This window comes from Flavonifractor plautii ATCC 29863 (assembly GCF_000239295.1).
In the GTDB taxonomy this organism is placed as follows: Bacteria; Bacillota; Clostridia; order Oscillospirales; family Oscillospiraceae; genus Flavonifractor; species Flavonifractor plautii.
Map to the genome: position 1 here is coordinate 1 of NZ_JH417842.1, position 51,329 is coordinate 51,329.

66 protein-coding genes are annotated in these 51,329 nt (G+C 59.8%); 54 read left to right on the forward strand and 12 right to left on the reverse strand.

What is annotated here, in order from left to right; translation table 11 throughout:
- Window positions 1–41: 41 nt before the first annotated feature.
- The 7 genes from HMPREF0372_RS16340 to HMPREF0372_RS16370 all read right to left on the reverse strand — a co-directional run bounded on the left by HMPREF0372_RS16340 (window position 42) and on the right by HMPREF0372_RS16370 (window position 9,755).
- Entirely contained in the window at window positions 42–1,256 is a 1,215-nt protein-coding gene (locus HMPREF0372_RS16340; protein WP_007494923.1) for an FprA family A-type flavoprotein, read from the reverse strand.
- Window positions 1,257–1,277: 21 nt separating this feature from the next.
- Window positions 1,278–3,191 (reverse strand): acyl-CoA dehydrogenase family protein, encoded by a 1,914-nt coding sequence (locus HMPREF0372_RS19445; protein WP_007494925.1) that lies wholly within the window; start codon window positions 3,189–3,191, stop codon window positions 1,278–1,280.
- Between the two features lie 63 nt (window positions 3,192–3,254).
- Window positions 3,255–3,659: an RrF2 family transcriptional regulator gene (locus HMPREF0372_RS16350; RefSeq protein WP_007494926.1), complete on the reverse strand. Its 405-nt coding sequence runs from the start codon at window positions 3,657–3,659 to the stop codon at window positions 3,255–3,257.
- Window positions 3,660–3,800: 141 nt separating this feature from the next.
- On the reverse strand, window positions 3,801–5,909 hold the full coding sequence (locus tag HMPREF0372_RS16355; protein ID WP_024723105.1) for a sodium-translocating pyrophosphatase: 2,109 nt from the start codon (window positions 5,907–5,909) through the stop codon (window positions 3,801–3,803).
- A gap of 169 nt (window positions 5,910–6,078) precedes the next feature.
- A complete protein-coding gene (locus HMPREF0372_RS16360; RefSeq protein ID WP_007494930.1) occupies window positions 6,079–7,515 on the reverse strand; it encodes a TrkH family potassium uptake protein in 1,437 nt (478 codons plus the stop codon).
- Window positions 7,512–8,903 carry a Trk system potassium transporter TrkA gene (trkA, locus tag HMPREF0372_RS16365; protein WP_007494932.1) on the reverse strand — a complete coding sequence of 464 codons (1,392 nt, stop codon included), beginning with the start codon at window positions 8,901–8,903 and terminating at the stop codon, window positions 7,512–7,514. Before trkA ends, HMPREF0372_RS16360 begins: the two co-directional genes overlap by 4 nt.
- 150 nt (window positions 8,904–9,053) lie before the next feature.
- On the reverse strand, window positions 9,054–9,755 hold the full coding sequence (locus HMPREF0372_RS16370) for a hypothetical protein (protein ID WP_007494934.1): 702 nt from the start codon (window positions 9,753–9,755) through the stop codon (window positions 9,054–9,056).
- 175 nt (window positions 9,756–9,930) lie between these two features.
- On the opposite strand from HMPREF0372_RS16370, the gene udp reads away from it, so the two are divergent.
- Window positions 9,931–10,704: a uridine phosphorylase gene (udp, locus tag HMPREF0372_RS16375; RefSeq protein WP_007494936.1), complete on the forward strand. Its 774-nt coding sequence runs from the start codon at window positions 9,931–9,933 to the stop codon at window positions 10,702–10,704.
- Between the two features lie 150 nt (window positions 10,705–10,854).
- Here the strand turns inward: udp and HMPREF0372_RS16380 are convergent, their stop codons facing one another.
- From HMPREF0372_RS16380 to HMPREF0372_RS18875, 5 genes are all read right to left on the reverse strand, one after another.
- Window positions 10,855–12,027 (reverse strand): tyrosine-type recombinase/integrase, encoded by a 1,173-nt coding sequence (locus HMPREF0372_RS16380; protein ID WP_007494942.1) that lies wholly within the window; start codon window positions 12,025–12,027, stop codon window positions 10,855–10,857.
- Window positions 12,028–12,131: 104 nt separating this feature from the next.
- Window positions 12,132–12,389, reverse strand: coding sequence for a hypothetical protein (locus tag HMPREF0372_RS16385; protein WP_007494944.1), 258 nt, complete (start codon window positions 12,387–12,389; stop codon window positions 12,132–12,134).
- Window positions 12,390–12,428: 39 nt separating this feature from the next.
- Window positions 12,429–12,947, reverse strand: coding sequence for a hypothetical protein (locus HMPREF0372_RS16390; protein ID WP_007494946.1), 519 nt, complete (start codon window positions 12,945–12,947; stop codon window positions 12,429–12,431).
- A gap of 115 nt (window positions 12,948–13,062) precedes the next feature.
- Complete coding sequence (locus tag HMPREF0372_RS16395) at window positions 13,063–13,491, reverse strand: ImmA/IrrE family metallo-endopeptidase (RefSeq protein WP_007494948.1); 429 nt, start codon at window positions 13,489–13,491, stop codon at window positions 13,063–13,065.
- 6 nt (window positions 13,492–13,497) lie between these two features.
- Window positions 13,498–13,860, reverse strand: coding sequence for a helix-turn-helix domain-containing protein (locus tag HMPREF0372_RS18875; protein WP_007494950.1), 363 nt, complete (start codon window positions 13,858–13,860; stop codon window positions 13,498–13,500).
- A gap of 199 nt (window positions 13,861–14,059) precedes the next feature.
- On the opposite strand from HMPREF0372_RS18875, the gene HMPREF0372_RS16405 reads away from it, so the two are divergent.
- The 53 genes from HMPREF0372_RS16405 to HMPREF0372_RS16655 all read left to right on the forward strand — a co-directional run.
- On the forward strand, window positions 14,060–14,293 hold the full coding sequence (locus HMPREF0372_RS16405) for a hypothetical protein (RefSeq protein ID WP_007494951.1): 234 nt from the start codon (window positions 14,060–14,062) through the stop codon (window positions 14,291–14,293).
- A 29-nt stretch (window positions 14,294–14,322) separates the two neighbouring features.
- Complete coding sequence (locus HMPREF0372_RS16410) at window positions 14,323–15,201, forward strand: Rha family transcriptional regulator (RefSeq protein ID WP_007494953.1); 879 nt, start codon at window positions 14,323–14,325, stop codon at window positions 15,199–15,201.
- 6 nt (window positions 15,202–15,207) lie between these two features.
- Window positions 15,208–15,909 carry a hypothetical protein gene (locus HMPREF0372_RS16415; protein ID WP_007494955.1) on the forward strand — a complete coding sequence of 234 codons (702 nt, stop codon included), beginning with the start codon at window positions 15,208–15,210 and terminating at the stop codon, window positions 15,907–15,909.
- Between the two features lie 15 nt (window positions 15,910–15,924).
- Window positions 15,925–16,104, forward strand: coding sequence for a helix-turn-helix domain-containing protein (locus HMPREF0372_RS16420; protein WP_007494957.1), 180 nt, complete (start codon window positions 15,925–15,927; stop codon window positions 16,102–16,104).
- Window positions 16,101–16,322, forward strand: a complete 222-nt coding sequence (locus HMPREF0372_RS16425; protein ID WP_007494959.1) for a hypothetical protein — start codon at window positions 16,101–16,103, stop codon at window positions 16,320–16,322. Before HMPREF0372_RS16420 ends, HMPREF0372_RS16425 begins: the two co-directional genes overlap by 4 nt.
- 24 nt (window positions 16,323–16,346) lie before the next feature.
- Window positions 16,347–16,883 carry a hypothetical protein gene (locus tag HMPREF0372_RS16430; RefSeq protein ID WP_007494960.1) on the forward strand — a complete coding sequence of 179 codons (537 nt, stop codon included), beginning with the start codon at window positions 16,347–16,349 and terminating at the stop codon, window positions 16,881–16,883.
- Complete coding sequence (locus tag HMPREF0372_RS16435) at window positions 16,880–17,194, forward strand: hypothetical protein (RefSeq protein WP_007494962.1); 315 nt, start codon at window positions 16,880–16,882, stop codon at window positions 17,192–17,194. The genes HMPREF0372_RS16430 and HMPREF0372_RS16435 overlap by 4 nt, the downstream gene beginning before the upstream one ends.
- A complete protein-coding gene (locus tag HMPREF0372_RS16440) occupies window positions 17,191–17,475 on the forward strand; it encodes a hypothetical protein (RefSeq protein WP_007494964.1) in 285 nt (94 codons plus the stop codon). The genes HMPREF0372_RS16435 and HMPREF0372_RS16440 overlap by 4 nt, the downstream gene beginning before the upstream one ends.
- Window positions 17,468–17,980: a hypothetical protein gene (locus tag HMPREF0372_RS16445; RefSeq protein WP_007494965.1), complete on the forward strand. Its 513-nt coding sequence runs from the start codon at window positions 17,468–17,470 to the stop codon at window positions 17,978–17,980. Before HMPREF0372_RS16440 ends, HMPREF0372_RS16445 begins: the two co-directional genes overlap by 8 nt.
- The gene (locus HMPREF0372_RS16450; protein WP_007494967.1) at window positions 17,980–19,179 is read left to right on the forward strand and encodes a DUF2800 domain-containing protein; all 1,200 of its coding nucleotides are present in this window, start codon (window positions 17,980–17,982) and stop codon (window positions 19,177–19,179) included. The genes HMPREF0372_RS16445 and HMPREF0372_RS16450 overlap by 1 nt, the downstream gene beginning before the upstream one ends.
- Window positions 19,172–19,534: a hypothetical protein gene (locus HMPREF0372_RS16455; protein ID WP_007494969.1), complete on the forward strand. Its 363-nt coding sequence runs from the start codon at window positions 19,172–19,174 to the stop codon at window positions 19,532–19,534. Before HMPREF0372_RS16450 ends, HMPREF0372_RS16455 begins: the two co-directional genes overlap by 8 nt.
- A gap of 2 nt (window positions 19,535–19,536) precedes the next feature.
- On the forward strand, window positions 19,537–20,157 hold the full coding sequence (locus tag HMPREF0372_RS16460; protein WP_007494971.1) for a DUF2815 family protein: 621 nt from the start codon (window positions 19,537–19,539) through the stop codon (window positions 20,155–20,157).
- Window positions 20,158–20,163: 6 nt separating this feature from the next.
- Window positions 20,164–22,194, forward strand: a complete 2,031-nt coding sequence (locus tag HMPREF0372_RS16465) for a DNA polymerase (protein WP_007494972.1) — start codon at window positions 20,164–20,166, stop codon at window positions 22,192–22,194.
- Window positions 22,195–22,525: 331 nt separating this feature from the next.
- Window positions 22,526–22,897, forward strand: a complete 372-nt coding sequence (locus tag HMPREF0372_RS19455; protein ID WP_039997861.1) for a zinc-finger-containing protein — start codon at window positions 22,526–22,528, stop codon at window positions 22,895–22,897.
- Entirely contained in the window at window positions 22,887–25,298 is a 2,412-nt protein-coding gene (locus HMPREF0372_RS16475; protein WP_007494978.1) for a virulence-associated E family protein, read from the forward strand. The genes HMPREF0372_RS19455 and HMPREF0372_RS16475 overlap by 11 nt, the downstream gene beginning before the upstream one ends.
- 226 nt (window positions 25,299–25,524) lie before the next feature.
- Complete coding sequence (locus tag HMPREF0372_RS16480; protein ID WP_007494980.1) at window positions 25,525–25,836, forward strand: VRR-NUC domain-containing protein; 312 nt, start codon at window positions 25,525–25,527, stop codon at window positions 25,834–25,836.
- Window positions 25,833–25,928 (forward strand): hypothetical protein, encoded by a 96-nt coding sequence (locus HMPREF0372_RS20905; protein ID WP_009257394.1) that lies wholly within the window; start codon window positions 25,833–25,835, stop codon window positions 25,926–25,928. Before HMPREF0372_RS16480 ends, HMPREF0372_RS20905 begins: the two co-directional genes overlap by 4 nt.
- A 9-nt stretch (window positions 25,929–25,937) precedes the next feature.
- A complete protein-coding gene (locus HMPREF0372_RS16485) occupies window positions 25,938–27,218 on the forward strand; it encodes a DEAD/DEAH box helicase (protein WP_007494982.1) in 1,281 nt (426 codons plus the stop codon).
- A 456-nt stretch (window positions 27,219–27,674) separates the two neighbouring features.
- Window positions 27,675–28,070 carry a hypothetical protein gene (locus HMPREF0372_RS16495; RefSeq protein ID WP_007494986.1) on the forward strand — a complete coding sequence of 132 codons (396 nt, stop codon included), beginning with the start codon at window positions 27,675–27,677 and terminating at the stop codon, window positions 28,068–28,070.
- Entirely contained in the window at window positions 28,057–29,280 is a 1,224-nt protein-coding gene (locus tag HMPREF0372_RS16500; protein WP_007494988.1) for a PBSX family phage terminase large subunit, read from the forward strand. Before HMPREF0372_RS16495 ends, HMPREF0372_RS16500 begins: the two co-directional genes overlap by 14 nt.
- Entirely contained in the window at window positions 29,281–31,017 is a 1,737-nt protein-coding gene (locus HMPREF0372_RS16505) for a phage portal protein (RefSeq protein ID WP_039997866.1), read from the forward strand.
- 10 nt (window positions 31,018–31,027) lie between these two features.
- Complete coding sequence (locus HMPREF0372_RS16510) at window positions 31,028–31,294, forward strand: hypothetical protein (RefSeq protein ID WP_007494992.1); 267 nt, start codon at window positions 31,028–31,030, stop codon at window positions 31,292–31,294.
- Window positions 31,295–31,296: 2 nt separating this feature from the next.
- Window positions 31,297–31,653 (forward strand): YjcQ family protein, encoded by a 357-nt coding sequence (locus tag HMPREF0372_RS16515; RefSeq protein ID WP_007494994.1) that lies wholly within the window; start codon window positions 31,297–31,299, stop codon window positions 31,651–31,653.
- A gap of 6 nt (window positions 31,654–31,659) precedes the next feature.
- Window positions 31,660–33,168: a phage minor capsid protein gene (locus HMPREF0372_RS16520; protein ID WP_007494995.1), complete on the forward strand. Its 1,509-nt coding sequence runs from the start codon at window positions 31,660–31,662 to the stop codon at window positions 33,166–33,168.
- On the forward strand, window positions 33,168–33,401 hold the full coding sequence (locus HMPREF0372_RS16525) for a hypothetical protein (protein WP_007494997.1): 234 nt from the start codon (window positions 33,168–33,170) through the stop codon (window positions 33,399–33,401). Before HMPREF0372_RS16520 ends, HMPREF0372_RS16525 begins: the two co-directional genes overlap by 1 nt.
- Before the next feature lie 6 nt (window positions 33,402–33,407).
- Window positions 33,408–33,545, forward strand: coding sequence for a hypothetical protein (locus HMPREF0372_RS20205; RefSeq protein WP_007494998.1), 138 nt, complete (start codon window positions 33,408–33,410; stop codon window positions 33,543–33,545).
- An 81-nt stretch (window positions 33,546–33,626) separates the two neighbouring features.
- Window positions 33,627–33,845 carry a hypothetical protein gene (locus tag HMPREF0372_RS16530; RefSeq protein WP_007494999.1) on the forward strand — a complete coding sequence of 73 codons (219 nt, stop codon included), beginning with the start codon at window positions 33,627–33,629 and terminating at the stop codon, window positions 33,843–33,845.
- On the forward strand, window positions 33,845–35,074 hold the full coding sequence (locus HMPREF0372_RS16535) for a DUF2213 domain-containing protein (RefSeq protein WP_007495000.1): 1,230 nt from the start codon (window positions 33,845–33,847) through the stop codon (window positions 35,072–35,074). The genes HMPREF0372_RS16530 and HMPREF0372_RS16535 overlap by 1 nt, the downstream gene beginning before the upstream one ends.
- On the forward strand, window positions 35,074–35,880 hold the full coding sequence (locus tag HMPREF0372_RS16540; protein ID WP_039997868.1) for a structural cement protein Gp24: 807 nt from the start codon (window positions 35,074–35,076) through the stop codon (window positions 35,878–35,880). Before HMPREF0372_RS16535 ends, HMPREF0372_RS16540 begins: the two co-directional genes overlap by 1 nt.
- A gap of 12 nt (window positions 35,881–35,892) precedes the next feature.
- Entirely contained in the window at window positions 35,893–36,405 is a 513-nt protein-coding gene (locus HMPREF0372_RS16545; protein ID WP_007495002.1) for a structural cement protein Gp24, read from the forward strand.
- 15 nt (window positions 36,406–36,420) lie between these two features.
- Window positions 36,421–37,458 carry a DUF2184 domain-containing protein gene (locus tag HMPREF0372_RS16550; RefSeq protein WP_007495003.1) on the forward strand — a complete coding sequence of 346 codons (1,038 nt, stop codon included), beginning with the start codon at window positions 36,421–36,423 and terminating at the stop codon, window positions 37,456–37,458.
- 11 nt (window positions 37,459–37,469) lie between these two features.
- Entirely contained in the window at window positions 37,470–37,706 is a 237-nt protein-coding gene (locus HMPREF0372_RS16555; protein WP_007495004.1) for a hypothetical protein, read from the forward strand.
- 12 nt (window positions 37,707–37,718) lie between these two features.
- On the forward strand, window positions 37,719–38,207 hold the full coding sequence (locus tag HMPREF0372_RS16560; RefSeq protein WP_007495005.1) for a DUF4054 domain-containing protein: 489 nt from the start codon (window positions 37,719–37,721) through the stop codon (window positions 38,205–38,207).
- Window positions 38,204–38,638, forward strand: coding sequence for a hypothetical protein (locus tag HMPREF0372_RS16565; protein ID WP_007495006.1), 435 nt, complete (start codon window positions 38,204–38,206; stop codon window positions 38,636–38,638). The genes HMPREF0372_RS16560 and HMPREF0372_RS16565 overlap by 4 nt, the downstream gene beginning before the upstream one ends.
- 34 nt (window positions 38,639–38,672) lie before the next feature.
- Window positions 38,673–39,083 (forward strand): HK97 gp10 family phage protein, encoded by a 411-nt coding sequence (locus HMPREF0372_RS16570; RefSeq protein ID WP_230979318.1) that lies wholly within the window; start codon window positions 38,673–38,675, stop codon window positions 39,081–39,083.
- Window positions 39,080–39,538 (forward strand): phage tail terminator family protein, encoded by a 459-nt coding sequence (locus HMPREF0372_RS16575; RefSeq protein ID WP_007495008.1) that lies wholly within the window; start codon window positions 39,080–39,082, stop codon window positions 39,536–39,538. Before HMPREF0372_RS16570 ends, HMPREF0372_RS16575 begins: the two co-directional genes overlap by 4 nt.
- Window positions 39,528–39,689 (forward strand): hypothetical protein, encoded by a 162-nt coding sequence (locus HMPREF0372_RS20210; RefSeq protein WP_007495009.1) that lies wholly within the window; start codon window positions 39,528–39,530, stop codon window positions 39,687–39,689. Before HMPREF0372_RS16575 ends, HMPREF0372_RS20210 begins: the two co-directional genes overlap by 11 nt.
- A 1-nt stretch (window position 39,690) precedes the next feature.
- A complete protein-coding gene (locus HMPREF0372_RS16580; RefSeq protein WP_007495011.1) occupies window positions 39,691–41,028 on the forward strand; it encodes a phage tail sheath family protein in 1,338 nt (445 codons plus the stop codon).
- 13 nt (window positions 41,029–41,041) lie between these two features.
- On the forward strand, window positions 41,042–41,518 hold the full coding sequence (locus HMPREF0372_RS16585; protein WP_007495013.1) for a phage tail tube protein: 477 nt from the start codon (window positions 41,042–41,044) through the stop codon (window positions 41,516–41,518).
- Window positions 41,519–41,530: 12 nt separating this feature from the next.
- Window positions 41,531–41,935 carry a phage tail assembly chaperone gene (locus tag HMPREF0372_RS16590; RefSeq protein WP_007495015.1) on the forward strand — a complete coding sequence of 135 codons (405 nt, stop codon included), beginning with the start codon at window positions 41,531–41,533 and terminating at the stop codon, window positions 41,933–41,935.
- Window positions 41,935–42,114: a hypothetical protein gene (locus tag HMPREF0372_RS16595; protein ID WP_007495017.1), complete on the forward strand. Its 180-nt coding sequence runs from the start codon at window positions 41,935–41,937 to the stop codon at window positions 42,112–42,114. The genes HMPREF0372_RS16590 and HMPREF0372_RS16595 overlap by 1 nt, the downstream gene beginning before the upstream one ends.
- A 4-nt stretch (window positions 42,115–42,118) precedes the next feature.
- Complete coding sequence (locus HMPREF0372_RS16600) at window positions 42,119–43,984, forward strand: tape measure protein (protein ID WP_007495019.1); 1,866 nt, start codon at window positions 42,119–42,121, stop codon at window positions 43,982–43,984.
- Between the two features lie 17 nt (window positions 43,985–44,001).
- Complete coding sequence (locus tag HMPREF0372_RS16605; RefSeq protein WP_007495021.1) at window positions 44,002–44,751, forward strand: hypothetical protein; 750 nt, start codon at window positions 44,002–44,004, stop codon at window positions 44,749–44,751.
- Window positions 44,748–45,725, forward strand: a complete 978-nt coding sequence (locus tag HMPREF0372_RS16610) for an XkdQ/YqbQ family protein (RefSeq protein WP_007495023.1) — start codon at window positions 44,748–44,750, stop codon at window positions 45,723–45,725. Before HMPREF0372_RS16605 ends, HMPREF0372_RS16610 begins: the two co-directional genes overlap by 4 nt.
- A gap of 11 nt (window positions 45,726–45,736) precedes the next feature.
- Complete coding sequence (locus tag HMPREF0372_RS16615) at window positions 45,737–46,225, forward strand: DUF2577 family protein (protein WP_007495025.1); 489 nt, start codon at window positions 45,737–45,739, stop codon at window positions 46,223–46,225.
- Window positions 46,225–46,635, forward strand: coding sequence for a DUF2634 domain-containing protein (locus HMPREF0372_RS16620; RefSeq protein ID WP_007495027.1), 411 nt, complete (start codon window positions 46,225–46,227; stop codon window positions 46,633–46,635). The genes HMPREF0372_RS16615 and HMPREF0372_RS16620 overlap by 1 nt, the downstream gene beginning before the upstream one ends.
- Window positions 46,632–47,753, forward strand: a complete 1,122-nt coding sequence (locus HMPREF0372_RS16625; RefSeq protein WP_007495029.1) for a baseplate J/gp47 family protein — start codon at window positions 46,632–46,634, stop codon at window positions 47,751–47,753. Before HMPREF0372_RS16620 ends, HMPREF0372_RS16625 begins: the two co-directional genes overlap by 4 nt.
- The gene (locus tag HMPREF0372_RS16630) at window positions 47,740–48,645 is read left to right on the forward strand and encodes a putative phage tail protein (protein ID WP_007495031.1); all 906 of its coding nucleotides are present in this window, start codon (window positions 47,740–47,742) and stop codon (window positions 48,643–48,645) included. The genes HMPREF0372_RS16625 and HMPREF0372_RS16630 overlap by 14 nt, the downstream gene beginning before the upstream one ends.
- On the forward strand, window positions 48,638–48,979 hold the full coding sequence (locus HMPREF0372_RS16635; protein ID WP_007495033.1) for a hypothetical protein: 342 nt from the start codon (window positions 48,638–48,640) through the stop codon (window positions 48,977–48,979). The genes HMPREF0372_RS16630 and HMPREF0372_RS16635 overlap by 8 nt, the downstream gene beginning before the upstream one ends.
- Window position 48,980: 1 nt before the next feature.
- On the forward strand, window positions 48,981–50,369 hold the full coding sequence (locus HMPREF0372_RS20290) for a hypothetical protein (protein WP_174269973.1): 1,389 nt from the start codon (window positions 48,981–48,983) through the stop codon (window positions 50,367–50,369).
- Window positions 50,366–50,743: a hypothetical protein gene (locus HMPREF0372_RS16645; RefSeq protein WP_007495037.1), complete on the forward strand. Its 378-nt coding sequence runs from the start codon at window positions 50,366–50,368 to the stop codon at window positions 50,741–50,743. Before HMPREF0372_RS20290 ends, HMPREF0372_RS16645 begins: the two co-directional genes overlap by 4 nt.
- 5 nt (window positions 50,744–50,748) lie before the next feature.
- Window positions 50,749–50,946 (forward strand): hypothetical protein, encoded by a 198-nt coding sequence (locus HMPREF0372_RS16650; protein WP_007495039.1) that lies wholly within the window; start codon window positions 50,749–50,751, stop codon window positions 50,944–50,946.
- A gap of 38 nt (window positions 50,947–50,984) precedes the next feature.
- Window positions 50,985–51,329: hypothetical protein (locus HMPREF0372_RS16655; RefSeq protein ID WP_007495041.1), on the forward strand; the 345-nt coding region annotated here is incomplete at its 3' end.

Consider the following 51,329-nt stretch of genomic DNA (forward strand, 5'->3'; position numbering starts at 1 on the left):
CACCGCGGAAGCTTGGCTTCCGCGGTGCTCTTGCTTGCTTTTTATGCCTGAATCGAATCCACCAAGGCGTCGGCCAGGGCATCCAGCTCCACGGCCTTGTCGTCGGAGAGAGAGGAGGCCATACTCAACCGCTCGTTGAGGACGGTCATGTTTTTCATCTCCTCATCGATGAACTTCTGCATGAGATCTCCGGACTTGCAGGCCCAGGAGCCGTTCTCGATAAGGGCGAAGGTGCGGTTCTGGAGGTTGAGGGCTTTCATGTCCTCCAGGAAGCTCTTCATCACCGGGTAGATGCCCAGGTTATAGGTGACGGAGGCCAGTACGATATGGCTGTACTTGAAGGCTTCGGAGATCAGGTAGGACACGTGGGTGTTGGACACGTCGTACACCGACACATTGGTGATGCCCTTCTCACACAGCCTGGCGGCCAGGGCCTGGGCGGCGGCCTCGGTGTTGCCGTACATGGAGGCGTAGGCGATCATGACGCCCTTTTCCTCCGGCTCATAGCGGCTCCACTTGTCGTACTTGTCGATGAAGTAGCCCAGATCCTTGCGCCACACGGGCCCGTGGAGGGGGCAGATGAACTTGATCTGGTCCAGAATGCCGGCGGCCTTGCCCAGCAGCAGTTGGATGTGGGGGCCGTACTTGCCCACGATGTTGGTGAGGTAGCGGCGGGCCTCGTCAATCCAGTCCCGGTCGAAGTTGACCTCGTCGGCGAAGAGCTTGCCGTCCAGGGCGATGAAGGAGCCAAAGGCGTCGGCGGAGAAGAGCGCGCCGTTGGTGGTGTCAAAGGTGACCATGGCCTCGGGCCAGTGGACCATGGGGGCACCCACGAAGGTGACGGTATGCTTGCCGAAGCAGTGGGTGTCCCCCTCCTTCACCTCGACACACTCGTGCTCGTCGGGGTGGAAGCCGAACTGCCGCATGAGCATGAAGGACTTCTCAGTGGAGATCACCTTCACCTTGGGGTAGCGGCGGAGGATCTGCTCCACGCTGGCTCCGTGGTCGGGCTCCATGTGGTTGACCACCAGCCAGTCCAGGGGCTTGTCGCCCAGCAGGTGGTCCAGGTTGTCCTGGAGCTGGCGGTAGGCGGACCAGTCTACCGTGTCGAAGAGGACGGACTGCTCGTCCAACAGCAGATAGGCGTTGTAGGAAACCCCCCTGGGGATGGGGTGGATGTTTTCAAACAGGTGGAGCCGGTGGTCGTTGGCCCCCACCCAATACAGATCGTCCGTTACCTTGCGCACGCAATACATTGCGATTCCTCCTTCTGTTCGTTAGGCCTCAATGAACTGATCCTTGCCCTCGGCGCACTCGGGGCAGACCCAGTCCTCGGGCAGGTTCTCAAACAGGGTGCCGGGGGAGATCTCGGCGTCCTCGTCGCCCAGCTCAGGGATGTACTCATAGCCGCAGCCGCCGCAGACATAGCGCTTGCCGATGGGCTCGGGCTTGGGGGCGGGAGGCCGCTTCATCTTCACCATGGGGGGCGCCGGCTGCTTCTCACCAGTGTCCAGGGCGGCGGCCAGCAGGGGCAGGATCTCGTTGACATCGCCCACGATGCCGTAGTCGCAGTTCTTGAAGATAGGGGCGTTGCCATTCTTATTGATGGCCACGATGGTGGAGGCGTCCTTGATGCCCTTCAGATGCTGGGTGGCACCCGAGATACCGCAGGCGATGTATAGGTTGCCGGTAAACTTCTGGCCGGACATGCCTACATAGCGGCTCAGAGGAACATATTTGAGCGTCTCGGCCACCGGGCGGGAGGAACCCACCGCGGCGCCGGCAGCTTTCGCCAGGTTCTCAATGAGCTTCATGTTCTTCTTGTCGCCGATACCCTTACCGGCAGAGACCACCCGCTCAGCCTGGTTGATGGGGGTGTCCATGGGGATGCCCACGGTAAAGTCGTGTCCGTCCTTCTTCAGTGCCTCCACCAGGGCGGCCACCTTGTCCTTGGACGCTCCGTCCCGGAAAAGCTGGCGCTTGCGCACGCCGGTGATGGGGGCGGGCTTTTTGGCTACAGAGCGGCTGCCGCTGCCGCTGCCCTTGGAGATTTTGCCGATGAGGTGGGAGGCAATAACCACCCGCTGAATCTCATTGGTGCCCTCGTAGATGGTGGTGATCTTGGCGTCGCGGTACATCCGCTCCACGTCCATACCTTTGAGGAAACCAGTGCCGCCGAAGATCTGCACCGCGTCGTTGGTGACCTCCAGGGCAATGTCCGAGGCGTACATCTTGGCCATGGCGGACTCCATGCCGTAGGGCTCGTGGTGCTCCTTCAGCTCGGCGGCGGAGTAGATGAGGAACCGGGCGCAGCGCAGCTTGGTGGCCATGTCCGCCAGCTTGAAGGCCAGGGACTGCTGGGCGGCGATGGGCTTGCCGAACTGAACCCTCTCCTTGGAGTACTCCAGGGCGGACTCATAGGCCCCCTGGGCGATGCCCAGGGCCTGGGCTGCGATGCCGATACGGCCGCCGTCGAGGGTGGCCATGGCGATTTTGAAGCCGTCACCCTCCTTGCCCAGCAGGTTTTCCTTGGGTACCTTCACATCATTAAAGATCAACTCAGCGGTAGAGGAGGAACGGATACCCATCTTGTCATAGTGGTCGCCAAACTCGAATCCCTTCCAGCCCTTCTCCACAATGAAGGCGGAGATGCCCCGGGTGCCGATGTCAGGGGTGGTGACGGCAAAGACCACATAGGTGTCCGCCTTGGGGGCGTTGGTGATGAAGATTTTGCCGCCGTTGAGCAGCCAGTGGTCGCCCTTGTCCACGGCGGTGGTCTCGGTGCCGCCGGCATCGGAGCCGGCGTTGGGCTCGGTGAGGCCGAAGGCGCCAATTTTTTCACCTCTGGCCAGGGGTATCAGATATTTCTTTTTCTGCTCCTCAGTGCCGAAAGCGAAGATCGGCCAGGAGCCAAGGGACACGTGGGCGGACAGAATCACGCCCGTGCCGCCGTCTACCCGGGACAGCTCCTCCACGGCGATGGCGTAGCTAATGGCATCCAGCCCCGCGCCGCCGTACTCCTTGGGGTAGGGGATACCCATCAGGCCCAGCTCCCCCAGTTTTTTTACGGCTTCGGCCGGAAACTCATTGGCCTGATCCAGGGAGAAGGCGATGGGCTTGACCTCCTCTTCGGCGAAGGCGCGGATCTTGGCGCGCAACTGTTCATGCGCTTGGGTCGTCTGGAACAACATGTTGCTTCCTCCTTACACATAATTAAAAGTGGATAAAATTAGTCCAATTTGTAGGCGAAAAAATCAGTCTGCCGGACCCAGAATGTCCTCCAAAGTGTGGGCCTTCAGTTCCGCATTCAGCTTTTCCTGAATGCCTGCCAGATGGCAGTGAACCGTACAGCCGCCATGGCTGGCCCGCCAGGGACAGGAATAGGTGGGATCCATACAACTGCTTAGGCGGGAATCCTCTCCCATAGCGGTCATCAGGTCGTAGAGAGTGACCCGGTTGAGCTCTGCCGACAGGCGGCAGCCACCTTCGGCGCCGCGGGCTACCTCCACAAATCCGGCCCTGGCAAGCTTTTTGAGAATCTTGTGTGCAAAGGACTGGGGGACCAGCTCCCGCTCCGCCGCCTCCGCCGCTGTACGGCGCTCCCCATCCCGCAGGGTGCGCAGCAGGCGCAGGGCATAATCGGTTTCGCGGGTAATCACAGCCGCTCCACTCCTTTCTGATTGGTCTGGCTACAACATATCATTTTGGATAAAGTTTGTCAAGTATAATTTTCCAAAATCGTCACAATGTAAAAAAACGCGCGGCATGTTTTGGCATGCCGCGCGCTGAGGTCAGGATTTTCAGCCCAGCAGATGGATGCTGGTGATCAGGCCGGAGAACACAATGGAAACGGTGGAGCACAGCTTGATCAGGATGTTGAGGGAGGGACCGGAGGTATCCTTGAAAGGGTCGCCCACAGTGTCGCCGATGACGGCGGCCTTGTGGCAGTCGGAGCCCTTGCCACCATGGGTGCCGCTCTCGATGTACTTCTTGGCGTTGTCCCAGGCGCCGCCGGCGTTGGACATGAACACGGCCACCACGAAGCCGGTGACGGTGACGCCGCCCAGCAGGCCCACCACGGCCTCTGCGCCCAGAATCAGGCCGGTGACCACGGGCACTACAATGGCCAGCAGGGAGGGGACCACCATCTCATGCAGAGCGCCCTTGGTGCAGAGATCCACACAGGAGGCGTAGTCGGGGTCGGCCTTGCCCTCCATGATGCCGGCGATCTCCTTAAACTGGCGGCGCACCTCCACCACGATGGACTGGGCGGCCCGCTGCACGCCGCTCATGGTCAGGGCGGCGAAGAGGAAGGTGAGCATGGCGCCCACGAACAGGCCCACCAGAACGGCGGGGTTAGTGATGGAGAGATCCAGCGTGTCCACCTTGACCTTCACCACGTCCACATAGCTGACCAGCAGGGCCAGGGCGGTGAGGGCGGCGGAGCCGATGGCAAAGCCCTTGCCGGTGGCGGCGGTGGTGTTGCCCAGGGAGTCCAGGGCGTCGGTGCGGTTGCGCACCTCCTCGCCCAGGCCGCTCATCTCGGCGATGCCGCCGGCGTTGTCGGCCACGGGGCCGTAGGCGTCGGTGGCCAGGGTGATGCCCAGGGTAGACAGCATGCCCACCGCGGCGATGCCGATGCCATACAGGCCCTTGGAGAAAAGCTCGCCATAGTTGGCCGCATTGGTGGTCAGGGAACCGCCGGCGGCCAGGAAGGAGACGATGATGGCCACGCCGATGATGACGATGGGGGCGGCGGTGGACTTCATGCCCAGGGAGATGCCGCCGATGATGGTGGTGGCGGCGCCGGTCTCGGTGGAGTCGGCCAGGCCCTGGGTGGGCTTATAGGTGTCGGAGGTGTAGTACTCGGTAAAATAGCCGATGGCGCAGCCGGCCACCAGACCCGCCAGAATGGCGATGTAAGGGCCCCAGGAGCCCATGATGTAATAGGTGACGGGGGCGGCGATGACGGCGGCCAGCACGGCGGCGGTGTAGGTGCCTTTGCGCAGAGTAGCCAGCAGGGACTTCTGGGTGGCGTTCTCCTTGGTGCGGATCAGGAAGGTGCCGATGACGGAGCACACCACGCCCACCACGGCGATGATGAGGGGCAGAAGCATGGCGTTCCAGGTCAGGCCATCGGCGGCGTAGGCGGAGGCGCCCAAGGCGAAGGTAGCCAGAATGGAGCCCACGTAGGACTCATACAGGTCAGCGCCCATGCCGGCCACGTCGCCCACGTTGTCGCCCACGTTGTCGGCGATGGTGGCGGGGTTACGGGGGTCGTCCTCGGGGATGCCGGCCTCCACCTTGCCCACCAGATCGGCGCCCACGTCGGCGGCCTTGGTGAAGATGCCGCCGCCCACGCGGCCGAACAGGGCCATGAAGGAGGCGCCCATGCCGAACATGACCATGGTCTGGGCGATCTGGGCGGCCTCAAACCCTGCGATGTACTTGAGAATGTGGAACCAGATGGACACGTCCAGCAGACCCAGGCCCACCACGGTGAAGCCCATGACCGCGCCGGAGGAGAAAGCCACGTTCAGGCCCCGGTTGAGGCTCTCATGGGCGGCGTTGGCAGTGCGGGCGTTGGCGGAGGTGGCAATCTTCATGCCCACAAAGCCCGCCAGGCCGGACCAGATGCCGCCGGTCAGGAAGGCGAAGGGGATAAACCAGTTGTCCAGCATCCCGACTCCTGCCAAAATTAACAAAATGACGAAGACAATGATAAAGATCTTTGCAACGGTAGTATACTGGCGCTTAAGGTAGGCATTTGCGCCCTTACGGATGGATGCGGCCAGCTTTTGCATCAGTTCGGTGCCCTCTGAGAACTTGAGCACCTTCTTGGCTTGGGTTAAGGCGAAGATTAATGCAATTAATGCACCTACTAAGCCGACCCAAAACAGGTTTTCCAACAACTTTCCCCACTCCTTTTTTTCTTTGGAAGCCTTGTAACACAAGGCTTCCAGCGTTAAGAGACAATATAATATTAACGCAAAAAGGGGTGATTTGGCAAGTATATCTTAAGATAAGAAAGCGTCAAATCCTAGGATTTGACGCTTTCGACAAAAACGAATGATTGGTTTAAGAACGCTTCCATGCATTTCTGCTAAAGAGAACGAGAACAGGCAGAACCTCCAGGCGCCCGATCAGCATACACAGGGAGAGCACCAGCTTGGAGAAGCCGGAAAAGGCGGAGTAGTTGCCCATGGGGCCCACCAGCTCCAGTCCGGGGCCCACATTGCCGATGCAGGAGACTACGGCGGTGAAGGTGGTGCCAAAGGAGAAGTTGTCCACCGACACCAGCAGCGTGGCCCCCAGGGCGATGAAAAGATAGGCTGCAAAAAAGAGCTGGACGGAGCGCAGGCTGTCCTCATCTACCACCCGGCCGTCCAGCTTGACCACGTTGACGGAGCGGGGGTGCACCACCTGCCGGATCTCCCGGCGGATGCACTTGAGCAGGAGCAGAACGCGGGAGCATTTGATGGCGCCGCCGGTGGAACCGGCGCAGGCGCCGATGAACATGAGCAGCACCAGCAGAATCCGCGAAAACTCCGGCCACAGGTTGAAGTCAGTGCTGGCGAAGCCGGTGGTGGAGATAATCGAGCCCACCTGAAACGCGGCGTGGCGCACGGCGGAGCCGTCCGCCGGATACATGGGCCAGATGTTGATGGAGATCAGGAGGGTGCTGAAAGCCACCACGGCCAGAAAGAAGCGCAGCTCGTCGCTGCGGAGCGCCTGGTGTACCTTGCCGCAGAGCAGCAGGAAGTAGAGGGCAAAGTTGATGGAGAAGACCAGCATGAAGAGCGTGATGATGACCTCAATGGCAGGGCTTTCATAGGCCGCAATAGACAGGTTTCTGGTGGAGAAGCCGCCGGTGCCCGCGGTGGCGAAGGAGTGAACCAGGCTGTCATACCACGGCATGCCGGCGATTCGCAGGCAGAAGACCTCCAGCAGAGTGAGGGCGCAGTAGATGCCGTAGAGGATTTTGGAGGACTGGCTGGTCTTGGGTACCAGCTTGCTCACAATGGGCCCGGGGCTCTCGGCGCGCATCACATGCAGGGTCCGTCCGCCCAGGCTGGGCAGCAGGGCGATGGTGAGGATCAGCACCCCCATGCCGCCCATCCAGTGCATGAAGGAGCGCCAGAAAAGGATTCCCCTGGGCAAGGGCTCCACTGCGGTCAGGATGGAGGCACCGGTAGTGGTGAAGCCGGAGACCGACTCGAAGAAGCAGTCCACATAGGAGGGGAAAAAGCCGCTGAAAAAGAAGGGGAGGGCGCCGAAGGCGCTCATCAGCAGCCAGATGAGGGCCACAGCGAAAAAGCCCTCCCGGGGGAAAAAGTGGTCGTTGCTGGGTATGAGGGAAAGGGCGAGCCCCACCGCTCCCGTCATGGCAATGGACAGGAGGAAAGGGAGGGGATTTTCGCGGTAGAACAGGCAGACCAGCAGGGGGAGGAGCAGCGCGCCCGCCTCTACCAGCAGGGTCTTGCCCGTCAACTTGAAGACCAGGCGGAAGTTCATGCGTCGCCTCCCAGCTCCAGAAGGGAGTCCTCAAAGATGTCGTTGAGATCCAGAATCCCGTGGTTGCGGGATATGACGATCACGGTGTCACCAGCGGCGATGGAAGAGGAGCCGTCAGGGATTACGATACGGCCCTGGTGCACCAGGACGGCGACCAGGATGCCAGGCTTCAGGCGCAGCTCTCGCAGGGGGGTGTCCCGGTTTCGGGTGGTTGCATTGGCCACAAATTCCATAGCCTCGGCGTGGCCGTCGGCGATCTTGTAGAGGGCGTTCATGACGCTGCCCTTGGAGTTCTGCATACCGCGTACCACCTGAAGAATCTGCCCGGCGGTCAGCAGCTTGGGGGAGATCACGCTGTCCAGCCCAGCGGCGTGGGCGATGCCGGCATAATTCTGGCGGTTGGACTTGGCCACCACCTTGGGTATGCCCTGCTGCATGGCGTAGAGGGAGATAATGAGGTTGTCTTCATCCCGGTCGGTGAGGGCTACGAAGGCGTCGGAGGCGGTCACATCCTCCTCTTCCAGAAGTTCCTGGTCGGTGCCGTCGCCGCAGATGACCGTGGCCTTGGGCAGTACCTCGCTGAGATGGCGGCAGCGGTCCAGACTGCGCTCAATGATCTTTACGTGTATGCCAAGCCGCTCCAGAATGGCGGTGAGGTAGTGTGCGATTCGTCCGCCGCCCACCAGAAATACGTTGCGGCACCTGGGATTGTGCCGCCCCAGCAGGCGAAAGAAGGCGGTCAGGCCGGTAGGCTGGCCGATCAGATAGAGCCGGTCCCCCACCTGGGGCACAAAGGAACCGTCGGGGATGACCACATCTCCCTCCGCCCGCTCGGCGGCACAGAACAGCATAGGAAGGGACTGGAGCTGGCCGCTCTGGGCGGACAGGGGATGTCCCACCAGAAAGTCCTCCTCCCGCACCCGGAAGCCAATCAGCTCCACCCGACCCCGGCAAAAGGTCTCCAGATTGGCGGCAGGGGGAAAGCGGAGCAGACGGGCGATCTCCGCCGCCGCGGCGTTTTCCGGGTTGATGACCAGGTCAATGCCCAGGGCCTCCTTCAGCAGGGAGAGCTCCATAGCATATTCTACATTGCGTACCCGGGCGATCGTATACTTGGCGCCCAGCCGCTTGGCGGTCAGGCAGCAGACCATGTTGACCTCATCCATACTGGTGGCGGCGATCAGCACATCCGCAGCATCCACACCCGACTCTCTCAGGGCGGAAATGGACGCGCCGTTGCCTTTGACACACATGACATCCAGGGCCTCAGAGGCGTGGCGGAGGGCGGCGTCGTTGGTGTCAATTACGGTGATATCGTGCTCCTCCTGAGAGAGGTGCTCGGCCAGGGTAAAGCCCACCTTGCCGTCGCCCACGATGATGATTTTCAAGCTCCATACATCCTTTCAGAGCGCCCGGAGGTGCCCCACAACACATTGCATGCTAATCTTAACGCAATCTTAACACGCATGCAAGGACATTATGCGTAATTTGCCGAAAAAGAGCCCCTCTCCACAGGGAGAGAGGCTCTTTTTCGGCTTTTATACCGTCCATTCACTGTGCACCAGGCCGACCAGATACCAGTAACCCTGATAGCATTCAAACACCAGTTTGAGAGAACACCAGTCGTATCCGGCCATCTGTTCGTCCAGACCGGGAAAGTGATACTCCACAAAACGTCCCTCCGGATAGGCGGAGGCCACATTTTCCAGCGCGTTTCCCTGCATCAGAACGGTGTCTACCGCCGTCTCAGGGGCGGCAGTATAGTCGGCATTGAAGACGTAGCGCTCAAAATACTCCCGTCCGGTCAGTTCAATGGGGGCGCCGGTGCCGTCCTCAATACCCCACACATAAGGGATGTCGTCCTCGGGCAAGACGACGAGCTGGGCGGGGAGGAGATTGCGGTCACAACTGGGCTCCACCGTGGAGTAAGGCGTCAGGGTAACCCCTTTCTCCGGGTGCACCAGCGCGGCCAGGGCCTCATAATCGCTCTCCTTCAGCGCGGCGAGAACCTGTCCGGCACGGTCGGACAGGCAGGAGGTGCCGGCGTCGGCCGGCGCGGCCTGGTAGAGGGTAGATATACCCTCTACCTCAATAGCGTCCAGCGCGGAAACTGCGGGATACTCCGCTGCGGTGGCACGGACCGAGTTCAGGCTAGCAGAGGAGATCCCGCTGCCGAACAGGGTGCCCAGTGCAAGCCCGCCCAAAAGGGCGATCAGGGCAAATAGCACGGCCTTCTTCATCCGGTACACACCTTTCCTGTCAGGGGAAATTCACAATTCCTTATTTTAAAAGCAGCACACAAAAAAAGCAACAACAAAAGGTTACAAAAGCTAGGATGCTTTTGTATATCTTGCAATGATGGGAAAAAGGAGGTATAATAAAAAATAGTTTTTTGTCAGAACAAGGAGGATTATCATGCACGAACACGAGCTGCAATTTCATATCAAATGTAAGGCCGGCGACGTGGGCCGCTACTGTTTCCTGCCCGGTGATCCCGGCCGCTGCGAGAAGATCGCAGCCTACTTTGATAACCCGGTGAAGGTACAGAGCAACCGGGAGTACACCACCTATACCGGAACCCTTCTGGGGGAGAAGGTGAGCGTCTGCTCCACCGGCATCGGCGGCCCATCTGCGGTGATCGCCATGGAGGAGCTGCACAACATCGGCGCGGACACCTTCATCCGGGTGGGCACCTGCGGCGGCATCGCCCTGCCCGTTAAGAGCGACGATGTGGTGATCGCCACCGGCGCGGTCCGCCACGAGGGGGCCAGCCGGGAGTACGCCCCCATCGAGTTCCCCGCCGTGTCCGACTATGAGGTGCAGAGTGCCCTGGTGCAGGCTGCCAAAAACCTGGGCAAGCCCTGGCACGCCGGCGTGGTGCAGTGCAAGGATTCCTTCTATGGACAGCACGACCCCAAGCGGATGCCAGTGAGCCAGGAGCTGCTCTACAAGTGGGAGGCGTGGAAGCGCCTGGGTGTCCTGGCCTCCGAGATGGAGTCCGCCGCCCTGTTCTGCTGTGCCGCTGCCCTGGGGGTGCGCTGCGGCTCCTGCTTCCACGTCATCTGGAACCAGGAGCGGGAGGCTGCCGGGCTGGATCAGGAGGAGAGCCACGATCTGTCCGCCGCCCTGGAGGTAGGCATCGAGGCCGTCAAGCTGCTGATCGAAGCCGACCGGGCCGCGAAGGGGTGAGCCGCAGAACCGCTCCGCCCTGCCTTTGCATAGTGAAAAATGCCTGGAACCATATGGTTCCAAGAAGGTAAAAATCAAAAAGCTAGAAATATCAAGGCCCGCAGCCGGTTTTTTGCCGAGCCGCGGGCCTGTTTTCCCTTATGTTTTCCCTTACGCGCCAAAATTGGCCTTTATGAAATCCTCCATGCGGGCGGCGCTGTCCTGCCTCATGCGCTCCGTGAAGTGACCGTATCTATCCAGAGTAAAGGCCGCGCTGGCGTGGCCGAGGTTGCCCTGGATGGTCTTGATATCATCACCGGCCCGAATAGCGTTGACGGCATAGGTGTGCCGGAGGTCGTGGAAACGGACACCAACCAATCCGGCAGATTTTAAAGCGGCACGAAATTGGAGGCCGACCGTGGACAAACAGAGGGGGCAACCGATATCATTGGTAAACACAAATTGGTGGGGGTTATCCCATAAGGGGCCAGCCAATAACTGCCGTTCAGCCTGCTTCCTTCGCTGCTCCTTTAGAGTGCTGAGCACTGAAGGCGCAGGCGTGATTGTCCGGCTTTTCCCACTCTTTGGAGAGATAAAAAGGCCGCTCTTTTCTCGGTGCTCGGGCCGTACAAGCTGCTTATTTATCAGCAAAGTTCCATGCGTAAAGTCCACGCAGTCCCAGGTCAGGCCCAGCAGTTCCGAGAGGCGGCAGCCGGTGAACAGGGCCACGGAGACCAGTCGCTCTAAACGGCTGCCCTTGAGGGCCTGGAGCAACGCTGCGGCCTGTTCGTCGCTGAGTGGGTGAATCTCCGTGCGCTCTGTCCTGGGGAGTTCACAGTCCGCGGCCGGATTGCGGGATATGTACTCCAGCTTGACCGCCTTCTCCAGAGACTGATGCAAGACCTTATAGGCCAGCCGGACGGAGGCTGGGGAGAGTGAGCCCAGACTGTTGACAAACTGCTGGATCATGTGTGGGCGGAGATCAGGGAGAGACACCGCACCGAGGGCCGGCTTGATGTGCTTTTTTATGAGGCTTCTGTATTTGGTAGCGGTGGCGGGCTTCACGCTGCCGAGATACTCCGCTGCCCACACATCGAGCCAGGAACCAACCGTCATTTTGGCTGGGGTGATATAGGTGCCCGTGTCAATAGCCGCCGTGGCGGCCTTGAGCTTTTGGGCGACCTCCTTCTGCGTCTTGCCGGTGATGCTCCGCTGCACCTGCCTTCCGGTGCCTGGGTCTCGTCCTACTGTGTACCGCGCCTCCCAGTAGGTATACTGCTTCCCACTGCGGGTCACGGTCTTTTTACGAATGGTGCCGCTTCCGGCGGCTGACTTTCTCGCCATTGACTTTTCCCCCTATTCTGTTAAAATAGAAGGGCAGAGCGCCCGCAAAGCAATCTGCCCCCTCTATGGCCGTCCCTGGTGTTCCCGCACCGGGGGCGGTATTTTTATTGCGCTTTTTTCAGCTCGGCCAGCTCCTTGCTCATGGAGCGGATCACCTGTTTCAAGAGAGCCACGTCGTCCTCTATGGCCTCAATTCTGGTCATAGGGGTGAGCTTTGCCTGCACGCCTTGTAACCCCTCTGCCAGCAGGTCAAACTTCGGCATGACATCTGTATCGAAATAGGCAATCATACGATTTTCAGATGCCCGGATGGATGCGTCAATCATGGTTTGGATGGACTGTAAGTCTTTTTCGTCTAACATGCGTAAAACCTCCTGACAGTCATTGGGTGACACTGGTGGTTATAATGTAATGCTTCCGTCCTCATTGACGGTTTGCCCCAGATACCGAACTACACGTTCAGACTTTGGCTGCTTCGCAAGTTCGTTTTTTAACTTTGCTATGGAGACAGCATTATTTCCTCCCCAGGCAGCGGCATCTGCCAGAATCACAGTTTTTGGCTCATTTCCGTTGGAAGGCAAATAGCTTATCGCTAATGTTGTTTTGATTTTCTGCTTTCCGGTGGCGCTCATTCCTCCCAATAGCGCACCAACAGGGCCGAATAGAAGCCCACCAACTACGCCACGGCCCAAAACAGACTGGTTTTGCAGTTCTGACGTTTTCACCTGATCCAGCGCCAGAATATCAGATGTGCTTATCTTATAGTGTTGTATGATCTCATCTGCGCCGAAGGTTTTCAACTTAATGCGATACAAGGAAAGAAATTCTCCTTCCAACACGACCCGGAAAACAGAGTTTTGAGGTAAATCCCCAAGACCATCCAAGTAGTCAAATAAATTTTTTGCAAGAATCTTCGCCATTTACACTGCCTCCTCTTTAGATCCTTCTAGATGCAAGATTTCATGGCACCTATGACATCAGGTATATCCGGAAGTTTTTTGGTAGCGCTGTGATTTCTAAAACTATTTCCTGGCATCAAAAATACAATTCTGCTGCTAGATTCCCGTGTGTGTACCAACAGACAGCTTTGCGCATAAAATCCTCTGGGACTCCAAAATGTTCAGCTAAAGAGTAAATGTCCGTGTACCCATCGGCTACAGCTTCATCTAAATCATCCTCTGATATGTAATTTTGAACGGCCCACTTCCAAGCCTTATACTCGTGTTTCTCAACCAAATCGAATGGACTACATACCTTATGCGTGGCTCCTGTGGACGCATGGCCGCCTTCGTGAGCAACGACAGCAGCCTCATCTCTGGAAGAAGGAATATTGTCGAAGTCCATAAATATCCCATACGTCCCGCCCACTTCTAGAGTGACAGCCTTATCGTCGTCCAAATCCCACATATAGAATTTAGTTCCAGACTGGCTGAGTTTCCGATAAAGCGCTAAGAGCCTATCCATAGGCTATTACCCTTTCTCTTTTTCGATGTCCGCTTTCATAAAACGGGCCATCTCAAGGAGCATTTTTTTCTTTTCATCAGGGAGATCTTTGGATTCTTCATAAAAGGCATAGGTGAAATCATCAAAGCCTATCTCGCGCTCACCCTCCTGGGTGGGCGCCTTTTTTGTTTCTGTGCCAAGGAGATAATCGATCGATACACCAAAGAAGCCGGATATTTTAGTCAAATTATCGGCCTTTAAGGTCTTTATCCGGTCCATCTTCAACTCCGTAAGGTTTCCACGGCTGATCCCCAGTTCATTACACATTTTCCCAACACTGATATTTCTCTCTTGGCACAGATCGTAAATGCGATTGTACAAATCAGACATTTTAGGCCCTCCATTTTTGTGCACAAAATGGAAGCTCTAATTTTTGTACAAATACAGGTTGACTTGTACAAGTGCTTGTACTATAATCAAGCCATGACAGGTACAAAAAATAGTGCTTATGTTTGGTGACACTTATATATTAGTACAAGATTTTGTACCTGTCAACTTAATTTTTTAAGAAGGGAGGAATTTTGTCACTATGGCTGAATATACGGGCTTTGGTTTGGAAGTTAAGACGAGACTGATTAAATCTCCCGTAAAAACACAAGCGCAACTTGCCAAGCAAGTATCAGAACGCACCGGTCTTTATGTAGACGACGCATATATTTCAAAGATCCTTACCGGGCAGCGAAACGCCCCGAAGATCGTCCGAGCTATCCGAGAAATTCTGGATCTGCCGGAGCAGGGACAGGATACCACAACCGGAAAGTAATAAACAGGACTATTGGAAAGGAGAACATCATGGACGACATCAAGAACTACAACCCCGCAGAAGCGGAAACCCTGGACAGCCGCGAAGTGGCTGAGATGGTAGGCAAACAGCATAAGCATCTTCTTCGAGACATCAATGGGTATATCGAAAACATGAAACAGGGCACTGAGCCCAAAGTTGGGCTGAGTGCGGCTGAGCTCAAAATTGAGCCGAGCGAATTTTTCATCCCCAGTACTTATACCGATAGCACCGGTCGGGAACTCCCTTGCTTCCTCGTTACCAAGAAGGGGTGTGAGTTCATCGCCAACAAGCTCACCGGTGAGAAGGGGACGAAGTTCACTGCCCTGTATGTAACCCGCTTCAATATCATGGAGGAGCGCGAGAAGGTCGCTATCGGCGGAAAGACCGCAAAGAGCGGTAAGACCCCGGAGGAGCTGGCCGCCGCCGACAAACGGGCCACGGCGATGCTGCTCAACGCCAAGAACCGGGCGGCGAGTTTCCTTCAAAAGCTCTACGACCGGGCGGGCACCAAGCCAGAGTATCAGGCAATGGCTCTCAGCGATTTCTATTCCGAGGATGGGATTCACCTCCCCCGCATGGCATTCCAGGACATGAAGCATACCTACGACAAGAGCGCTATTGCCGAAAAGCTGGGCGTCTACTCCAAGGCATCCGGCGGCAAGGTGCCCCATGCCCAGGCCATTGGTGCGATTATCTCCACGCTGGATATCTCAGAGGACGAGCGCGAACGGCTTCCCTACTGCAACAACGGGCACGACGGCGTAGATTACCAGTATACCGAGAGCGTGGTTGAGAAGGTGCGGACGTGGATTGAGGCACACGGCAGGCCCAGCACGATCACGGTCAACGGGAAGAACTACGCGGTGGTTTACAGGGAGAGGTCATGAATCGGAATGAATAAAGAGGCGATTGATTTCAAGGTGTATGAATACCTCGGACGTGCGGGCATTGCAAGTGTCCAGGGTAACAGAGGAGAGTTGAGAAGGGATATGCTGTCCCTATTAGTTCTATACCGGCTCCGCTCCAGAGATGCCAGCCAAGAGCTTGCAGAGAAGTGGGCTGCTATCCGCGCATTGGATAGGAGCATGAAGAAAGCGGAGTCCGCCGGTATATCGTTCCCTCTTGGTACACAGCGCCTATCAAAGTTACGGGAGGATTACCGTGTAGCGGAGAGCAGATTTGCGGAGATAGGTCAGTGTATTGCGATTGCTCTGGATTTGTGGCAAAGTGCTGGGGCTACCCTGGATGACCTGTGTAATCTCTGCAATTGTGACCCCGTTCAAGTGAAGGAGAATCTCCACCCAACGGAGAAACTGTTTTCCGAGATGGTTTTTGTCCACAATCTGGATTATAAAGACCCTCGCAACGTTGGCTGGATTGAGGACGAGGTAGACGCCCCGCTGACGCACGCCGTCAAGGCCCATTGGATTGACCTGGTGCGCCACACCGAGTCAGGCAGAAAAGCCGCTCATGAAGCGTTTAAGGCGGTGTTCCCCGAGATAGCAGAAAACGCTCTAACCGTTGTCACTGATGCAGATGGCATCCAGCATTTGATTGATAAGGACGGAGTAGACGTCGGGACGGTCGACGAATAAGGATAGGAGGACACTATGGAAAAAATCGCGTACAACGTCCAGGAGGCCGCCGCTGCGCTCGGCCTGTGCGCAGACGCCGTATATGACTTAGCGCACCGGCCGGACTTCCCGGCGGTACGGGTCGGGAATCGGATTTTGATCCCCTGTGAGAGCCTGGCCCGGTGGCTGGAGGCCCAGGAAGGGAAGCAGCTATGAAGCGGGCCGTCCTGGAGCGCCTGGCCGCTGTGCTCGTCCTGGCGGCCTGTATCTGCGCCGAGTGTATTCCCCTGCTGCTGGCGCTGGTGGCTGCGGCGGCCCTGTGCGTGGGGCTCGCAAATTCACAAGCGCTTGTGAATTTGCGCAAAAAAGAGAGGCCGCCGGTGCTGCGAACACCGAACGGCCCAAAGAAAAAAGTTGATCCGCCCTTATTGTAGAGGGCTCAAAGGAGATTGTCAAGTATGAGCAGCTACATAATCCCGGGCCGCATCCGGCCAAAGCCTATCCGGCCCGGCTTGACCAACCTGGAAGACATTGAGGCCATCATTGCCGAAGTCCCTTGTGCCATTCTCCCGGTCGTTGGTGACTGTTTGGAGGGCGTGGACGTAGTAGGTGGCGGATGGGTGGCGGTAGATTTCACCCGGCGGCCTGCGCCCCCCAGGTATAGGAGCAAGGGCGGCGACGGAAGCTCCGATCTCTGCCTCTGCTATGCCACGTTCCCCGGAGCGCCTGGCCCTATGGTCATGTATAAGGAGTATCAGGGCGTATGGGGTCCCTGGCAGATGGTGGGCACTCGATATAAGTCAATGTGGGAAGGCGGCAAGCTGCGCCTGAACTGCGGCATGGTGGCAAAGCGTATCTTCGGCGTAATTGTGGCCTCCTACGACCAGGATGGGCGGCTTCTGTGGCAGAGGAACCCCGAGGAGTTTCCCGAGGAGCTGGGCACAGCGCCAACCATTCATGGTGATGTAGAGCCGTACCAGGGGGTGAGAGCATGATTACATTTCCAACCACGGTGGAGACTTTTGTCGCCTGCAATGGGGAAACGGTCGCTGACCTTGATGCTACCACGATAGAGCTCCTTGACTACTGTGTCAGTATCTTCAATGGCGCGTTCTACGCTGGGACCAAAGGGGAAGCACCTGTTAATATCATAAAAGATGCTGCAGAAGACTATGCCCAAACGGGGATGCAACAGGACTTTGAGAATCCGAAAATTAAATGCTTTTATGCCAGTTTGCAACGTATGTGCGATGAGGCATGGAAGCAAGGGGCCGCAAAAGCGGAAAGAAAGGGGGTGCAAGCATGAACCGCCCTTTGAATAAGGAACAGGTCAAGGGCCTGTTTGAGCAGGAGGCCGTACTGATGGGGACGGAAAACTGCGTACCAGATTTCCGGGCCGCGGCGCTGTTTGGTGGGGACGCCGTAGAGCATGCCCGCAGGCTGGACGCCAACAGGCCGGGGCATTACTCCAACGGATACGGCATCGGGGACTGTACAATGGCGGCCCTCACCCTGCGAGGCTTTCAGGCTGCCGCCAGTTTCTATAACGTTCAGCTGCTAAGAAAGGAGTACGAAAACCATGATTGAAATTAAAATCACCGGAACCACCCCACTGGAGGCGCTGGCCTCTGTGACAGCCTTCGGGATGCACTGCATGAAGAACCAGGACGTTCATGCGGCGGCTACCCGTGTGCTGGAGACAGAGGAAGGCAAAGTGTCCAAGTCGGACACAGCCCTAACCGCGCCCATGGCCCCTGCGGCCCCCGCCGTATCGGCTCCGGTAAACCCTACACCTGCGCCTGTAGCCCTGGTAAACCATGCACCGGCCCCCGTGGCTGCTGCTCCGGTAGCTGGCCCCCAGGTGACACCCCCTGGTAATGCACCCGCCGTTGCGCCGGTGGCCGCCGCGCCTGCATACACCGTGGAGCAGATCGGCAAGGCCGGGGCCGACCTGGTATCCCAGGATGCGGCAAAGATGCCGGAGCTGCTGGCCCTGCTCCAGAAGTACGGCGCGCAGGCCATCACACAGCTGAAGCCGGAGCAGTTGGGCGCCTTTGCCACGGAGCTGCGGGGACTGGGGGCGAAGCTCTGATGCCACCTGAGAAACACGCCCTTCTCGGGGCCAGCAGCGCGGAGCGGTGGCTGATGTGCCCGCCCTCCGCCCGGCTGGGGGAGCAGTTCCCCGACACGGCCAGCGAGTACGCCGCCGCCGGCACATTGGCCCACGCCATCGCGGAGCTGAAGGCCCGGAAGTATTTCGTGGAGCCCATGAGCGACCGGGCGTTCAACGCCCGGCTGAAGAAGCTGAAAGAGGATCCCCACTACGACAAGGGCATGGATGCCGCCACAGACACCTATCTGGAGCACCTGAAGGCTCTGGCCATGTCCTACGGCTCCGTGCAGCCCTTCGTGGCCCTGGAGACCCGGGTGGACTTCGGGGACTACGTGCCCGAGGGCTTTGGCACTGCGGACTGCATCATCATCGGCGCGGGCCGGATGTGCGTGGTGGACTATAAGAATGGAGCCGGCGTCCTGGTGGAGGCCGAGGCCAACCCCCAGATGATGCTTTACGCCTTGGGCGCCCTGAAGGTGTATGCGCCCATCTACGGAGACACCATCCGGGAGGTGCATCTCTCCATTGTCCAGCCCAACGCCGGGGGCGTCCGGGAGTGGGACACCACCGTGGAGGCCCTGCGGGAGTGGGGCGAAAAGGTGGTCAAGCCCGCCGCCGCCCTGGCCTGGGAGGGGAAGGGAGACTTTGCCCCAGACGAGTGGTGCCGGTTCTGCCGGGCCAGGGCGCGGTGCTCCGCCCGGGCAGCTAGGATGCTGGAGCTGGAGCCCATGAAGAACGCGATTCCCGAGGGTGACAGCTACGACCCGGAGGATATGGTTCTCACCGACGCCCAGGTGGGCGACGTGCTCACCCGCGCGCTGGAACTGGAGGCGTGGGTGAAGGATCTGAAAGAATATGCCCTTACCGCCGCTCTGCACGGCCGCCAGATCGCCGGATGGAAGGCTGTGGAGGGCCGGAGCAGCCGGGAGTGGGCCGACCAGGACACCGCCTTCGCCACCTTGCAGGAGCGGGGCATCCCGGAGGCCCTGCTATGGGAGCGCAGGCCTGCCAGCGTGGCCGGGCTGGAGAAGGCCCTGGGAAAGAAGCCCTTCGAGGAGGCGTCCTTTGGCCTGGTGGTCAAGAAGCCGGGCAAGCCAACCCTGGTGCCGGAGAGCGACAAGCGCCCGCCCTATTCGCCGGCAGAAGCGGCGTTCCAGGTGGTGACACCGAATGCGTGACTACATCATCATCCGGCACGAGTCGTTCCAGGCCCGGATACTGTTATCCGAACTGCACCTGCTGGATGTACTGCACTTCCGAAGGCTCATCAAGCTGGCGGAACGCGACCCCTGGCAGAACGGCCCGGAGCTGGATATGCTGCGGGAAGCACTGCCGGAGCTTATAGATTCGGCAATGGCTGAGGCGGAGGAAGCCAAGGCCGCGCTGCTCGCCTTCCGCAAGAAGCATCGTGGAAAAAACTATGGGCCGCTTGTGGAAAAGGAGCGCGAGGTGCTGAAGAAAAGGGTTAGCGCATCCAAAATGAAGGCCCATAGATACCAGGTATTTTATGAAATCATGAAGGAGGACAAGTAATTATGCCTATCACCATCACCGGAGTCCGTTTTTCCTATTGCAACCTGTTCCAGCCCAAGGCGCCCTACAACAACCCCCAGGGTGAGCCCAAGTATAGCTGCACGGTCTTGGTGCCCAAGACCAACACGGCGGCGAAAGCCGCCATTGACCAGGCGGTGGCCGCGGCCATCGAGGCGGGCGTCTCTGCCAAGTGGAGCGGCGTCCGGCCGCCCCAGCCGGCCATCTGCGTCCACGACGGCGACGGCCCCCGGCCCAGCGACGGCAGCGCCTTTGGCGAGGAGTGCCGGGGCTGCTGGGTGTTCACCGCCTCCAGCAAGCAGCCGCCCTTCGTGGTGGACGCCCAGGTGCAGCCCATCATCGACCCCACCCAGGTCTACAGCGGAATGTGGGGCAACGTGAACGTCAACTTCTTCGCCTACAACAGCGCAGGCAAGAAAGGGATCGGCTGTGGCCTGAACGGCGTGCAAAAGACTGGGGACGGCGATCCCCTCGGAAGCCGTGTGACCGCGCAGGAGGCGTTCCAGCCGGTGGCCGCCGCACCGGCGGCGGCCCAGGGAACCCCCGGCGGCTACGGCACGGCCGCTTGGGGCAGTGTCGACCCGATCACCGGACTGCCTTTTTAACGCGATATGGACGCGGTACATCATCTCAGTATTGACATCGAGACGTACAGCGACCAGGAAATCGGCAAGGCCGGGCTTTACCGTTATGCGCAAAGCCCGGCCTTTGCCATCCTCCTCTTTGCGTACAGTCTCGACGGCGGCCCGGTTCAGGTGGTCGACCTGACCCGGCCGGGTGCCCATTTGCCGGTGGAGGTAATCCGCTGGCTGTTTGACCCGGCCTGCATCAAGCACGCCTACAACGCAGCCTTTGAATGGTATTGCCTGAGCCGGTTCTTTCACTTGGAGAAAAACAACAGCTACCCGCCGGAGAAGTGGCTCCCGCAATGGCGCTGCACCATGCTCCACGGCCTCTACTGCGGCTATACCGCCGGCCTGGACGCCACCGGCAAGGCCCTGGGGCTCCCACAGGACAAGCAGAAGCTGGCGGCCGGCAAGGCATTGATCCGCTTTTTTTGCGTCCCCTGCAAGTCCACCAAGGGCAACGGGGGCCGCACCCGCAACCTTCCCTGGCACGACCCGGCCAAATGGGAGCTCTTCAAGGATTACTGCAAGCAGGACGTGGTCACGGAAATGGAGATTGAGCGCCGGCTGTCCGGCTTCCCGGTGCCGGACTGCGTACAGGCCCAGTGGGTGACCGACCAGAGCATCAACGCCCGCGGGGTGGCCGTGGACATGCCGCTGGTCACCGGAGCCCTCCAGTTGGATGCCCAGACCCGGCAGGACTACGTTGCCGAGGCGGTGGCGCTTACGGGGCTGGATAACCCCAACAGCGTGGCGCAGCTCTCCCGCTGGCTCCAGGAGGAGACCGGCGAGGAGGTGGCCGACCTGCGGAAGGACACCGTGGCCGACCTGCTGGGGAAGGAGCTGCCCGGGGATAAGGCCCGGCGGGTGCTGGAGATCCGCCAGGAGCTGGGCAAGACCAGCAACAAGAAGTATACCGCCCTGGCCCACGCCGTCTGCGCCGACAGCCGCGTCCGTGGTCTGCTCCAGTTCTACGGGGCCAACCGGACAGGGCGGTGGGCGGGGCGAATCGTCCAGCCACAGAACCTGCCCCGCACCTACATAGACGGCGCACTGCTCCCCCTGGCCCGGGATCTGGTGAAGCGCCAGGATGCTGCCGGGCTGCGGGTGGTGTTCGGCTCCGTGCCGGACACCCTGTCCCAACTCATCCGCACGGCCTTCGTTGCCGCCCCGGGGCGCACCCTGGTGGACGCCGACTTCTCCGCCATCGAGGCCCGCATGATTGCCTGGCTTGCCGGGGAGGAGTGGGTGCTGGAGGTGTTCCGCACCCACGGGAAAATCTACGAGGCTGCCGCGGCCCAGATGTTCGGTGTGCCCATCGAGGCCATCAAAAAGGGCAATCCGGAATACAGCTACCGCCAAAAGGGCAAGGTGGCCACCCTGGCCCTGGGCTATCAGGGCGGCGCCGGCTCCCTGGTCAGCATGGGGGCTCTGCGCATGGGCATCCCGGAGGAAGACCTGCCCGACATTGTAGAGCGGTGGCGCAACGCCAACCCCGCTATCGTGCAGTTCTGGAGCACGGTGGAGGCGGCGGCCCGGGAGGCGGTCAACACCGGCCGGGCCATTGAGCTATGGGGTGGCCGTCTGGCCTTCGCCCGGGAGTTGGACCCGGAGAATGACCTGGACTTTCTAACAATCCGCATGCCAAATGGCCGGAAGCTGTACTATGCCAAGCCCCACATGGGGGTCAACCGCTTTGGCCGCCCCTCTCTCTGCTACTGGGGAATGAACCAGACCACCAAGAAGTGGGAGGTCGTGGAGACGTACGGCGGAAAGCTGGCGGAAAATATTACTCAGGCTGCCGCCCGGGACTGTCTGGCGGAGGCCATAGACCGGCTGGAGGCCGCCGGATATCCGGTGGTGTTCCACATCCATGATGAGGTGGTCATCGACGCGCCGCCGGGCCGGGATAGCCTGGAGGAGGTCATCAACATCATGCGGCAGGTGCCGCTCTGGGCGGAGGGGCTGCCGCTAAACGCGGACGGGTGGGTAAACCCGTTTTTCAAAAAAGATTAGGAGACGTAAATATGCGCAGATATTGTAATTTTGATGAAAGGGAAATTAAGCTGGCCCCCGGTATCCGGGATCGGATTCTTGACGCATTAAATGACGGTGAATCACCTGAGCACGAAAAATGCCCCATCTGTCAGTACACTATGGCGCACATTCAGATATTACCGCTTTCAGAAAATGATACACATACTCGGCAGGGAGGCTACCTCATCTTGATCGAAGGCGAATGCGGGCATACCTGGGGGGGCCATATACGCCGCACATAAAGGCGATTTAGTGCGGGTTTCATTCGTAGGCGAAGACCAGCTTTACTTAACCGCGCATTTCCAGGACGATGAATCATGTTGAATGCCCCCGCTGCCACTGCCCCGCCATGCTGGTGGACAGTGCCGTCGTCTATGGCCGGAGCTACGGCCCTATTTACCTGTGCCTTATCTGTGGGGCCTATGTCGGTTGTCACCCAGGGAGCACACGCCCCCTGGGGACGCCGGCGGATCGAGCCACCCGCACGGCACGACACATGGCGCACCAGGCTTTTGACCCGCTGTGGAAATCCAAGCGGATGACCCGGCGGGCGGCCTATGCCTGGCTGTCTCAGCAGATGGGGCTCCCTCCAGAGAAAACACACATCGGGATGTTCAATCAAGAGCAATGCTGCAAAGTGATCCGGCTCTGCACCGGGAGGACGAAAGCCCATGATTTATGACAGACAAATTACCATCTCCGTGGGTGCCAGCCGGCGGGCCACCAACTGGCAGGCCCAGACGCTGACACTCTCGGAGCTGTACGACCGCCTGCGGCTGCCAGCCAAGAGCACGGAGACCATGGCGGAGTATCTGGCCCTGTCAAAGGGCCAACAGGACAATTTGAAGGACGTGGGCGGCTATGTCGCCGGCACGCTGAACGGCCCCCGGCGGAAGGCTGGGGCCGTCACCGGCCGGGATGTGCTGACCCTCGACCTGGACAGCATCCCCGCCGGCGGCACGGACGACGTGGTGCGGCGGGTGGAGGCCCTGGGGTGCAGCTACTGCATCTACTCCACCCGCAAGCACCGCCCGGATGCCCCCCGCCTGCGGGTGCTGCTGCCCCTGGACCGCACCTGCACCGCCGACGAGTATGAGCCCTGCGCCCGGCGCATGGCCGATATGATCGGCATGGAGCTGGCCGACCCCTCCACCTTTGAGGCGTCCCGGCTCATGTACTGGCCCAGCGTATGCGCCGACGGGCAGTACATCTATTACCCCGCGGACAAGCCCATGCTGTCCGTGGACGGCCTGCTGGCCACCTATGTGGACTGGCGGGACGTGGCCTCCTGGCCCGCCTGCCCGGGCGCTGCGGCGCCGGCGCGGCTGGCGGCCAAGCAGGGAGACCCGGAGACCAAACACGGCGTTGTGGGCGCCTTCTGCCGGGTCTACGACGTGCCCGCGGCTATGGACAAGTTCCTGCCGGGTGTCTACGAGGAGACGGATACCCCGGGGCGCTACACCTTCACCGGCGGCTCCACCACCGGCGGCGCGGTGCTCTACGACGGGGGGAAGTTCCTGTACTCCCACCATGCCACCGACCCCTGCGGCGGGAAGCTGGTCAACGCCTTCGACCTGGTGCGGCTGCACAGGTTTGAGGGGCTGGACGATGAGGCCAAGCCTGGGACGCTGCCCCACCAGTTGCCCAGCTACAAGGCTATGTGCGAGCTGGCCGTGGCGGATGAAGCTGTGGTCGGCCCGCTGAGCGATGAACGCTGGGAGAAGGCTCAGGAGGCGTTCGGCCCCGTATCAGAACCGGACAAAGAAGACGATGGAAGCTGGCGCAGGCCGCCGATTATGGATGTGGACACCCAAGGGAACCCTATAAAGTCCATGAAAAACCTTCGTACCGCGCTGGAGCGTAATCCCAAGCTGAAGGGGAGGCTGCGGCTGAATCTATTCTCTGGCCGTATTGACGTGGACGGGGTTCTGCCCTGGGTCAGACCTGGTATTGCCAAGACCTGGAGCGATGACGACGCCGCCCAACTGCGTATATACCTGGAGCCCTTCTTCGGGAAGATAGCAAAAAATGACATCCTGGACGCTGTTGCGGCCTGCGCCAGCGACCAGGCATACCACCCAGTCAGGGACTACCTGAACGGGCTGACCTGGGACGGCGTGCCTCGGCTGGATACCCTTTTCATCGACTACCTGGGGGCGGAGGACACCCCCTACACCCGGGCCGTGACCCGAAAGTCGTTTGTGGCCGCCGTGGCGCGGGTTATGGCCCCAGGATGCAAATACGATACCATGCTGGTGCTGGTCGGCGGACAGGGCCGGCACAAATCTACCATCCTGGCAAAAATGGGCGGCGCCTGGTTCAGTGACAGCCTGCGTACTTTCGGGGACAAGGACTCCATGGAGACCATTCAGGGTACATGGATAAACGAGGTGGCCGAGATGCAGGCGATGGCGAAGGCTGAGATTGACGCCGTCAAGATGTTTCTCTCAAAGACCAACGACTACTACCGGGCGGCCTATGGCAGATATACCGCAGACCGGCCGCGACAGTGTGTGTTCTTCGGAACCACAAACAGCCGGGAATGCCTGAACGACCCCTCCGGGGGCCGCCGCTTCTGGATAATTGATATTGACCAACAGGCGCGGAGCAAGGACGTGTTCCGGGATCTGGATGGGGCGCGCGGCCAGCTGTGGGCCGAGGCCGTCGCACACTGGAGAATGGGTGAAGCGCTGCACCTTACCCCGGAACTGGAAGCCGTTGCACGGGCCATCCAGGAGGAGCACCGCGCACGGCATCCGTGGGAGGGGCTGATCGCGGACTTCCTCGACCAGGAGATCCCGGCGGAGTGGAGCCGGTGGGATCTTCCACAGCGGCAGGCATGGCGCGGCGGCGGGGTCAAATACGATGGCGTCACAGCGCCCAGGGCGCGCGTATGCGCCGCTGAAATCTGGTGCGAGGCCCTGGGCAAGCAGCGGGGCGATATGCGGCAGAGAGATTCACGGGAGATTAACAGCCTTCTGGAGCGTGTTCCCGGATGGGAAAATATCGGAGCGGCGAAAGCGGGGAAACCCTATGGAACACAGCGCTGCTATGAGCGGAAAACGGTTACAGATGGGGGGTAACAGATGATTGCAAGTGTAACCTTTTTCGGTTACAGAGTTGCACTTGAAAAATCGAAGTGTAACCGCGTCAAAGTGCTGTGCCGCAATAGATACAGCCTAAAGGTTACAGAGTAACACTTTATATCATAAATATTTTTTAACGTAGGACAACGTAGGAAAATCCCACGTGATCCCACGTGGCGCATGATGTATATATGCACATGTGCGCGCACGCGTAGCAAAGGAGATGCCAAGAGTGAAAGAATCCGAAATTGAGGCCCGGCTTGTCCGAGGAGTGAAGGCCCTGGGCGGGGTGGCCTACAAGTTCGTGAGCCCGGGAAATGTGGGAGTGCCTGACCGGGTGGTGGTTCTCCCGGGCGGGCGGGTGATCTTCGTGGAGCTGAAGGCGGAGGGCGGGCGGCTGAGCCCGATGCAGCGCCAGCAGCTGGCCCGGCTCCGCCGGCTGGGGGCGGACGCCTGCGAAGTAAAAAGCGAGACCGGGGTCGCCCGGTTTCTGGAGGAGTGCTGTAATCGGCTGGAAGGAGGTGATGCCCAATGAAGTTCATCCCGCATGAGTACCAGAAATACGCGATTGACCGCGTGGTGGCCGACCCGGCCCTGGGGCTTTTCCTGGAGATGGGCCTCGGTTGAGGCAAGACGGTGATTACCCTGACGGCGATTAACGAGCTGCATTTCAACCGCTGGGCGGTGGCCCGGTGCCTGGTGGTGGCGCCCAAGAAGGTGGCGGAGGCGACATGGAACGCCGAGGCGGCCCAATGGGATCACCTGAAGCATCTGCGTATCATCCCGGTGCTGGGCAGCGCGCAGAAGCGCATCCGGGCGCTGAACACCCCGGGAGACATCTGGGTCATCAACCGGGAGAACGTGCCCTGGTTGGTGGACTACTACCGCAACGGCTGGCCCTTCGACATGGTGGTGCTGGATGAGAGCAGCAGCTTCAAGAACGCCCAGAGCAAGCGGTTCAAAGCGCTGAAGCTGGTGCGTCCCCGCATCCGCCGGCTGGTGGAGCTGACCGGCACCCCGTCCCCCAACGGGCTGGAGGATCTGTGGGCCCAGGTGTACTTGCTGGACGGCGGAGCCCGGCTGGGCAAGACCATTTCCAGCTACCGGGAGGCGTTCTTCACGGAGGATCGGGCCTATCCCGGCCAGCAGTATCGTACTTACAGCCCGCAGGACGGGGCCGACCGCCGCATCCGGGAGGCCATCTCGGACATCTGCGTCAGCATGAAGGCGGAGGACTATTTGACCCTGCCGGACTACACCGAGGACATTGTCCCCGTTGTGTTGGACGCCAAAGCAAAGCGGGCCTATGACAGGCTGGAGCGGGACATGCTGCTGCGGGTGGATGAGGCCACCATCACGGCCCAATCCGCCGCCGTGCTGAACGGAAAGCTGCTGCAGCTGTGCAGTGGGGCGGTCTATGACGAGGACGGCCAGGCCGTCGAGATCCATGCCTGCAAGCTGGACGCTTTTCTGGAGGTGGTGGAACAGCTTCACGGGGAGCACGCCCTGGTGTTCTACTGGTTTCAGCATGAGCGGGACCGGCTGGCGGAGGCGTTGAAGGGCTCCGGCCTGCGGGTACGGGTATATCATGGGGCAGAGGACGCGCGGGCGTGGAACGCGGGTGAGGTGGATTTGCTGCTGGCCCACCCGGCCTCCTGCGGTTACGGGTTGAACCTTCAGGCCGGGGGCCACCACATCGTGTGGTACGGTTATCCCAACTGGGCCCTGGAGCTTTACCGGCAGGCGAACGCCCGGCTGCACCGGCAGGGACAGCGGCACCCGGTCATTGCGCACCACTTGGTGGTGCAGGGTGGCATGGACATGGCCGTGGTGGCGGCCCTGCATGACAAGGGGGATACACAGGAGGCGTTGATGCAGGCGCTGAAGGCCAGGATTCAGAAAGCGAGGGAAGCATGAGCAGACCAAAATATCCGTGGTGGGGCTATGTCCGGGAGATCCTTAGGCGGTACCCTGACCACACAACAGAAGCCGAAGCCGCGGCAGTCGTATCTGCGATAGCACAGACGGGGCAGATGCCAGAGGGGCAAAGCCGTCTTGCCGTGATCGGCATGGTGTTTTTCCGCAAGACCCACACACTTCAGGGAGCGGCGCTAGAGGTGCCATGCGGGTACGAGACCGCGAAGCGGTGGCAACGGTCATTCCTGATGTTGGTAGCGCAGAAACGCGGGTTACTGGACTAAAAGAATAACCACAAAAGCCAAACACTTGATGTAGGATGGAGGCGTGGAGGTGTATACCTCTGCGCCTCCTTTTCTACCGCCCGGCACCGAGGCGGGTAATATCGGGCCCCTACGCTGCTGCTTACTGCACGAGGTAGGCGGTGGAACCAAAAAACGACCGAGAGGTGGTGACATGCCGAATGAACAGAATCTTATACCGATGGATCAGCGAAGCCAGAGCGAAGCGAGAGAACTCGGGCGTGAAGGTGGTCGTGCATCCGGCGCGTCACGGCGGCGAAAGCGTAGCCTGAGAGAAGCGGCAGACCTGTACCTCTCTCTCCCGGTGGCGGACAAGCGGGCATGGAACAAGCTGGCCCGTGACGGCGTAGAACCGGAGGATGTGGATAACCAGATGGCGGTGATTGCGGGCCTGACCCTAAAGGCGGCCAAGGGCGACGCGAAGGCGGCAAAGGTGCTGTTTGACTTGTTGGGAGAGCAGGGGGCGGCGGGCGCCGGCGGTATGCAGGACATGGACGACGATCCGATCACCGCGTCGCTGAAGGAGGAGATGGGAAATGGGCTTCTCTGAAAAGCAGAGGGAGATTCTGCGTTTCCCATACCGGGACTATGATGCGCTTATCTGTGACGGCGCGGTGCGGTCGGGAAAAACCTCAGTCATGTCGTTGTCCTTCTTCCTGTGGGCAATGGGACGTTTCAACGGCTGCGCGTTTGCACTCTGTGGGAAGTCGGTAGGAGCGGTGGAGCGCAACATTGTGACGCCGCTTCTGGCGGTGCAGTATTTGCGGCAGAACTTCACCATTTCCTACAGCCGCTCCGGCCATGTAATTACGGCCCGGCGTGGGGTGCGGGAGAACCGCTTCTACCTGTTCGGCGGCAAGGACGAGAGCTCCTACACGCTGATTCAGGGTATCACCCTGGCGGGGGTTTTGCTGGACGAGGTGGCCCTGATGCCCCGCTCTTTTGTGGAACAGGCCATGGCCCGGTGCTCCGTGACAGGGGCAAAGCTATGGTTCAACTGCAACCCGGAGGGGCCGCAGCACTGGTTCCGGCAGGAGTGGATTCTAAAGGCGGAGGAGCACAAGGCCCTCCATCTGCACTTCACCATGGAGGACAACCCGGCGCTGGACGAGGCCACCCGGGCCAGATACCGGAGCATGTATTATGCCGGGGTGTTCTACCAGCGGTACATTCTGGGCCTGTGGGTCATGTCGGAGGGGCTTATCTACGACATGTTTGACCAGACAGAGAATGTCTACCGGACGCAGGAACGCCCGGTGGATCTGGAATGGGTTTCCCAGAGAACCGTGGCCTGTGACTACGGTACCGCCAACCCTACGGTGTTTCTGGACATCTATGACCACGATGGAGTGATCCGGGTGGACAGGGAGTACCGCTGGGACAGCCGGAAGGAGCGCCGGCAGAAGACCGACCAGGAGTATGCCGACGACCTTCTGGACTTTCTGGGCAGGGAATGGTGCGCGGTGATCGTAGATCCCTCGGCGGCCTCGTTTATCGAGGAACTGAGGCGGCGGGGGGTGTATGTCATCCCTGCGGAAAATGAGGTGCTGGACGGCATACGCAAGACCGGAAGCCTGTTTCACCGCAGAAAAATTCTGGTCAGTGAAGCCTGTGCCGGCCTGCTGGACGAACTGGGCACCTATTTGTGGGACGAGAAGGCGGGCCAGCGGGGGGATGAGAAGCCCCTGAAGGAGCGGGACCACGGGCCGGACGCCCTGCGCTATTACATCAATTCACTGCCGGACTGGAGGTTCGAGTAAGTGTCCAGACGCAATAAAAGCCGCCCCAGGGGCGCACAACCAAATACCGAGGCGGTGAGCGTACAAGACGCATTTTCCAACCCGCTGTTCCGGCTGGGCTATGGCTCCCAGTCGCCGCTGGAGGCCACAGAGTATCCGCTGACCCGGATGACGGACAACTACGCCCTGCTCAACTCCCTCTACCGGGACAACTGGGTAGTACAGAACGTGGTGGGCATCATCCCGGACGACATGACAAAGAAGTGGTTCGCTCCCGCCGGAGCGGTGGGGCCGGAGCACCTGAAGGAACTGGATCGCGTTCAGCGCGTGACGGCGCTCCGGGAGCGGGTCAACGAGGGACTGCGGTGGGGCAGGCTGTACGGCGGCGCCGCCGGACTTATCATGATTCGAGGACGGGAGGGGATGCTGGGCCAGCCGCTGGAGCTGGAGAGCATTTACCCCGGTACCTTCCAAGGGCTTTACATACTCGACCGCTGGCAGGGCGTGGTACCCGGTATGGAGCTGGTATTCGAGGGCGGAGAGCCGGTGCCCGCCTATTACTCCATCACCGACGCCAGGGGGAACACGGTGGCGAAGGTGCACCACTCAAGGCTGGTGCGGTTCACCGGCCGCGACCTGCCCTTCCTGGAGCGGGTGGCGGAGTTGTACTGGGGAGAGTCCGAGGTGGAGGCCCTATACAATGATGTGGTTAAGCATGACAACGTGGCCGCCAACATGGCCGCGCTCACCTTCCGGGCCAACGTGGACACCATGGAGGTGCAGAACCTGGACCAGCTCTTTTCCGTTACGTCCGGGGAGCAGCAGAGGCGGTTCTGGAACGTGATGCAGGCCCAAAGCGTGATGAAGTCCAATTTTGGCATGCAGTTGGTCAACCGGGGTGACCAGATTAAGAATACCCAGTACACCTTTACCGGGCTCCAGGAGGTCTACGACTCCATGTGCCTCGACCTGTCCGGCGCGTCCCGGATTCCGGTGACCAAGCTGTTCGGACGCTCCCCGGCGGGGATGAACGCCACCGGGGAGAGCGACCTTCGGAACTACTATGACTACGTGGACACGCTGCGGGAGGCCAAGCTTCGGCCCATTCTGGAAAAGCTGCTGCCGGTCCTGGCCATGTCAGCCTGGGGGGCGGTACCCGACGGGCTGGACATCACTTTCCCGCCCCTGTGGACTCCCACGGCGGCCGAGGTGGCGGAGATCGCGCTGAAAAAGGCCCAGGCCATCCGGGATACCTTTCAGGCGGGCCTGTTCCGGGCGGACACGGCTCAGAGGGAGCTCAAGAAGCTGGCGGACGAGACCGGGATGTTTGACAGTATTTCCGAAGAGGAGATCGCGGCCAACACCGGGAAAACCTACCAGGATGTGACCGCCCTGCGGGATCCATTGGCAGGGCTGGGGTACGGAGGGGAGATATCCGCCCCTTTTGAGGGGGCCGCGCAGGACGCGCTGACATGGGATTATTCGCCCAGCCAGCCAAGGGATAAAAAAGGGAGATGGACAAGCGGCGGCGGAAATAGTAAAATTGGGAAAACAAAGTACGCGCCGTCAAAGAGGGCGAACAAGCGGGGGAAAACCGTCTCAGCCAAGACCTTCGGTATTCTGCGGGGTGAGTTCAATACCAAATATCCGGGAGCCAAAACGGGACAACAAGGTCAAGTCAGCTATAAGGGCAAGCGGTATTGGCTTGAGGCGGATGGTAGCGGAAGTGTGATCGTTAAAAAGTCCTGGAAGGAGTGACGCTTGTATTATGGGGGAGAATGGACATTATCAGTTAATAGCGGCCCTGCGGCCCTTTGTCCATGAAGAGGAATCAAGAATTGAATCTTTTTTGGAAGAAGATTTAGAGTGGTTTGTTGAAGCGATAGAAGCATTTGGCGTGGAAGATTTAATGATGCAATATATAAAAAGAAATCCGAATGCTACCACACAAGAGCTGTATCATTATTTTTCTGATAATACTGGCGACTGCCCGCCAGGGCAGGAAGATATTTGGGAAGACAACGAGAGGGAATAAGCATGGCGAAAGACGATTACTTTGTGTTAGTCAATAAATTCCTGCGTTATCTGTATAAATGCCTGAAACAGAATATAGCCCCTGACTGGAATCTGCTGGCCCCCAACACAAAGGACTTCCCAGTCCACGAGGAATACTTCACCTACATGCTGGCCCATCTGCTGGCAGATGGATACATCGAGGGGATTGCAGAAGTCCGGAGAATTGGGAGCCCTGTTCAGTTCAAGGAAACCAGCGGCCTAAAAATCACTCCTGCGGGCATTGAATACCTGGAAGAAAACTCCACCATGGAGCGAGTGACGGAATTTCTTGGGCCGGCTGGTGAGATTGCGGGAACAGTCCTTTCTAAGTTCTGGTGATACTCTATGCCAACGCTGAATCGGGCGCCGAATGAGAAAGAGCTGGAAACGCTCGTCTCCATCTATCTAAGAGCGGAGACCGCCATCATCAACGAGATTGGGCGGCTTCGCTCCCAGGGCCTGGTGGATTACCACGCTGTGGCCGCCCTGGAGCGGGTGCAGGCCATCCTCCGGCAGATGGAATCAGACTGCTGGGAATACGTCCCAAAGATGATTGAAAAGCAGTTCTATGTCCGGGTGCCAGAGGCCCGGAAGGCCCTGGAGGTGCCGGAGACGGCGGCCAAGCACGCCGCAGGCTACGCCAACGCGGCCGTGCTCACGGGTGAGCAGCATGCCATTGTGGACCGGCTGGCGGCAAACTTGATGGGGGAGATTACCGACGCCTCCATGACTGTGATGGCTACCCTGCAATCCGCCCTGATTGGCCGTGTGGAGCCGGATGTATACCGCCGGGTGGGGCTGGAACAGGTGGCGGCGCAACAGGCCGCAGGACGCGGCGTGAACGCCTCAGTGCCCGCCTTTGTGCAGGCGCTCCGGCGGGAGGGCGTCCGGGCCTTTACTGACAAGGCGGGCCGGGACTGGAGCCTGCATACTTACTGCACGATGGTCTCCCGCACCACCTCCCGGCAGGCGGAGGTGCTGGCGGTGCTCACCGCGGACCCGGAGCACGACCTATACATGATATCCAGCCACGGCACCACCTGTGCGCTGTGCGCGCCCTACGAGGGCCGGGTATACTCCCGTAGCGGCACAGACCCGGACTTCCCACCCCTGGCGGCGGCGTTCGGGAAGGTAGACCCGGCGGGGCCGGACACACTGGCCAACACCTGGCTCAACATCCACCCCAACTGCCTCCATGTGCTGCTGCCCTGGACGGCGGCGGGCCGGACAGATGAGGAGATCCAAAAAATAAAGGATTTCTCCAACCCCAGCAAGAACCCGTTCAGCCGAGACCCGCGGTCGGAGAGCCAGATTGCGGCTTACCGCAAAAAAGAGCGGGCCCGGGCCCAATGGCTGGCGGATTACCGCCAGTGGGAGCGCTACCGGGTGACGCTGGGGGACCGGGTGCCCGGGAGATTTGAGACCTTCCTGCATCAGAAGCGGGAGGACGGAGAGCGGTACCGTCTGTGGCGATTGGATTACCGCAGGAGGGCCGAGCTTTTGGAGCATCCAGAGCGGGCACTTCCCGGAGCAGACAAAGCCAGCGCCGCAGACGCCAAATTTACAGGGTATTTTTTTAACCCGGAAAACCCAAAAGGTTTGGCAAAAGGGCATGCATTTTCATCGCATTTAGGGTATAATGTAGAAAACTGGCAGATTATGCGCGATGAAATATTAGAAGCGGCAAAAATGTATCCTGTTACATATCGAAGTTCAAGCATTTATGGGAAATTATATTCTCAGCTTGTCATCCTTCAAGGAGTAAACAACAAACCTGCGAATGTGCTTCTAGGCTGGATTGTCAAACCGGATGGCTCGACCTGGTTGACAACGGCCCACATGGAGGAATTTTAATGGCAAAGTATCAGCAATATGAATCTGTTTTGCTTAGAGATGGCCAAATCGGCACAATTGTGGAGGTATTTGAGCCGGATTTTTACCTTGTGGATATCGGGCATTCTCCAAAAGACTGGGATAACATTGATATCACAGAGGCGGATATCTTAAGGAAGGCTACTAAGGAGGAGCTGGAGCGGGAGTATCAAGAATCCATGCGGCAGCTAAGGGAACAGGGAATTTTGGAGTGAAGGAAAATGACAGAGCAAGTGATACGGGCCATTGAGGCCGCGCTCAAGCGTGGACTGCGGGTGGAGTTGCTGCTGGACAAGGATGGAACCATCAAGGTGCAGACGGTATCCCGCAAGAAACTGAATATTGTTCCCACGCCCTGAATGGTGGGCGGGAAGAGCTGAATGGAGCTGACAGGAGAAATCCTGCCGGCTCCTTTTTTATTTGCAAAGTGAGGTGACGGCATGACCTATCTGGAACTGCTGCAAAGGGCGCTGGCCGAGGAGATCGAGGCCACGCGGCTGTATCTGGCCTGTATGGCCCTGGCACCGCGGGAGGATCTGGGGGTGCTGCTGGAGATCAACAAGGACGAGACCGACCATGTGGCGCTGATTTCCTCCCTGATCTCCCGGCAGACCGGCCGGGACGCGGACTATGCCGCAATGGTGCCGGGGGTGGACTGATGGCGGTTGCGTACTATGGCTCCCATATCTCGGAGCACCTGGTCAAGACGCCGGAGGGATACCTGATCTGCTACGATGTGCCGATCAACCGGACCGGCACGCAGATGTATACGGCGGGAGAACTGGGGCTGGAAGGAGAACCGGAGCGGCCAGTGACCGTCTACCGCCTGGAGGAGGACGTGTTCTCTCCGGCGGCGCTGGCCAGCCTGGAGGGAAAGGACATCACCAGGGGGCACCCGGCGGAGATGCTGGCTGCGGAGAACCAGGCTTCTTACTCCAAGGGGCACCTGGAGCATGTGCGCCGGGATGGGGACAACACCGTGGCCGACCTGATTATCAAGGACCCCGGACTGGCTTCCGACGTGGAAAGCGGCGTGCTGAGGGAGGTCTCCTGCGGCTATTATTGCAGGTTTGAACCATACCTGGACGGATACCGGCAGACAAACCTGGTGGGCAATCACGTGGCGGTTGTGCCGAGAGGCAGGGCGGGCCACAGTGTTGCAATAAAAGACCACGCCGCCGGAAAGGCGGAGAAAGGACTGAAACGAATGAAAAAAGAGACCAAAGAGGCGCTCTACCGGTTCTTCGGCCTGGCGGCAAATGACGCTGCACCGGAGGAGCTGGAGCAGTTGACCCGCGATGTGAGTACGGTCGCCACTGCGCTGGACGCCGAACCCGCCGCAAAGGCGCCGGAGGCGGAACCCGCTGGTGATGCAGCCCAGGCTTCTGACGAGATGGTGGAGCGCGCCCCCAAGGGCGACGACATCGGGAGCAAGCTGGACCGCATTCTGGAGATGCTGGAGGCGAAGGCCCGGGGAGGCCGGGGAGAGCGGCCCCTCCACGATGAAGAGGACCTGGACGACCTGATTGAGAAGCTGGCCGGAGAGGAGACGGTGGCGAAGGAGAAGGCGGTCACTATCCCCGCCGAAGAAATGGCGGACCAGTTGATGGAGCCCGGTACACGGGATGCGGCTGTGGCCCTGCTCAAGAAGGTGCGCCCCGCTGTGGCGGCCATCCAGAACCGGGCCGAACGCGCCCGCGTGGTGGATGCGCTGCTCTCCACCATCCAGGGTCCCGATGTGATGAGCGGGATTGTTCAGGCCGCCCGGGACAGCGCACAGAAGGCCGCCGACACGGCCAGGCGCACCAGCTATGAGACTGCCTGCGCCGAGGCGCAGGCCGCCTATGCAGCCCGTAATCCCCACAAGGCGGGGAAGGAGGGGGAATGATGCCCCTTCGTCCTCAGACCATTGGCCGGGATATGTCCCATGGCTTTTCCGGCAGCTATGCCAGACAGCCGGATATGATCGTCACCACCGCCCCTTTGGGCGGAGCGGAGGACATACCCTTCGGGATGCCCCTGGTACGGGGGCAGAAGGGCGAGGTGATCCCCATGGGGGCTGGAAACACCGGAAACCAGTTCATCGGCGTGGCCGGCCGGGAGGTCAAGTCCGCGTCCGAGTTTTACAGCCAGAATGAGGGGCGGTACGGCCCGGGAGAACCAGTCTCCGTATTCCAGCGAGGGTGCATCAACGTAAGGTGCCGGAAGGGCGCTCCGGCGGTGGATGGAACAGTCTATGTCCGGGTAACTGCCAGCGGAGGCTATCAGCCGGGCGACTTCGAGGCGGAGGCGGACGGGGAAAACACTGTGGCGCTGGTCAACGCCCAGTGGGGCGGCCCGGCGGACGGGAATGGCGTGGCCGAGCTGCGCATTGCCTATGTGGGGCCAGTGCCCGCAGCGCAGGGCACTGCGGGGCCTCAGGGCCCCAAAGGGGACCCCGGCCCACAGGGGGAACCGGGACCGCAAGGGGAAACTGGGCCGCAGGGGCCCGTAGGACCGGAAGGCCCCAAAGGGCCAAAGGGTGACCAGGGGCCGGCCGGGCCGTCGTATACACTGCCCGCTGCCGCCGCAGCCACCCTCGGAGGCGTGAAGCAGATGGCCGCCATTGCGGACCTGAGCGCAGCCCCCACGCAGCAGGATTTCAACAACCTATTGGCCGCGCTCCGCACCGCGGGGATGCTGGCTACATCGTAAGGAGTGAATATTATGGGACTCAACCCCCAGGTGATCGGCAAGGAAATGCCCCACGGGTTTGCGGGCTGTTACGCCCGGCAGCCTGACATGATTGTAAACACGCGCCCCGCCGGAGGCGGCGCGCCCATTCCCTTCGGCACGCCGCTGAAATACGACGGAGCAGAGGTAGTCCCCATGGGAGCAGCCGCAACCGCGGCCCAGTTTGTGGGCGTGGCTGGAGCTGAGATCAAGAGCGCGCTCACCTATCTAGACCAGAGTCAGGGCCAGTATGCCCCTGGCGAGCCGGTGAGCGTCTTCCAGCGCGGGGCCATCAATGTGAAGTGCCAGCGCGGCACTCCCGCTCTGGGCGGCGCGGTCTATGTCCGCATCACCGCTAACGGCAGCTTTTCCACCGCCGCTGTGGGAGGCTTTGAGGCAGAGGACGACAGCGGCAAGGTGGTGCAGCTCACCAATTGCCAGTGGGCAGGGCCCGCCGATGCCAACGGTGTCGCGGAGCTGCGTATCCTGACCATGAACAACGCCTGATAGGAGGGACATAGAATGAGCTTTCAGAATGTAGGAACCTACAATGCGGGGGTGTTTACCCCCAAGGCGGCCGGTCCCGCCCCCGTGGGCGGCGTGCCCGTCATGGACGCCGACGGCATCGCCTCTGGGGGCGCCTTTCTAGTGAGTGAGCTGGAGAAGCGCGACCCCCTGATCCGCAAGCCACTGACCAGCTTTACCTATCCCAGGGACATCGTAATCCAGACCGGCGGCGGCTGGGTGGACTACGTGTCCGCCATGAGCGTGGCCTATGGTATCACCGGCGGCGCGGTCAACAGCCCCGTGACGGCCGGCGGCGCCAACGGCATTCCCGTGGTGCAGGCCAGTGTGGACAAGGGGGTATACAAGGCCCACGTGTTCGCCGCCGCCCTGCGGGTGATGTTCCAGGATATGCAGCGGGCCAACTACATCGGCCGCAGCCTGGACAACCTGCTCCAGGACGGCGTGAGAATGGCCTACGACAAGCACATGGACGCCAATGGTTATGTGGGTATCGGGGACTACGGGACCACCGGCCTGGTCAACAACCCAGACGCCACCGAGACCACCGCCGTCAACGGCGCAAAGGGCACCGCCACCTGGGCCACCAAGACCCCACAGGAAATCCTCAAGGACGTGAACGACGCCATTACCTCTGTGTGGGCCGCAAACGAGTACGACGAGACTGCCGTGCCCAACCACATCCTCATTCCCTATGAGCAGTACAACTACATCCTCACCACTATGGTTACCGACCTGGCCACTGAGACCATCTATGACTTCCTGCTGAAGAACAACGCGTCGGCCAAGAACGGCGGCTCCCTCTTCATCGGGGCCACCCGGTGGTGCAAGGGCGCGGGTACCGGGGACAAGGACCGGATGGTGGTCTATGTGAACCACGAGCGCTTCGTCAAGATGGACGAGCTGGTGCCCATGAGCCGCATTATGTCCGCCCCTAACGTGGCCAATGTGTGCTACGACACCGCCTACATGGCCAACCTCTCCGAGGTGCAGATCTTCTACCCCACCTCTATCCTGTACGTGGACGGCATCTGAGGAGGGCGCGCATGTTTGTACTGAGCAAACGGAACATTGTCATTCCCGCCCCGGACGGCTCTGCTTCCGTCCGGCTGCGGGCTGGCATGATGGAGACTGTGCCCGGCTGGGCGGCTGAGACGGACTATTTCCGGGCCCTTGTCAGAGATGGAAAAGTTGTGCCCTCCGGCACTTCCGACAGGGAGGGACAGAAAGCGGCGGAGAAAAAGGTAAAGACCCGACGGGGCGCGGAGACCACCGAGGAATAGGAGGCGGGAGCCATGTTCTACTGGGGCCAGCCGCAATTTTACGGTGTGCGGGCCGCGGCGGCCAACCTTGGCAACAGCGCGGGGAATTACACGGCAGAGCAATTCCAGGAGGATTTCCCGCAGTTCTTTACCGGGTTGGGGGAGAGCTTGCTGCCCAGGACCATGCTGGATGAGTTCATCCGGCAGGCCAATGCTGCCATCCAGCCGGACAAGTGGCTGGACGGCTGGCGGTACGCCGCAGGGCTGTATACGGCCCACTATGCCACGCTCTACCTGAAAACCTACGCACCCTCCAGCGAGACGCCCGGGCAGGCCGCGGCCACCGGGGCGCTGGTGGGGGTGGTGGCCTCGGCCAAGCTGGGGCAGGACAGTGTCACTTATGACACAGACGCCCTCACGAAAGCGACGGAGGACTGGGGCGACCTGAACGCCACCCAATACGGGCAGCTTCTGGCCACAAAGGCCAGGCTGGTGGGCATGGGAGGGAGTTATGTCTTATGAATTTCCATGACTGGTACACCGATACCGTGGACATCTGGCGGGTGGTTCCGGTACAGGATGAGAGCTTGACACGCCACGAGCGGAGAGAGCTGTACCGGAATATCCCTTGCCGCCTCTATCAGGTGGAAGCGCCGGAGATCCGCATGAGCCAGGCCGCGGCATCAGCAGACCAAAAGGACTGGCTCCAGTGTGACAACGAAGTGGACATCCAGGCCGGTGACGAGCTCATCATTCACCGGGGGGCGGTTCTCGGCAAGAGCATCCCGGACATACGCGCCTTTGCCTCCGGCCCCAACCACTTTTTTGAGCCCTTCGGGGCTATCATGCCGGGACTGGCCCACCAGGAAATCCGTCTGCTCCAGCAGGAGCGGGTGAAAGGCGGTGTGGAAGATGAACCTGGAGGAGCGCATAAGGCAGCTCAGACAGGCTAAGACGCAAATTCCGGGTATTCTGGCGCGGGCCGGAATGAATGCTGCCCTGCGGGCCGTGGAAAAGGCAGTGGAGGAGACGCCGCCCACCGTCAACAGTCTGCGCGGAACCAACACCCGCACCGGAGAGATGAAGCAGCACTGGGTGACCGACAGCCGTCCCAGACCGGTACGGCAGGGGGACAGCTATGTGTCGGAGCTCAACAACGACAAGCAGTACGCCTCCTTTGTCAACGACGGGCACCGGATGGACCGCCACTTTGTGCCTGGGCTGGTCATCAATCCGGGCTCCGGGCTGCTGGAATTTAACCCAGACGGAACGGGCGGTATCGTGGTAGGTACCCGGACGGCCTATGTCCCCGGCCTGTTCATGGTAGACAAGGCGGTGGAGGAGTACCGCCGGGTACTGCGGGAGGAGTTGAAGGGATTGGAGGAGCTGATGGAATGAACCTGACTGTAACCACCATCGCCAAATCCCTGGCGGACTACCTGGCCCCCTGCTTCCCAAGTGTGGCCTTCTACGAAGACCCCAACCAGCAGGGCAGCCGTACCCCTTGCATGTTCCTCCAGACCCGCTACAACTACCTGACCCTGGAAACGGGCGGGTTCTGGCGGCGGAGGATGGGGCTTGACCTCACCTATCTGGAGGACTACAACCGCCCGGATTTGCAGCAGAGGTACCAGCGGGCAGGGGAGAACCTGGATCTGCTGATGGAGACCTTCCCCTACTCCGACGGGGAGACGGCGGGAACCATCCTGCTGCGGGCCCATGAACGGGAATGGCGCATAGATCTGGACGCCCTGCACTATCGTTTCGAATTGCTGGAGCGGGTATCTATCCCCGAAGCTGTGGTCAAGATGCAGGCCATGAACTACGACGAGAGGCTGAAAGATGAAAGCTAAAAAGTACCGGCGGGAGATTCTGCTGAAAGCTCACCGCTATGCGAAATATCAGCAGGACTTCCTCGGGGTAGTCCTGTGTAAGAGCGAGTATACCATCGCCGAGGCCGACAAGGCGGTCAAGGCATTCTTCAAAGACAAGGAGCGTGATTGACATGGCAGGAGGTACCTGGGCGAGCCAGAACAAGGTGCGGCCCGGCGTCTACATCCGGTTTGCCTCGGACCGGGGGCTGGGGCTCACGGTCAGCGACCGGGGCGTGGTAGCCATCGCGGAGGCCATGAGCTGGGGCCCGGTGGAGACGGTGCAGGAGATCGAGGCCGGGGCCAATATGACCCCCTACACCGGGTATGACATCACCAATCCCAAGAACCGGTTCCTCAACGAGATCTTCAAGGGCACCAACCGGACGGCGGCCCCCAATAAGCTGCTGCTCTACCGCCTGGGGGCCACCGGGCAGAAGCAGGCAAGCGCAGAGGTTTCGCCCCTGACGGCCACCGCAAAGTATCCCGGGGTTCGGGGCAACAATATCTCCATCGTCATTACCGAGCTGACTGACCCGGAGGATGCTTTCGCCGTGTCCACTGTGGTGGGCGGGGAGATTGTGGACCAGCAGACCGCAAAGACGGTGGAGGAGCTATCCGCCAACGACTGGGTGGCCTGGAGTGGTACCGGAGCCCTGGCCGCCACGGTGGGAAAGGCGCTCTCCGGCGGCGCCGATGGTTCTCCCGCATCCGCCGATTACACCGACTTCCTGGCAGCCATCGAACCCTACAAATTCGACGTACTCATTTACGACGGCGCCGACACCACCGTGCAGGACGCGATGGTGGCCTTTGTGAAGCGCCTGGCGGCGGAGGAGGGGGCTTATACCCAACTGGTGGCCGCGGGGCTCACCAACCCGGACGACCGCTTTGTGGTCAACATCATGAGCGGCGTTGTGCTCAGCGACGGCACCACCCTCACCCCCCAGCAGGTGACCTGGTGGGCGGGCGGGGCCCTGGCTGGGGCCCAGTATAACGAGTCCCTGACCTACGCCGCCTATCCCAACGCGGTGGACGTGTCCCCCAAGCTGACCAACTCCGGGTACATCGACGCCCTGACTGCCGGCCAGTTTGTCCTCTTTGCCGACGACGGGGTGGTGAAGGTGGAGCAGGATATCAACTCTCTGGTGACCTATACCACCGATATCACCGGGCCCTACCACAAGAACCGGGTGATCCGGCTGCTGAACACCGTCGCCAACGACATCTATCAGCAGTTCTCTGACGGCTACATCGGCGTGGTCAACAACAACGAGCAGGGCCGCATGATGTTCAAGAGCGCCATCGTGGGGTATCTGCTGGACATCCAGGCCAATAACGGCATTCAGAACTTTGAGGCCGAGGACGTGACCGTAGAGCCCGGCGAGGCCATTGACGCCATCGTGGTCAACCTGGCGATCCAGCCGGTGGACAGCGTGGAGAAGATCTACGTCACCATCACCGTGAATTGAGGGAGGTGTGAATATGGCTTATCTGCTGGCAAAAGACACCGTCACCGGCGCGGAGGGCTCCGTGGTGGTTACCAAAGAGGGCCGGAACTATGTGGTGGCCGGTATGCGGAACATCACCACCAATGCGGAAATCCAGAGCAGCGATATGCGGGTCATTGGCACCCGCACCATCCAGGACAAGCCCAACGGGGCCAAGCTGACGGGTACCGGCAACATCTACTACGGCACCAACCTGTGGACGGACATGGTGCTCCAGTACATCCAGACGGGCGTTATGCCGGAGTTTGATATTCAGATTACCAACTCCGATTCCGCTTCGGCGACACTGGGCTCCCAGGTTATGGCCTATTACGGATGCCACCTGACCGGCACCGTGCCCCTCTCCGTTCTGAACAGTGAGGAAACCATGCTGAACTATGACTTCAACTTCGCCTACACCCGCGTGGCACGGCTCCAGGCGTTCAACGATCCGGCCCAACTGGGTAATTAAGGAGGAACCGATATGAGTAAGCTTTCCGCATTTCTGCATCCCGTCACTACCTCGGAGGAGAAGGAGGTTGTCATCTCCAACCGCTTTCAGGACGAAAGTGGCCAGCCCGTGCCCTTCAAGATCCGGGCGCTGACCCAGGAGGAGAACGACGCCATCACCCGGCAGGCCACCCGCCGCCGGAAGGAGGGCGGACAGACAATCGAGCAGTTGGACAGTGTGGATTTCACCCGCCGCATGGTGGTGGCCGCCACGGTGGAACCCGACTTTTCCAGCAAGGAGCTGTGCGACGGGTGCGGCGTCCTGGACCCGCTGCTGGTGCCCGGTAAATTGCTGCTGTCCGGCGAGTATGCCCGGCTGGTCAAGGAGATTACGAAGCTGTCCGGCTTTGCGGAGCAGGAGGATGAGGTAAAAAACTGATGGACGGGGCCGGCTGGGACACGGAGATGCTGGTGGCATATTACTGCTTCGTGAACCTCGGCTGGGCCCCGTCCCGGTATGACGCCCTCCCGTCCAGGGAGAAACGGCTGGTGACCGAGTTCGCCCTGAAAAGCATGAGAGACCAGAAGGAAGCCCAAGACCGGGCGAATCGGAGGTGAGAGCATGGCCGCAATTCGAGAAACCCTGATTCTGGAGGATAAATTCACGTCCACCATGACCCAGTGCTTACAGGTAGCGCAGAGGATGGCAAACATGCTGGACGATGTGCGGGCTTCCACGATGAATGTGGAAACCGCCGCTGCGGCCACAGCTGTACAGATGCAAGAACTTGCGGGGAAGATGACGCAGACCAACAGCCGGGGGACATCCCTGCTTGGTACGATCCGCAACCTCGCAGGCACCTTCTTGGGTATGCAGTCCGTCCGCTGGCTGGTAAACACCTCCGACCAGCTCACCAGCATCAACGCCCGGTTGCGGCTCATGACCGGCAGCGCCGAGGCGGCGGCCGCAGCCCAGGAAGAGATTTATCAGGCGGCCATGCGCAGCCGTGGAGCCTACGCCGATATGGCGGACTTTGTTTCCCAGCTCGGCACGGTAGCCGGGAACGCATTTACAGGAACGGACGAGCTGGTGGCTTTCGCCGAGCAGATTCAAAAGCAGATGGCGATCTCCGGGGCCTCCGGTGCGTCTGCCCAGGCCGCGCTGGTGCAGCTTACCCAGGGCCTGGCCTCCGGCACCCTGCGGGGCGAGGAGCTCAATTCGGTGCTGGAGCAGACCCCCATGATTGCCCAGACCATCGCGGAGTATATGGGCGTCACCATTGGGGAGATGCGGGAGCTGGCCAGCGAGGGAAAGGTCACCGCGGAGGTGGTCAAGAACGCCATGCTTGGGGCGGCGGAGGAGACCAACGCCCAGTTTGAGCAGATGCCCATGACCTGGGCGCGGGTGTGGACGATGTTCCAGAACGTCGCCATTCAGGCCCTTGACCCGGTGCTGGATGCAATCTCCTGGCTGGCAAATAATATCGACCTAGTGGGCCCCATTGTCCTGGGCCTGGGTGCTGCGTTCGGCGTGTTCCTTCTGGCAGCCAACTGGACCAACATTTGCACGGCGGCGACTACGGCCTTGACAACCGCACAGGAGATGCTTGGGGCGGTCATGGCGACCACCTGGGGGCTGCCGCTTATCATCATTGCGCTGGTGATCGGGGCCATTTACGCAGTGACGGCGGCGGTGAATCACTTCGCCGGGACCAGTGTGTCGGCCACTGGAATTATTGCCGGAGCAGTGCTCACAGTAGCCGCGATTATTGGAAATACAGTCATCGGATTGCTCAATGGAATCATTCAGGCTGTATGGTCTATCTTTGTGACGCCTTTTCTTGGAATCATCGAATGGGTCCTGAATGTTACGAACGGCGGGTTTGATTCGTTCGGCGGGGCAGTCGCCAATTTAATCGGAAATATTATCTCCTGGTTTCTAGATTTGGGCAAAGTTGTGACGAAGATTATTGACGCCATCTTCGGAACAAATTGGACCGCCGGCCTCACTTCGCTGCAAGACTCCGTCCTCAAGTGGGGCAAAAACGAAAACGCTATTACATTGGACAGGAATGCACCGACGATTGATTACCGGTTCAACTATGGAGACGCTTGGAACACGGGCTATAACTGGGGAGCCAATCTGTTCAGCGGAAATGGGAACGACGCCGTTGGCGCGGCTCTTTCCGGCGTGCCCTACGACGAGCTCTCCGGCCAGTTGGGCGATATCGCCGGGAGCGTAGGGAGCATCGAGAAGTCGGTCAAGATGAGCGACGAGGACATCAAATCCCTGGTGGACGTGGCGGAGCGGCGGTATGTGAACAACGTCAACCTGACGGCGCAGACTCCGGTGATCACGGTCAACGGAGCCAACACCGGGCGGACCGCCGCCGACCGCCAGAGCCTCGCCAATGCCATCCGGGACATTCTGATCGAGCAGACCGCCTCCGGCTCCACGCGCAGCACGGCGCGGCCCGCAAGCGGATAAGAAAAGAGGAGGCCGGTATGTCCGTCAATAACTTCGGATTGTTTTTCACGCGGGACGGTACGGTCATCCGCCTGCCGGTGAACCCGGAAAAGCTGCCCGTGGCCCGGGACAACGACAACAGCGAATACAACGTGCTGGGCATCGGCCCCATCATGATCCCCCGCATACCCAAGCTGCGGGAGGTAACCATTTCCTCCTTTTTCCCCGGGCGGGAGTTCTCTGGAAGCAATCAATGGGGCGCCTTCCACCCGCCTGAGTATTACATCCAGTTCTTTGAGAGCGCCATGAACGACAAGGCGCCCATCATCTACACCCCTGTGCGGTACTATGAGAACGGGGAGCCATTCATGACTGGCGACACCGGCTTTGAAGTGCTGGTCACCCAGTTCAACACCGAGGAGCGCGGAGGGGAGACCGGCGATTTTTACTACGATCTGACTCTGACCGAGTATCGGGATTATACCCCGCAGTCTCTTTCTGCACAGAGCGGCCGGCAGCCCGCGGGGATGCCGGTGGAAGTCACAGCGGAACCCTCCCGCACAATCCCGCAAGGACAGCTTTATGCTGGTGCGGCGTGCATTGCCAACGGCTCCTATTTTTACACCAGCTACGGGGATGAGCCCCACGGCACGGCCTCCGGACGGAGGGTATTGGTGTCACGGATTGTAGACGCCACCCGCCCCGCCAGCGTCCACATCACAGACGAAGCCGGGAATCCCCTGGGCTGGATAGACAAAAACGCCCTCCAGGTGGTGAACGATACGTGAAGACAGAGCTGATTATTGCCAACAAGTCCAGCGGGAAGATGTGGGAGATATCCAACTCCGTGCCGGAGGTTACCTGGAGCACGGAACGCACCGGTTCGCCGGGCACACTGAAATTCAATGTGCTGAAAGCCGGGGATCTGAGCTTCGCCGAGGGCGATATCGTCCGGTTCTCGGCGGACGGCCAGCTCCAGTTCTACGGCTGGGTATTCACCAAGAGCAAGGACCGCTGGGGGGAGATTCAGGTCACATGCTACGACCGCATCCGCTATCTGAAGGCCAACGCATCCTATAACTTTGAGGCGCAGACCGCCGGGGATATGCTCCGGCAGATCGCCGCCGACCTCCAGATTGACGTGGGGCAGGTAGCGGATACGGGGTACGCTATCCCGGACTTCTATAAGGAGGACGAGAGCTGCCTGGATATCCTGGGGGAGGCCATCCAACAGACCCTGCTCAACACCGGGAACATCTATGTGCTGTTCGATGATGGAAACGGACTGGCCCTCCGGCAGCCCCGGGATATGGTCTCCAACGTGGTCATCGGCGACATGTCCCTGCTGACCGACTACACCTACAAGACCGACATCGACGAGCAGACCTACAACCACGTCAAACTGGCCCGGCCCAACGAGGAGACCGGCAGGGCGGATGTGTTCGTAGCTGAGGACAGCGCCACAATTGGACAGTGGGGCATGCTCCAGCTCTACCAGACGGTGGATGGCACCATGAATGACGCGCAGGTACAGGCCCAGGCCCGGGCCACCTTGTCGTGCTATAACCGCCGGATGCGGACGCTGAAGGTATCCTCCCTGGGGGTGCCCGGCCTGCGGGCGGGACAGATGGTGCTCATGAAGGTGCAGGGTCTTGGGGATATCAATCTCGACCAATACGTCCTTTTGGAGAAGGTGACCCACACCTGGGCAAATGACGACCACACAATGGAGTTTGAGACCCTGGGGCTGGAACATGTGTAAGAGGTGAGTGCGTGGATCTGAAAGATGTTCTGTACCAGATGATGCAGGAGAACACCGCCGCCGGGCAGCCAACAGACCTGCGGGTGGGCACGGTGACCAGAGAAGAACCGCTGGAGATTACCATTAACCCTGCCACATCTCCCCTGAGACGGAGGCAGCTCTGCCTCACTGAGCCGGTGATTGAGAAGAAAATCCCGGTGCTGGCCCACAGGCACCGGATTCAGACCCTCTCCCACACCCATGCCAACTCGGCGGGCACCACCACCACGGGACTGGACGGCTCCTACCTGGGGGAATACGCTCTGGTTTCTGAGGGGGCGGACGCCGCCCTACAGGGGGAGGACATTGTGTGCTGGGAGGACGGGAAGAAGCTGCCTGTCAAGGACGGTTTTATTATCCTGAACCGCAGGCTGGAGGAGGGGGACAGAGTGCTCCTGCTGCGGGTACAGCACGGGCAGAAGTTCATCGTCCTGTCCCGGATTTTTGAGGAGGAAGCCTGATGCCGACTTTGCCTACATCCACTATCGACCTGTCCGCCGGGGTGTCCTTCGTCTCCCAGCCATCCAGGACGTGGTATATCAACAAGGAAACCAACCGCATCCAGGGGGAATGTGACGGCTGGTATTCTGTCCGGCAGGCTGTGGAGGTCATTCTCAATGTGGAGCGGTTCCGCTGGCAGATTTATTCCCCCTACTCCGGGATGCAGTGGGATGGGCTCATCGGGCAGGACCCGGGGTATGTGGCCTCGGAACTTCAGCGGCGTATCACCGATGCGCTGAAAATGGACGACCGGGTGCGGGGGATCTCCGGCTTTACGTATGCCGTGGAAGGGGATATGTTGAGGGCCTCCCTCACCGTGAACACAGTATATGGAGAGATGCAGACCAGTGTGGAGGTGGATATCACTTGATTGACCTTACTCAAGAGACCTATGCCAGCCTCCGTCAGGAGATGCTGGACCGGGTGCCCGATACTTATGACAAGCGGGACACGGCCCCCATCCCCACGGCCATCTCCCCGGCGGCCTACACCCTGGCGGGGTTCTACCTCACTCTGGACCGGGTGCAGCGGGCGGCCTTCGTGCAGACGGCTGTGGGGGATTCCCTGGATATGCTGGCTGTGATTGGCGGCCTGACCCGATATCCGGCCTCCGCCGCGGTACGCCTGGGCGTGTTCAATACCTCTGTGCCCATTGGAGCCCGGTTCTCCACCATCAACGGAGCGGGCTCAATCAACTTTACCGTAACGGCGGCAACCGATACGGGGAACCAGTACCAGCTGGCCGCGGAGACCCCCGGCGCCATCGGAAACGAGTACACCGGGCCCATCCTGCCGATTACCGCCATTCCGGGGCTGACCAGTGCACAGATTACGGATATCCTGGTGCCTGGTGACGACACAGAGACCGACAGCGCATTTCGGGAACGGCTGATTGAGGCGCTCAATAACCGTCCCTTTGGCGGCAATATTGCCGACTACCGCCAGAACGTCCTCGCCATTGACGGCGTGGGCGGGGTGCAGGTATACCCCACCTGGAGCGGCGGTGGCACTGTGAAGCTGTCCGTTCTGGGGGCGGATTTCCTGCCTGCCTCATCCACACTGGTGGAGAAGGTGCAGAATGCCATCGACCCGCCCCCCAACCAGGGGCTGGGGCTGGGCTTGGCCCCTATCGGGGCAAAGGTGACGGCGGTGGCCCCGACAGAGTTGGCGGTGAATGTCTCCGCCACCCTCCTGCTGGCCGCCGGATATGCCATCGGACAGGTGCAGGAACCGGTGGAGCAGGCCATTGAGACATATCTGCGCAGCGTGCGGCAGGGGTGGGACACCAACGTGTCCGCCAACAACGTGTCCTACGCTGCCGATGTGTACGTGGCCAGGGTTACCGCCGCTATCGTGGGGGTGGCCGGCGTGGTCAACGCCACCAACGTGCAGCTCAACGGCGGTACGGCAGATCTCCTCCTGACGGAGACGGGCGAAACCCAGCAGGTGCCCGTGATAGGGACGGTGACGCTGAATGAATCCAATTGAGCTGGATACCAACCTGCTGTCCCTGCTGCCCCCGTGGTACCGGGAGGTGCTGGACTATCAGCAGATCTGCTTGACCGAACAGCAGCAGTTTGAGGCCCTGGCGGAGGAAATCGTGGGTGTGGCTGACAATTTCTTTTTCCAGACGATGGACAAGAGGGCGGTTGGCATGTGGGAGCAGGTATTCCGAATTGTACCAAACCCACAGGTGGAAAGCCTGGCATTCCGAAGGACCCGCGTGCTCAACCGCATTTCTACCCGTCCGCCCTATACCCTGGGATTCCTCTATCAAAAGCTGGACGAGCTGATTGGGCCGGGTGAATGGAAGGTCACGGTAGACTACCCAAACTACACACTTTATATCGAAAGCGCGGCCCAAAACCAGAACTACGCCACCGAGCTGGCTTTCACCATCAACCGTATCAAACCGGCGCATATCGTGTGGGTCAACGCCCCGTTTGTGCGGACGGGGCTGCTGCTCTCCGAGATAATTTCGTCCGCGCAGAGAATTTATAACTACAGGCTGGGGGCGTGGGAGCTGGGGCGGCTGCCCTTCGCAACCGACGGCCCGGAGGGAGTGATTAAGATGCCTGAGACGCCATCCATCCAGCAGGCCCTCTTGGCCGGTGTGGCGAACTTCGTCAGCGGCGATGTGGCCTCCGCCCGGGTCAACGGAACAGTTGCGATTACCGGACTGACCAAGACCGTGGAGGGGTCGGAGCTGACCGTCACCTATACCATCATGCCGTCCCAGGCCACAGAGATCACCGCCCTGGAACTGCTGGATGCAGAGGGGAATATCCTCACGTCCTCCACCGTGTATATCCCTGTTACCACGAATGTGGTCTTGAAGCACATTATCCCTGTAGCGGAAGGAGTGGTAAGCAATGGCTGAAAATCCGATCAAAACTCCGCTTCCGGCGGACTTGCCGGAGGACTGGACCGGCGGACAGACCGTGGCCCCCACCGGGGCAGAGGTGGGCCTGAGCGAGCAGCACGGCTACAACTACCTCATGGAGCAGGTCAACGCCGCGCAGACGGCCGCTAAAGAGATCGGAGAGGCATTTTCGGGACTGGCGACGCTGGGGCCCGATGGCAAGGTGCCCGCCGGGCAGCTCCCTGACATAGGTGGATTCTATGAAGTGGAGGAGGCGGTGCCTCCGGCTTCCCGGAAGGCAAATACGCTCTATGGCCTGATTCTGGCGGACTATGCGGGAGGTGGGCACTAACATGCTTTATGTCTGGAATAAGTATTATATAAAGCACGTAGCGAAGGAAACTGTAACTAGTGACAAGTGGTATATAAGTTTTCCGGTTATACTTTGTTCTGGTTATACACTTGACAATCAAGGTAAATTTTACCCAACTACCACTTTGTCCACACTTGAGGATTCAAGGTACTTGGATCGCATGCCATCAAGCCGAGACGAATATCTCATCGACCATGGTAAATATATCATGTATAACGCGGGCGACGGTGGTAGATGGATGGTTACCGATGATTCAAAACTTTATCATAGTGAAGGCTCATTTAGAAGGTATGTCGCAGAGGAAACATACGGGGAGTTAATCCAAACTGTAACCAGCAGAAACGAGGCGGAATATCCTAAAAACGGAGTAAAGGATGGATATTATTATATCTATCAATCCGCAAAACCTGAAATTAGCAGTATAGATGTGCCAGATGCGGCTATGGTCGGTCAGACAATTGATATTACTTGGGAGTCCGCAGACAGCGCGGAAAACTACAAACTGGAGCGCAGGGTGGATTCCGGAGGCTGGACGCAGGTTTACGCGGGAGTCGCCCTGGTCTATAACGACAGAGCGCAGGCTGAGTGGACAAGTGTGCAGTACCGCGTGTCCGCAAGCATTTCTGGCGTATATGGCGATCCCATATTATCCAAGACCGTGAACATTGTCCCTTCGGATGCATTAAGAATATACATGCCAGAAGGCAATATTGGGGAAATCCATGGGGCGATAACGTATACAGCGTTGGCCTTAGACTTGAATAGGCCCATTCAAGTAACAGAGGTTTTTGAAAATACCGACAGCGATTACCAGAGAGAACTGACCTTGAAGTCTGGCGATAGTGTGACTATCCCGGTATCCAGGTTTCCGAGCGCGGCAGGAGGGCAATTCACTGTAAAGGCCGAGCAGGAAATCATGGATAACTCTTGGATAAGTGAAAACAGACAGTTATCCTACACCAAAACGCCTACCTCAATGCCAGACAGCCCGTACCGGGTAGAGCGGCTACAGGGCAAGGAGTGCGATGTCATGCCGCAGACCTTGGCCGAAGTGGTATTTATGCCGGATGGGTCGAGTGTGGCGGACAGGCTCGGCGGAGCGACCCTTGAAGGCGCAGCGCTTGGTACTTTTACGAGCAGCGTTGCCTTGCCATTCACGCCGGATGTGGTATGGGTTATATACGGAGGAGAAGGGGCCAATAGTATTCCGCCGTTTGCCATGCTATATCCAAAAGTACGAGCCCAAATTTCCACAGGGAGTAACAGAAGTCAGTATGTTACATGGAATGGTAGCACCAACATAAATTCAACTGGCAATCCGGCACAGCCGCTCAATTATGTAGCATTGAAATTCGGAGGTGCCTCATGACTATCATCGAAATCAACGCCCGTGAGGACGGCTCCCGCAATATCCAGTCCCGCCACGGTGCTGCCAGGGTGTGGGAAGATGGCTACATAGAGGTGCCCGTCCACCTGGAGGCCGCTGTTTGGGCGACCTATGGCTGGTGTGATCTCCAGATTGAGGAGGGGGTACTGGTGGGCATCACACCCACCAAGCGGCCCCCGGAGCCAGAGCCGGAACCTGAGCCGTCGCCTCTGGATCGGCTTGGGGCCCTGGAGGAAGCCCTGGCGCAGACCGACGAAACCGCTATCGCGCTCTTTGAGAGCCAGGCCGAACAGGCATCTATCAACGCACAGCAGGACGATGCGTTGCTAGATATATATGAAATGCTAGGAGGTTGAAGACAATGGCAGTAAAAGCAATCGCACACAGCTACTGGCGCAGCATCAAACGGGGTGCGCGCACCTTTGAAAGCGTCCTTGACCCCGTAAAGGAGGACGTGCGCACCCTGGCGCGGGCTGATGTGACCGACGGCGTCATCACCCAGGAAGAGTACCAGCAGTACATTGGCGAGAGCTACAAGCCCGCTGACGAAACCGTTTAAATCGGCCAAAGGCCGTAAAAATGAAAGGAAGTACCACAATGAAAAACATCAACTGGAACGAGCTCACCCCCGCTTGCTACGCGATCGCCAATGCCAACGATGTAGATGTGGGTGTAGGCGGCAGCATGGTACATAACAACATCCGCCACGGCAGGGCGGTGGACATCGGCGCGGAAAATCTGCCCGCGGCCTTCCGGCCTGACTGGGCAGCCCTGGGCGACGACGTAGATTTGGCCGCGGAAAATGATGAATTTAACGCCTGGATCAGAAAGCGCCAGGGTAACGTCAAGGCCCTGGCCGCCCTGTGGAACGCAAAGGACTATCAGGGCATGGTTGAGCTGATGGAAGGCGCCGCCGACCCCGGCCCCATCAACGGCGAGAAG

Bases quoted from the DNA above. Each gene is read 5' to 3' on its own strand.
- HMPREF0372_RS16585 (WP_007495013.1), top strand. From the start codon at position 41,042: ATGGCTTATCTGCTGGCAAAAGACACCGTCACCGGCGCGGAGGGCTCC.
- HMPREF0372_RS16590 (WP_007495015.1), top strand. From the start codon at position 41,531: ATGAGTAAGCTTTCCGCATTTCTGCATCCCGTCACTACCTCGGAGGAG.
- HMPREF0372_RS16455 (WP_007494969.1), top strand. From the start codon at position 19,172: ATGCGTGACTACATCATCATCCGGCACGAGTCGTTCCAGGCCCGGATA.
- HMPREF0372_RS16495 (WP_007494986.1), top strand. From the start codon at position 27,675: ATGCCGAATGAACAGAATCTTATACCGATGGATCAGCGAAGCCAGAGC.
- HMPREF0372_RS16450 (WP_007494967.1), top strand. From the start codon at position 17,980: ATGCCACCTGAGAAACACGCCCTTCTCGGGGCCAGCAGCGCGGAGCGG.
- HMPREF0372_RS16520 (WP_007494995.1), top strand. From the start codon at position 31,660: ATGCCAACGCTGAATCGGGCGCCGAATGAGAAAGAGCTGGAAACGCTC.
- HMPREF0372_RS16540 (WP_039997868.1), top strand. From the start codon at position 35,074: ATGCCCCTTCGTCCTCAGACCATTGGCCGGGATATGTCCCATGGCTTT.
- HMPREF0372_RS16390 (WP_007494946.1), bottom strand. From the start codon at position 12,947: ATGGCGAAGATTCTTGCAAAAAATTTATTTGACTACTTGGATGGTCTT.
- HMPREF0372_RS16445 (WP_007494965.1), top strand. From the start codon at position 17,468: ATGATTGAAATTAAAATCACCGGAACCACCCCACTGGAGGCGCTGGCC.
- HMPREF0372_RS16510 (WP_007494992.1), top strand. From the start codon at position 31,028: ATGGGGGAGAATGGACATTATCAGTTAATAGCGGCCCTGCGGCCCTTT.
- HMPREF0372_RS16560 (WP_007495005.1), top strand. From the start codon at position 37,719: ATGTTCTACTGGGGCCAGCCGCAATTTTACGGTGTGCGGGCCGCGGCG.
- HMPREF0372_RS16550 (WP_007495003.1), top strand. From the start codon at position 36,421: ATGAGCTTTCAGAATGTAGGAACCTACAATGCGGGGGTGTTTACCCCC.
- HMPREF0372_RS16530 (WP_007494999.1), top strand. From the start codon at position 33,627: ATGACCTATCTGGAACTGCTGCAAAGGGCGCTGGCCGAGGAGATCGAG.
- HMPREF0372_RS19445 (WP_007494925.1), bottom strand. From the start codon at position 3,191: ATGTTGTTCCAGACGACCCAAGCGCATGAACAGTTGCGCGCCAAGATC.
- HMPREF0372_RS16555 (WP_007495004.1), top strand. From the start codon at position 37,470: ATGTTTGTACTGAGCAAACGGAACATTGTCATTCCCGCCCCGGACGGC.
- HMPREF0372_RS16410 (WP_007494953.1), top strand. From the start codon at position 14,323: ATGGACGACATCAAGAACTACAACCCCGCAGAAGCGGAAACCCTGGAC.
- HMPREF0372_RS16385 (WP_007494944.1), bottom strand. From the start codon at position 12,389: ATGTTAGACGAAAAAGACTTACAGTCCATCCAAACCATGATTGACGCA.
- HMPREF0372_RS16635 (WP_007495033.1), top strand. From the start codon at position 48,638: ATGGCTGAAAATCCGATCAAAACTCCGCTTCCGGCGGACTTGCCGGAG.
- HMPREF0372_RS16440 (WP_007494964.1), top strand. From the start codon at position 17,191: ATGAACCGCCCTTTGAATAAGGAACAGGTCAAGGGCCTGTTTGAGCAG.
- HMPREF0372_RS19455 (WP_039997861.1), top strand. From the start codon at position 22,526: ATGAATCATGTTGAATGCCCCCGCTGCCACTGCCCCGCCATGCTGGTG.
- HMPREF0372_RS16565 (WP_007495006.1), top strand. From the start codon at position 38,204: ATGAATTTCCATGACTGGTACACCGATACCGTGGACATCTGGCGGGTG.
- HMPREF0372_RS16500 (WP_007494988.1), top strand. From the start codon at position 28,057: ATGGGCTTCTCTGAAAAGCAGAGGGAGATTCTGCGTTTCCCATACCGG.
- HMPREF0372_RS16460 (WP_007494971.1), top strand. From the start codon at position 19,537: ATGCCTATCACCATCACCGGAGTCCGTTTTTCCTATTGCAACCTGTTC.
- HMPREF0372_RS16370 (WP_007494934.1), bottom strand. From the start codon at position 9,755: ATGAAGAAGGCCGTGCTATTTGCCCTGATCGCCCTTTTGGGCGGGCTT.
- HMPREF0372_RS16420 (WP_007494957.1), top strand. From the start codon at position 15,925: ATGGAAAAAATCGCGTACAACGTCCAGGAGGCCGCCGCTGCGCTCGGC.
- HMPREF0372_RS16395 (WP_007494948.1), bottom strand. From the start codon at position 13,491: ATGGATAGGCTCTTAGCGCTTTATCGGAAACTCAGCCAGTCTGGAACT.
- HMPREF0372_RS16600 (WP_007495019.1), top strand. From the start codon at position 42,119: ATGGCCGCAATTCGAGAAACCCTGATTCTGGAGGATAAATTCACGTCC.
- HMPREF0372_RS16360 (WP_007494930.1), bottom strand. From the start codon at position 7,515: ATGAACTTCCGCCTGGTCTTCAAGTTGACGGGCAAGACCCTGCTGGTA.
- HMPREF0372_RS16580 (WP_007495011.1), top strand. From the start codon at position 39,691: ATGGCAGGAGGTACCTGGGCGAGCCAGAACAAGGTGCGGCCCGGCGTC.
- udp (WP_007494936.1), top strand. From the start codon at position 9,931: ATGCACGAACACGAGCTGCAATTTCATATCAAATGTAAGGCCGGCGAC.
- HMPREF0372_RS16475 (WP_007494978.1), top strand. From the start codon at position 22,887: ATGATTTATGACAGACAAATTACCATCTCCGTGGGTGCCAGCCGGCGG.
- HMPREF0372_RS16415 (WP_007494955.1), top strand. From the start codon at position 15,208: ATGAATAAAGAGGCGATTGATTTCAAGGTGTATGAATACCTCGGACGT.
- HMPREF0372_RS16595 (WP_007495017.1), top strand. From the start codon at position 41,935: ATGGACGGGGCCGGCTGGGACACGGAGATGCTGGTGGCATATTACTGC.
- HMPREF0372_RS16605 (WP_007495021.1), top strand. From the start codon at position 44,002: ATGTCCGTCAATAACTTCGGATTGTTTTTCACGCGGGACGGTACGGTC.
- HMPREF0372_RS16340 (WP_007494923.1), bottom strand. From the start codon at position 1,256: ATGTATTGCGTGCGCAAGGTAACGGACGATCTGTATTGGGTGGGGGCC.
- HMPREF0372_RS16645 (WP_007495037.1), top strand. From the start codon at position 50,366: ATGACTATCATCGAAATCAACGCCCGTGAGGACGGCTCCCGCAATATC.
- HMPREF0372_RS20905 (WP_009257394.1), top strand. From the start codon at position 25,833: ATGAAGTTCATCCCGCATGAGTACCAGAAATACGCGATTGACCGCGTG.
- HMPREF0372_RS16570 (WP_230979318.1), top strand. From the start codon at position 38,673: ATGAATGCTGCCCTGCGGGCCGTGGAAAAGGCAGTGGAGGAGACGCCG.
- HMPREF0372_RS18875 (WP_007494950.1), bottom strand. From the start codon at position 13,860: ATGTCTGATTTGTACAATCGCATTTACGATCTGTGCCAAGAGAGAAAT.
- HMPREF0372_RS20210 (WP_007495009.1), top strand. From the start codon at position 39,528: ATGAAAGCTAAAAAGTACCGGCGGGAGATTCTGCTGAAAGCTCACCGC.
- HMPREF0372_RS16535 (WP_007495000.1), top strand. From the start codon at position 33,845: ATGGCGGTTGCGTACTATGGCTCCCATATCTCGGAGCACCTGGTCAAG.
- HMPREF0372_RS16630 (WP_007495031.1), top strand. From the start codon at position 47,740: ATGAATCCAATTGAGCTGGATACCAACCTGCTGTCCCTGCTGCCCCCG.
- HMPREF0372_RS16480 (WP_007494980.1), top strand. From the start codon at position 25,525: ATGCCAAGAGTGAAAGAATCCGAAATTGAGGCCCGGCTTGTCCGAGGA.
- HMPREF0372_RS16650 (WP_007495039.1), top strand. From the start codon at position 50,749: ATGGCAGTAAAAGCAATCGCACACAGCTACTGGCGCAGCATCAAACGG.
- HMPREF0372_RS16515 (WP_007494994.1), top strand. From the start codon at position 31,297: ATGGCGAAAGACGATTACTTTGTGTTAGTCAATAAATTCCTGCGTTAT.
- HMPREF0372_RS16620 (WP_007495027.1), top strand. From the start codon at position 46,225: ATGCCGACTTTGCCTACATCCACTATCGACCTGTCCGCCGGGGTGTCC.
- HMPREF0372_RS20205 (WP_007494998.1), top strand. From the start codon at position 33,408: ATGACAGAGCAAGTGATACGGGCCATTGAGGCCGCGCTCAAGCGTGGA.
- HMPREF0372_RS16465 (WP_007494972.1), top strand. From the start codon at position 20,164: ATGGACGCGGTACATCATCTCAGTATTGACATCGAGACGTACAGCGAC.
- HMPREF0372_RS16525 (WP_007494997.1), top strand. From the start codon at position 33,168: ATGGCAAAGTATCAGCAATATGAATCTGTTTTGCTTAGAGATGGCCAA.
- HMPREF0372_RS16380 (WP_007494942.1), bottom strand. From the start codon at position 12,027: ATGGCGAGAAAGTCAGCCGCCGGAAGCGGCACCATTCGTAAAAAGACC.
- HMPREF0372_RS16425 (WP_007494959.1), top strand. From the start codon at position 16,101: ATGAAGCGGGCCGTCCTGGAGCGCCTGGCCGCTGTGCTCGTCCTGGCG.
- HMPREF0372_RS16545 (WP_007495002.1), top strand. From the start codon at position 35,893: ATGGGACTCAACCCCCAGGTGATCGGCAAGGAAATGCCCCACGGGTTT.
- HMPREF0372_RS16435 (WP_007494962.1), top strand. From the start codon at position 16,880: ATGATTACATTTCCAACCACGGTGGAGACTTTTGTCGCCTGCAATGGG.
- HMPREF0372_RS16430 (WP_007494960.1), top strand. From the start codon at position 16,347: ATGAGCAGCTACATAATCCCGGGCCGCATCCGGCCAAAGCCTATCCGG.
- HMPREF0372_RS16405 (WP_007494951.1), top strand. From the start codon at position 14,060: ATGGCTGAATATACGGGCTTTGGTTTGGAAGTTAAGACGAGACTGATT.
- HMPREF0372_RS20290 (WP_174269973.1), top strand. From the start codon at position 48,981: ATGCTTTATGTCTGGAATAAGTATTATATAAAGCACGTAGCGAAGGAA.
- HMPREF0372_RS16575 (WP_007495008.1), top strand. From the start codon at position 39,080: ATGAACCTGACTGTAACCACCATCGCCAAATCCCTGGCGGACTACCTG.